The organism is Enterobacter cloacae complex sp. SHL022 (assembly GCF_049237785.1).
GTDB lineage: Bacteria > Pseudomonadota > Gammaproteobacteria > Enterobacterales > Enterobacteriaceae > Enterobacter > Enterobacter hormaechei_C.
In genome coordinates, this window is sequence record NZ_JBMKJH010000002.1 from 172,350 (window position 1) to 230,020 (window position 57,671).

The following is a 57,671-nucleotide window of genomic DNA, read 5'->3' on the forward strand; positions in this document are numbered from 1 at the left end:
GCAGCTTCATACCCCAGTAAACCGAAACGACGTGCCAGCACCTCACGCTGTTTGGCGTTCAGTTCGAACAGCCATTTGACGATGCTCTGTTTCATGTCATCGTCCTGCGTGGTGTCTTCCGGGCCGTTGTCTTTTTCATCGGCCAGGATGTCCAGCAGCGCTTTTTCGGAGTCGCCACCCAGCGGGGTGTCAACCGAGGTAATGCGCTCGTTGAGACGCAGCATACGGCTTACGTCATCAACCGGTTTGTCGAGTTGCTCTGCGATCTCTTCCGCACTTGGCTCGTGGTCCAGTTTATGGGACAACTCGCGCGCGGTACGCAGATAAACATTCAACTCTTTGACGATGTGGATCGGCAGTCGAATCGTACGGGTCTGGTTCATAATAGCCCGTTCGATGGTCTGACGAATCCACCAGGTCGCGTAGGTTGAGAAACGGAACCCGCGTTCCGGGTCAAACTTCTCAACTGCGCGGATGAGACCTAAGTTGCCCTCTTCAATCAGATCCAGCAGAGCCAGACCACGATTGCCGTAACGGCGGGCAATTTTCACGACCAGTCGCAGGTTACTTTCGATCATGCGACGACGCGAGGCAACATCACCACGCAAAGCACGACGTGCGAAATAGACTTCTTCTTCGGCCGTTAGCAGTGGGGAGTAACCAATCTCCCCAAGGTAAAGCTGAGTCGCGTCCAGCACACGCTGTGTGGCACCCTGCGATAACAGCTCTTCTTCAGCCAAATCGTTATCACTGGGTTCCTCTTCTACTAAGGCTTTTTCGTCAAAAGCCTCTGCTCCGTTCTCATCAAATTCCGCGTCTTCATTTAAATCATGAACTTTCAGCGTATTCTGACTCATAAGGTGGCTCCTACCCGTGATCCCTGGACGAGACACCCTGGCTGGCATGCCCCGTCAATTTATCGCTGCGGTAAATATTGCAGCGGGTTTACGGATTTCCCCTTGTAACGAATTTCAAAATGCAAGCGTGTAGAACTGGTTCCGGTGCTACCCATGGTAGCGATTTTTTGCCCCGCCTTAACTTCTTGTTGTTCCCGGACCAGCATTGTGTCGTTATGGGCGTAGGCACTCAGGTAATCATCATTATGTTTGATGATAATAAGATTACCGTAACCGCGCAGTGCGTTACCGGCATAGACAACGCGTCCGTCTGCGGTCGCGATGATTGCCTGTCCTTTACTGCCTGCGATATCGATCCCTTTGTTGCCCCCCTCAGAGGTAGCGAAGTTCTCGATGATCTTGCCGTCAGTTGGCCAACGCCAGGTGGTAATTGACGAGCTGGCATTCTGACTGCTTGCAGTCGGTACAGTAGAGCTAACCACAGGTGCCGTAGTCGGTGCTGTGACAACAGTCGCAGTACCTTTATTATTCGGCAACATTTTGTTAGCACTCTGATCACCTGAATCCTCAGAATACGTAATTACAGGTTGTGAAGCAACCACCGTGGTGGTTTTTTGTGCAGGGGTGACGCTGTTATTTTGCGCAGTTACGTCGGCTGCTGAAACGGTGTTGCCTGGCGTAAGCGGTGTCCCCGTCGCGTTGCCAACCTGAAGCGTTTGCCCGACTTCCAGAGCATACGGGGCCTGGACGTTGTTTCGCTGTGCCAGATCGCGGAAATCGTTCCCGGTGATCCAGGCAATATAGAACAGCGTATCGCCGCGCTTCACGGTATAGGTACTGCCGCCGGTATAGCTACCTTTCGGAATGTTCCCATACTTACGGTTATACACTATGCGGCCATTTTCAGTCTGAACAGGCTGTTCCACTGGCTGTATCTGCGTAGGCTGCGTAACTGGACGCTGAACCGGCTGGATCTGCGGCGTTTGCTGCGCCGTTGAGGTGCCCATTTTAGGCGGAGGGGTGATCAACATTCCGCTGGACGTGTTACCCGAGCCGCTGGTTCCATTAACGGAACTGACGGGCGCAGGCGCGTTATTTGAACTTGTACAGCCTGCCAGCCAGAGCGAAACCAGTGATAATGCCGCAACACGGCTGATGGTGAATTTTGGGCTTCCCGCGCTCATTTATCCCCCAGGAATGTGTTAACTACCAGTGACTTAAAAATAACCGTGATGGCACGAACCTATCGCGCCCCACCATACGCTGAATTTGCCTTAATAACCCTGGAAAAATCCGAGTCTCAGGCCAGCTCGCCCTTAACCAGGGGCACAAAGCGTACGGCTTCCACGGTATCGATAATAAACTCGCCGCCGCGTCGACGAACGCGCTTTAAAAGCTGCTGCTCATCGCCGACGGGCAAAACAAGAATGCCGCCCTCGTCCAGCTGCGAGAGAAGTGCAGCGGGGATTTCAGGTGGCGCTGCCGTGACAATGATGGCGTCAAACGGGGCGCGAGCCTGCCAACCCTGCCATCCATCGCCGTGGCGTGTCGATACATTATGTAAATCAAGCTGTTTCAGGCGACGGCGCGCCTGCCACTGCAACCCTTTAATCCGTTCCACGGAACAGACATGGTGCACAAGGTGGGCCAGGATCGCGGTCTGATACCCTGAACCGGTGCCAATTTCCAGCACCCGGGAGTCTGGCGTTAACTCCAGAAGCTCCGTCATACGCGCCACCATGTAGGGCTGCGAAATCGTCTGGCCTTGCCCGATGGGCAGCGCCACGTTTTCCCACGCTTTGTGTTCAAACGCCTCATCTACAAACTTCTCACGGGGAACCTGGGCAAGCGCATCCAGCACCTGCTCGTTGGCAATCCCCTGTGCGCGTAATTGTTCCAGAAGAGTTTGTACACGTTTACTTACCATTGCGCGTTCACTCCGACCCGATCTAACCAGTCCGACACCACATCATGCGCGCTATAAGCGGTTAAATCTACGTGCAACGGCGTAACGGAAACGTAACCCTCATCCACCGCAGCAAAGTCGGTGTCTGGCCCGGCATCGCATTTATCTCCCGGCGGGCCGATCCAGTACAGGGTATTGCCGCGGGGATCCTGCTGGGGAATAACCTGATCGGCCGGGTGGCGACTGCCGCAGCGCGTCACGCGGATCCCTTTAATCTCGTCCAGTGGGAGATCCGGCACGTTAATATTAAGGATACGTCCGGTACGCAGTGGCTCGCGGCCAAGCGCACGGAGAATGGAGCAGGTCACCGCGGCGGCAGTGTCATAGTGGGTGTGGCCGTTTAACGAGACCGCCAGCGCCGGGAAACCCAGGTGACGCCCTTCCATCGCCGCGGCCACGGTGCCGGAGTAAATCACATCATCGCCAAGATTTGGCCCGGCATTGATGCCGGAGACCACAACATCCGGCCGAGGGCGCATCAGCGCATTTACGCCCAAAAACACGCAGTCGGTCGGCGTCCCCATCTGGACGGCAATATCGCCATTCTCAAAGGTAAAGGTGCGAAGTGAAGACTCCAGCGTCAATGAGTTAGACGCGCCACTGCGGTTACGATCGGGAGCCACGACCTGCACATCCGCAAATTCGCGGAGGTGTTTCGCCAGCGTCTGAATACCTGGCGCATGGATCCCGTCATCGTTACTCAGCAATATTCGCATAATCACCCGACGTGTTGATAAGTTCCCTGACAACACTGGTGGCAAAGCTACCTGCCGGCAGCCAGAAGCGTAACTCGACGGTTACGTCATCCCACCAGTTCCAGCTCAGCTGTTGCGGGTAGAGGAGCATCGCACGGCGCGCCGCCTCGACCTTTTCCCGCACCAGCAACGATTGTAATTCTGGCGCATCCACCACCGCTGACTGCTCAGCGGCCAGCGCCTCACCCTGGGTTCCCCAGTCGCCTGAACCCGGCAAGGCGGCGGTAATCATCAGCGTTTTAGCGTCCACGCGCGACTGGACATCGGCCATCTCATCGGCCGTTGCCACAAACCAGCTTCCGCGTCCCGCTAATTGTAGCGCATCGCCGACAACAACTTGATTCGCGTCCGGTTTTTTCAGCCGTTCGCTCACAATCTGATTAAACAACGCACTGCGGGCCGCCGACAACCAAAAACTGCGTTTATTACGATCGCGCACCGGTGCACCGCTTTGCGCCCAGCGCAGCGCGCCCAGCAGGTTGCTGCCACCAATGCCAAAGCGCTGTGCGCCGAAATAGTTTGGCACGCCGCGTTCGTTAATGGCCTTCAGGCGTTTTTCAACGTCTTCGCGTTCGGTCACTTCGCGCAGCACCAGCGTAAACGCGTTGCCTTTTAACGCTCCCAGACGCAATTTGCGTTTATGGCGGGCGTATTCCAGTACCTTACAGCCCTCAAGCTCAAATTTGCTTAAATCGGGCATGGCATTGCCGGGCACGCGGGCGCAAAGCCACTGTTCGGTCACGGCATGTTTATCTTTTTGACCGGCAAAGCTCACTTCGCGGGCGTGAATATTGAGGAATTTTGCCAGCGCGTCCGCCACGAAGCGGGTGTTGCAGCCGTTTTTCAGAATGCGCACCAGGATGTGCTCGCCTTCGCCGTCCGGCTCAAAACCGAGATCTTCCACTACCACGAAATCTTCAGGGTTGGCTTTCAGCAGCCCCTTGCCCTGCGGTTCACCGTGCAGATACGTCAGGTTGTCGAAATCCGTCATTTGGCCGCCTTCACCAGCAGCGCCACGGCTTCACAGGCAATGCCTTCGCCACGACCGGTAAAGCCCAGCTTCTCCGTGGTGGTCGCTTTGACGTTGACGTCGTCCATATGGCAACCCAGATCTTCAGCGATAAACACGCGCATCTGAGGGATGTGCGGCAGCATCTTCGGTGCCTGAGCAATGATCGTCACATCAACGTTGCCAAGGGTGTAGCCTTTGGCCTGAATACGACGCCAGGCTTCGCGCAGCAGTTCGCGGCTGTCTGCGCCTTTAAAAGCAGGATCGGTGTCCGGGAACAGTTTGCCAATGTCGCCCAGCGCGGCGGCACCCAGCAGCGCGTCGGTCAGCGCATGCAGCGCCACGTCGCCATCAGAATGCGCCAGCAGACCTTTTTCGTAAGGAATGCGCACGCCGCCAATGATAATTGGGCCAACGCCGCCAAAGGCGTGTACATCAAAACCGTGTCCAATACGCATTATGCCTTCTCCTGAGGGGTCGTACGGGTAAGATAAAATTCCGCGAGCTGTAAGTCTTCCGGGCGCGTCACTTTTATATTATCAGCGCGCCCTTCAACAAGCGTGGGGTGGAAACCGCAATACTCCAGCGCCGAGGCTTCGTCCGTAATGGTCGCACCTTCTTTAAGCGCACGCGTTAAGCAGTCGTGGAGTAATTCGCGGGGAAAAAATTGTGGCGTCAGCGCGTGCCATAGATCGACGCGCTCGACGGTGTGGGCAATCGCCGGTTTACCCGGTTCGGCACGCTTCATGGTGTCACGCACCGGGGCGGCCAGAATGCCGCCCACGTTACTGGTTTCGCTCAGGGCCAGCAGACGTGACAGATCGTCGTGATGCAGACAGGGACGCGCGGCATCGTGCACCAGCACCCACTGCGCGTTCCCGGCAGCCTGAATGCCCGCCAGAACGGAGTCAGCCCGCTCTGCGCCGCCGTCAACGACGGTAATCTGAGGGTGATTCGCCAGCGGGAGCTGAGCAAAACGTGCATCGCCGGGGCTGATGGCAATAACAACGCGTTTCACCCGAGAATGCGCCAGCAGCGCCGCCACGGCGTGCTCGAGGATCGTTTTATCGCCAATTGAGAGGTACTGCTTAGGACATTCTGTCTGCATGCGCCGGCCAAAACCTGCGGCCGGCACCACGGCACAGACGTCCGAAAAAGTTGCTGCCATGTCGTAATCCTGGGCCTGATTATCGATTGTTTTGTGCGGAGCCCTGATTGCGTTTAGACGCATCCGGAACCAGGCGATAAAACGTTTCGCCCGGCTTAGTCATACTGAGTTCATTGCGTGCGCGCTCCTCAATCGCCTCCTGGCCGCCATTGAGGTCATCAATTTCAGCAAAAAGTTGATCGTTACGCGCTTTAAGTTTGGCGTTTGTCGCCTGCTGTGCCGCGACGTCATCGCTCACCCGGCTGTAGTCGTGCAGTCCGTTTTTGCCGAACCACAGCGAATATTGCAGCCAGACCAGCAAAGCCAGCAACAGCAGCGTTAGTTTACCCATCCTGCCCCCTGAAAAAACGGCATCATCATCCCATAACTTTCCGCTGGACTCTACTGCGGGGTTTTAATTATGCCGTAAGTTAGCCCATCAGCCATAAAAACAGCAGGCCAAAGATGACCACAACGGTGGCGATAGTGATGAGCGTACTATACAGGAGCTTGCCGTTGAAAAGGGAGTGCAGCGCCACGCCCACAACCACCGCAACGGGCATCAGCGCGAGGAAGAAAGGCCAGGTATAGAGGAAGAAAAAGAGGGTGTTACCACCGTAGATCAAAAACGGGATACCCAGCGCCAGTAGCCACGATACGAAGCCGACTATCGCCCCAGGGAAGGACCAGGTCGTCTCGTCGTCGGTCGTTAACGGTTCCGACCCGGTGGTAATCATGTAGTTTTCACTGTTGCGCATAGCTAATCCTGTGACCGTGACTCATCGCTCGGGAAGACAGCTCCCGAACGATACCGTCTCAGGATCTGATAATATCGTCCCGTCTGAGCAGGTCTAATAATTGGCTTACTAAATTTGTTACCAATTGTTGACCTTCCAGATGAATCTCAGGGGATTCAGGCGCTTCGTAAACGGAGTCAATGCCGGTGAAGTTTCGCAGCTCTCCCGCGCGGGCTTTTTTGTACAGCCCTTTAGGATCGCGCGCTTCGCAGATTGCCAGCGGGGTATCCACAAACACTTCAATAAAGCGATTCTGCCCCACGCGCTCACGCACCATCTGACGTTCGGCGCGGTGCGGTGAGATAAACGCCGTCAGCACCACCAGCCCGGCATCCGCCATCAGGCTGGCGACTTCCCCCACCCGACGAATGTTCTCTTTACGATCTTCATCGCTGAACCCTAAATCGCTGCACAGGCCGTGACGCACGTTGTCGCCGTCCAGCAGGTAGGTGCTCACCCCCTGCTGATGCAGCGCCTCTTCCAGTGCGCCTGCCACCGTGGATTTACCGGAGCCAGACAGCCCGGTAAACCACAGCACAACCCCACGGTGACCATGGAGCTGTTCGCGCTGGGCGACGGTGACCGGATGAGGATGCCAGACGACGTTCTCATCATGGGTGGCCATCACTTGCCTCCCAGCAGATCGCGTGCGCCCCAGTGCGGGAAGTGCTTACGCACCAGCGCGTTAAGCTCCAGCTCAAACGCGCTGAACTCAGAGGCCACGGCAGCCTGCGCGTTTGGCTCACGCACCATCCCGGCACCGACAGTGACGTTCGTCAGGCGGTCGATAAAGATCAGCCCGCCCGTCACCGGGTTCTGTTGATACGGATCCAGCACCAGCGGCTCGTCGAAGGTCAGGTCCACCAGACCGATGCCGTTCAGCGGCAGCTCGCTCACGTCACGGTGGGTCAGGTTGTTGATGTCCACCTGAAACTGAATGCCGTCCACGCGGGCGCGGGTTTTCTTGCCGGCGATTTTAATGTCATAGCTCTGGCCTGCGGTCAGCGGCTGTTCCGCCATCCACACCACGTCTACGGATGCGCCCTGCACCGCCGCCAGCGTTTCCTGCGCGTCGACCAGAAGGTCGCCGCGGCTGATATCAATTTCGTCTTTCAGTACCAGGGTTACCGCTTCACCTGCTCCGGCTTCCTCCAGATCGCCATCAAAGGTGACGATTCGGGCAATGGCCGATTCCACACCGGACGGCAGCACCTTCACGCGCTGGCCCACCTTCACCGCGCCGGACGCAATGGTGCCCGAGAAGCCGCGGAAATCGAGGTTCGGACGGTTCACGTACTGCACCGGGAAGCGCATCGGCTGGGTATCAACCACGCGCTGAATTTCAACGGTTTCCAGCACTTCCAGCAGCGTCGGGCCGCTGTACCACGGCATGTTCCCGCTCTGAGAGGCGACGTTATCCCCTTCCAGCGCCGACAGCGGCACAAAGCGAATATCGAGGTTGCCCGGCAGCTGTTCAGCAAAGGTCAGGTAGCTCTGACGGATCTCGTCGAATCGCGCTTCGCTGTAGTCCACCAGATCCATTTTGTTCACCGCCACCACCAGGTGTTTGATCCCCAGCAGCGTAGAGATAAAGCTGTGACGACGAGTCTGATCCAGCACACCTTTACGGGCGTCGATCAGCAGGATCGCTAGATCACAGGTGGACGCGCCGGTCGCCATGTTACGAGTGTACTGCTCGTGCCCCGGGGTGTCGGCGATAATAAATTTGCGCTTTTCGGTAGAGAAGTAGCGATAGGCGACATCAATGGTAATGCCCTGCTCGCGCTCCGCCTGCAAGCCGTCTACCAGCAGCGCCAGGTCGAGTTTTTCGCCCTGGGTGCCGTGGCGTTTACTGTCATTGTGCAGGGAAGAGAGCTGATCTTCGTAGATCTGGCGCGTGTCGTGCAGCAGACGTCCTATCAGGGTGCTTTTCCCGTCATCAACGCTGCCGCAGGTCAGGAAACGCAGCAGACTTTTGTACTGCTGGGCGTGCAGATAAGCTTCTACGCCGCCTTCATCGGCAATTTGTTGGGCAATAGTCGTATTCATGGCGGCTCCTTAGAAATAACCCTGACGTTTCTTCAGCTCCATGGAGCCTGCCTGGTCGCGGTCAATCACGCGGCCCTGTCGCTCACTGGTGGTCGATACCAGCATCTCCTCGATGATCTCCGGCAGCGTCTGCGCACTGGATTCCACCGCGCCGGTCAACGGCCAGCAGCCGAGAGTACGGAAACGGACCATCTGTTTTTTGATCACTTCGCCCGGCTGTAAATCAATGCGATCGTCGTCGATCATCATCAGCATGCCGTCGCGCTCCAGCACCGGGCGCTCGGCCGCCAGATACAGCGGAACGATCTCAATATTTTCCAGATAGATATACTGCCAGATATCCAGCTCGGTCCAGTTGGAGAGCGGGAAGACGCGAATGCTTTCGCCCTTGTTGATCTGGCCGTTGTAGTTGTGCCACAGCTCCGGACGCTGGTTTTTCGGGTCCCAGCGGTGGAAGCGGTCGCGGAAAGAGTAGATACGCTCTTTGGCGCGGGATTTCTCTTCGTCACGGCGCGCGCCGCCGAAGGCCGCATCAAAACCGTATTTATTCAGCGCCTGCTTCAGCCCTTCGGTTTTCATGATGTCGGTATGCTTGGCGCTGCCGTGCACGAACGGGTTGATACCCATCGCCACCCCTTCCGGGTTTTTGTGCACCAGCAGCTCGCAGCCGTAGGCTTTGGCGGTACGGTCACGAAACTCGTACATCTCGCGGAATTTCCAGCCGGTATCCACGTGCAACAGCGGGAACGGCAGCGTACCCGGATAAAACGCTTTACGCGCCAGGTGCAGCATGACGCTGGAATCTTTACCGATGGAGTACATCATCACCGGGTTAGAAAACTCGGCGGCCACTTCGCGGATAATGTGGATACTTTCCGCTTCGAGCTGCCGCAGGTGAGTAAGTCGTTTTTGGTCCATAACCGTTCCTTAAGCCAAATTTACAACAGAAGCGCCAAAGCCTTCTGTGTCGGTTGTGTGTTGGAACCAGGCGAGCGTGCTGTGCAGCTGCACCACTTCTCCCACCACAATCAGGGCGGGCATTGGGGCGTCTTTCGCCAGGGTTGCAAGGTCTTGTAAAGTGCCGATGGCGACATGCTGATCGACGCGTGTCCCGCGGGAGATCACCGCTACCGGCGTCGCCGCATCGCGACCGTGCTGAATAAGCTGTTCGCTGATGTCTGCCGCTTTCATCGTGCCCATATAAATCGCCAGCGTTTGCCGGCTCTGGGCGAGATGCGACCAGTCAAACGGCGTACTGTCGGCTTTATAGTGCCCGGTCACAAAGGTCACGCTCTGGGCGTAATCGCGATGGGTCAGCGGAATACCGGCGTAGGCCGTGACGGCAGACGCCGCCGTAATGCCGGGAACCACCTGGAACGGGACGCCCGCTTCGGCTGCCGCCTGCAACTCCTCGCCACCACGACCGAAGATAAACGGATCGCCCCCTTTCAGGCGCACCACGGTTTTGCCCGCTTTCGCAGCGGCAATCAGCATTTGATTGGTGTCGTGCTGCGGCACGGAGTGCTCGCCGGCACGTTTGCCGACGCAGATTTGCTCCGCGTCACGGCGGATCAGCTCGCGAATACCGTCGGTGACCAGGTGGTCGTAGAACACGACATCCGCATCCTGAAGAACCTGGAGGCCACGCAGCGTGAGCAGCCCGGCATCGCCCGGCCCGGCGCCCACCAGAATGATCTCCCCGCCCGTACTGCCGGGGTTATCCAGTTCGTCTTCGAGGATTTGTTGCGCCGCCGTCTCGTTACCGGCCTGCATCAGGCTGGCAAAGCGGCCGCGAAACACACGCTCCCAGAAGCGACGGCGTTCCGTCACGCTGGTCAGACGCGTTTTCAGATGGTTGCGCCAGTAGCTGGCCTTCTCCGCCATGCGTCCGAGGCTGGTCGGCAGCAGCGCTTCGATTTTTTCTCTCAGCACGCGCGCCAGCACCGGGGCGGTGCCGCCGGAGGAGATCGCCACCAGCAGCGGCGAGCGGTCGACAATCGACGGGAAGATAAATGAACATAACGGCTGGTCGTCTACCACGTTCACCAGGCGGTGACGGGCCTGGGCTGCGTCGGAGATTCGGCTGTTGAGCGCCCGATCTTCGGTTGCCGCAATCACCAGTACCACGCTGTCGATCTGAGACTCTGCAAAATCCGCCTCTGCAACGATCTGCACCTGCGCCCCGGCGCGTTGCAGGAAGGCGATTTTGCGATCGGCAATTTCACCCGTCCCGACAACCAATACCGGTCGGTCTTTTAAGGCAGCAAAAAGGGGGAGATAGTCCACAGGCAACAACTCACTAACAACCACGAATAAAGGGACTATAGGGGGCGGCTTAGATCGAATGAAATTACGAATTGGAATGAGTAGTTACTCAATGGAATAACGCCGTGGAAAAGCAAATATCAAAAAGTGCTTAACACACGAAATTTCGGGCATTTAAGAGCAATTCAAATTGTGTCTACCCGATCACAGTTTCATACTATGCGGGTTAAAATTTTGCTCTGTTTTTAAGGACTCACTATGTTTTCCGCAATGCGCCACCGATTCGTTGCCCTGGCGCTCGGCGTTTGCTTTATCCTTCCGGCTCAGGCAAAAAATCCATCTTACGGTGAAATAGCCAGTATGCAGGCGCGGCATATTGCGACGGTCTTTCCGGGCCGTATGACCGGAACCCCAGCCGAGATGCTCTCGGCAGACTATATTCGTCAGCAGTTTGCGGATATGGGCTATGAAAGCGACATTCGCGCTTTCCACAGCCGCTACATCTATACCACTCGCAATAAAACGCAAAACTGGCATAACGTAACTGGCAGCACGGTTATTGCGGCGCACGAAGGAAAGGCGGCTGAGCAGATTATTATTATGGCGCACCTTGATACCTACACGCCGTTGAGCGATGCCGATGTCGATAATAATCTCGGCGGGCTGACGCTTCAGGGACTGGATGATAATGCGGCGGGTCTGGGCGTGATGCTTGAGCTGGCCGAACGCCTGAAGAATATTCCGACGAAATACAGCATTCGCTTTGTTGCGACCAGCGGCGAAGAAGAAGGAAAACTCGGCGCTGAGAATCTCCTTAAGCGCATGAGCGCTGAGGAGAAGAAAAATACGTTGCTGGTGATTAACCTCGATAATCTGATCGTGGGGGATAAGCTCTATTTTAATAGCGGACAGAGCACGCCGAGCAGCGTACGTAAACTCACCCGCGACCGCGCGCTGGCGCTTGCCCGCACGCATGGCGTCTATGCCGCGACAAATCCGGGCGGTAACCCGGAGTATCCTAAAGGCACAGGCTGCTGTAATGACGGTGAAGTGTTTGATAAGGCGGGCATTCCGGTGCTGTACGTCGAGGCGACGAACTGGGCGCTGGGCAAAAAAGATGGCTATCAGCAGCGCAGCAAATCGAAAGCGTTCCCGGACGGGACCAGCTGGCATGATGTGCGGCTGGATAATCAGCAGCACATTGATAAAGCGCTGCCGCAGCGGATTGAGCACCGCAGCCGGGATGTCGTGAAAGTAATGCTGCCGCTGGTGAAGGAGCTGGCGAAAGCGGGGAAAGCCTGAGGCCGTTAAGCATAGTGCGGCCTTATGCCCTCACCCCAACCCTCTCCCACGGGGCTGAGGGTTCCCCACAAAATAATGCCTGCACAGACGGCCCCCTCTCCCTTGAGGGAGAGGGCTGGGGTGAGGGGGAACATACGGCTCTGGTGGTCATTCCGTTCACTTTATGTTCCTTGCTACTCTGTCACGACATGACCGGTGAACGTGCCAGGGTGGCTCAGTCGCCACCACCCTGGCGACCCGGGCTTCCGGCGGAAAATCGCCGCTTCGCGGTGCCTCCGGCTTTTTCCTTCCGGCTTATCGGGGACGGGCGGAGGTAACATCCCTGTAAAGCTCGCCCTCTCGGCGCATCCCTGCGCCTCGCCCCGGCCTACAGGAAACGCCTCAGCGATTTACAGCCGGACCGAGGCATCGCTGAAAGCCCTCAGTTATTCTGAGGCAACGTTATCGCTTTTGCTTTCAAATTACTGGGGAACCACCCACGGGGAGAGGGAGAATTAAGCCGTTGTAGGCCCGGTAAGCGCAGCGCCACCGGGCGAAAAAACATTACCCTTCGTGCAGCCCGCACTCGCGCTTCAGCCCGAAGAATCGCGTCTCTTCTTCCGCCATTCCCGGTTCCCATTTACGCGTGGTGTGGGTGTCGCCTACCGACAGGTAGCCTTGATCCCACAGCGGATGGTACTTCAGCCCGTGCTTTTGCAGATACTGATACACCGTGCGGTTATCCCAGTCGATGATCGGCAGCACTTTGAACACGCCGCGCTGCACCGCCAGCACCGGCAGCGTGGCCCGGCTCCCGGACTGCTCGCGGCGCAGGCCCGCAAACCAGGTCTGAGCGTTCAGTTCTTTTAGCGCCCGGTTCATCGGCTCGACCTTGTTGATCTCATTGTATTTCTCAATGCCCTCAACGCCCTGCTCCCACAGCTTGCCGTAACGCGCCTCCTGCCAGGCCGCGCTTTCCGTCGCACGGTAGACTTTCAGGTTCAGCCTGAGCTTATCCGTCAGCTCGTCGATAAACTGATAGGTCTCCGGGAACAGATAGCCGGTATCGGTGAGGATCACCGGAATGTCCGGACGGATCTGATTCACCAGATGCAGACTGACCGCCGCCTGAATGCCAAAGCTCGACGAAAGCACATAGTCTCCCGGCAGGTTTTCCAGCGCCCACGCCACACGCCCTTCGGCGTCCAGCTTTTCCAGTTGGGCGTTAGTTTCTGCGAGTGCCAGAATGCGTTCGACTTTTGGCAATGCGTTAAGCGCGTTTAGATCGAGTACGGACATAATTACCTCTCGTGGTTACTCCCAGAAATCCCTTGCGGGATCGAGCACCGGGCGAATGATGCCCGCACGTACCGTAAAGTCGCCGAAGCCTTCACCCGCTTCGCGCTCTTTCGCCCAGCGTCCGATAAGCACGTCGAGGGAATCGAGAATTTCCGGCTCGGTGATGTTCTCGCGGAACATACGCGGAATACGCGTCCCGATACGGTTACCGCCCAGGTGCAGGTTATAGCGACCCGGCGCTTTCCCTACCAGACCGAGTTCGGCCAGCATCGCGCGGCCGCAGCCGTTCGGGCAGCCCGTCACGCGCATAACAATATGCTCGTCCGGAATACCGTGTTTTTCCAGAATCGCTTCCACTTTATCAGTGAAGGACGGCAGGAAACGCTCGGCTTCGGCCATCGCCAGCGGACAGGTCGGGAACGACACGCAGGCCATCGAGTTTTCACGCTGCACGCTCACCGCATTCATCAACCCGTGCTCGCGGGCCAGCTCTTCAATTCTCGCCTTTTCGCTTTCCGGCACGCTGGCGACGATCAGGTTCTGGTTAGCGGTGATACGGAACTCGCCTTTGTGGATCTTCGCGATTTCCAGCAGGCCGGTTTTCAGCGGACGGCCCGGATAATCAAGAATACGGCCGTTTTCGATAAACAGCGTCAGGTGCCATTTATTATCGATACCTTTAACCCAGCCGATGCGATCGCCGCGACCGGTAAATTCGTAAGGGCGGATCGGCTCAAACTTGATGCCCGCGCGACGCTCCACTTCTTCTTTGAACGTCTCGACGCCTACGCGCTCCAGAGTGTATTTGGTTTTCGCGTTTTTACGATCGGTACGGTTACCCCAGTCGCGCTGGGTAGTAACCACCGCCTCAGCCACTGCCAGCGTGTGCTCCAGCGGCAGGAAGCCGAACTCGCTCGCGGTGCGGGCGTAGGTTTTCTTGTTCCCATGCTCAATGGACAAACCGCCGCCCACCAGCAGGTTAAAGCCGACCAGCTTGCCGTTTTCGGCAATCGCCACGAAGTTCATGTCGTTGGCGTGCAGGTCGATATCGTTCTGCGGCGGGATCACCACCGTGGTTTTGAACTTACGCGGCAGGTAGGTCTGACCGAGGATCGGCTCTTCATCGGTGGTGGCGACTTTCTCCTGATCGAGCCAGATCTCCGCATAGGCACGCGTGCGTGGCAGCAGATGTTCGGAGATTTTTTTCGCCCACTCGTACGCTTCGGCGTGCAGTTCGGACTCGTACGGATTCGAGGTGCAGAGCACGTTACGGTTCATGTCGTTGGCGGTCGCCAGCGCGTCCAGACCCACGGAGTGCAGCATCTGGTGAACCGGCTTGACGTTCTTCTTCAGAATGCCGTGGAACTGGAAGGTCTGACGGTTGGTCAGACGAATGCTGCCGTAAATCGTGTTGTCATGGGCAAACTTGTCGATCGCCTGCCACTGTTTAGTGGTGATGATGCCACCCGGCAGACGACAGCGCAGCAGCATCGCGTGACGCGGCTCCAGCTTCTGCTCGGCACGTTCGGCGCGGATATCGCGGTCGTCCTGCTGGTACATACCGTGGAAACGGATCAGCAGGAAGTTGTCGCCTTTGAAACCGCCGGTCAGGCCGTCATTTAAATCTTCGGCAATGGTACCGCGCAGGTAGTTGCTCTCTACCTTCATGCGCTCGGCATCAGACAGTTTGCCTTCGACCACCAGTGGGCCAGGATGTTTTTCGCTCATTAGTAGACATCTCGCTGATAACGGCGCTCTACGCGCAGCTCACTTAAAAATTCATCCGCCGTTTCGGCATCCATACCGCCGAATTCGGCAATCACTTCCAGCAGTGCCTGCTCAACGTCTTTCGCCATGCGATTGGCGTCGCCGCAGACATAAATGTGGGCACCGTCATTGATCCAGCGCCACAGCTCTGCGCCCTGTTCGCGCAGTTTGTCTTGTACGTATACTTTTTCTTTCTGGTCACGAGACCAGGCCAGATCGATGCGGGTCAGCACGCCCTCTTTGACGTAGCGCTGCCATTCAACCTGGTAGAGGAAATCTTCGGTAAAATGCGGGTTGCCGAAGAACAGCCAGTTTTTACCCGGTGCCTCGTCCGCTGCACGCTGCTGCATAAAGGCGCGGAACGGTGCGATGCCGGTGCCCGGGCCAATCATGATCACCGGCGTTTCCGGGTTCGCCGGCAGACGGAAGTTGTCGTTGTGCTCGATAAAGACGCGCACCTCGCCCTCTTCTTCCACGCGGTCGGCCAGGAAGCCCGAGGCCCCGCCCGCCCGCGCGCGGCCTTCGATGTCGTAACGCACCACGCCAACGGTGATGTGGACTTCGTTTTCCACTTCCGCCTGTGAGGAGGCGATGGAGTAAAGACGCGGCGTCAGTGGACGCAGCAGGCCGATCAGCGCGTCAGCATCCAGCTGTGTCGGTGAGAAACGCATCATATCGACAATCGGCGTTGTCGCCGCGTATTGCTGTAACTTCGCCTTATCCCCGACCAGCGGAAGGAGCGATTCGCTGCGGGTTAAGGTGGCGTAGTTTTCAACGATGTTGGCGGTGTTCACCGTCAGCTCGAAATGCCACTGAAGCGCCTCAGAGAGCGGTAAGGTTTTACCCTCCACCTGGACCGGCTCCGTGCCTTTCAGCCACAGCAGTTCGACCAGCTCTTTCACCAGCGCCGGATCGTTCTGATACCAGACGCCCAGCGCATCGCCAGGCTGATAACGCAGGCCGGAGTCACCGAGATCGATTTCGATATGGCGCACGTCTTTTTCCGAATCACGGCCCGTGATTTTCTGGTTTACCGACAGGGTCGCCGTCAGCGGCGCCTCTTTCGTGTAAGGGCTGGTGTGGATTTCGTTGACGGTGCCCGCTGCGGTAACGGCGGCCTGCGCTGGCGTCTCTTTCGGGACGCGGGCCTTCAGCACCTCAACGATGCGCGCCCGCCATTCGGCGGCGGCGGCCTGGTATTCGACATCAGCGTCTACGCGATCCAGCAGGCGCTCTGCACCCAGCTCCGCCAGCTTGCTGTCGAAATCTTTACCGGACTGGCAGAAAAATTCATAGGACGTGTCACCGAGGCCGAAGACGGCAAAGGCGGTGCCCTCGAGCTTTGGCGCTTTTTTCGAGAACAGGAACTTATGCAGCGCGACGGCTTCTTCCGCAGGCTCGCCTTCGCCCTGCGTTGACGCCACCACCACCAGCAGTTTTTCTGACGCGATCTGTTTGAATTTATAATCCCCGGCGTTGACCAGGTTAACGTTCAGCTTCGCGGCGAGCAGGTCATCACGCAGCGCTTCGGCCACACGACGGGCATTACCCGTTTGCGAAGCGGAGATAAGCGTGATGGCAGGAATTTCAACGGCCGTTGGCGGGACGCCAGCCACAGCACCCGGCTGCTGGTTCAGCATTCCCCAGAAATAGCCGGAGACCCAGGCGAGCTGGGTGGGTGAAAAATCGGAAGTCGCGGCCTGGAGGCGCGCCAGTTGCTCCGGGTTAAGGGGAAGCAAATTTGAAGGTGGGGCCTGTGTTGTCATGCGTCGTTATGTTCCAGTAGCAAAGCGGACTTTAAGCGAATAAATCCAAACTGAAGATAAGGTTAACGGCGGGGATAATAACAATTAAAGAAGGGATGGAAATAATAAATAACCAAATGGACTAACCTGTTTTAGTTATCGTTCTTAACGATAAAAGCGATTAAACAACTATCTGAAATAAAACAACAAAAGTCGATAAACACCATGAATACGAGGCGTTGACCGTTCAGAGCCGTTTTAGTTAATGATAAAAATTGTGCTTTCCGGTACTATGCGGCGGTTTTTTCCGCATTCCTGAGAGCTATGATGTCCACCACACTGTTTAAAGATTTCACCTTCGAAGCCGCACACCACCTTCCACACGTTCCTGCCGGGCACAAATGTGGCCGCCTGCATGGACACTCGTTTATGGTGCGTCTTGAAATCACCGGTGAAGTCGATCCCCATACGGGCTGGATCATGGACTTTGCCGAACTGAAGGCCGCGTTTAAGCCGACCTACGATCGTCTCGATCACTACTATCTGAATGATATTCCGGGCCTTGAAAACCCGACCAGCGAGGTGCTGGCGAAATGGATTTGGGATCAGATGAAACCGCTGGTGCCGCTGCTGAGTGCGGTGATGATCAAAGAGACCTGCACGGCAGGCTGCGTCTACCGCGGGGAGTGAATCTCCTCCGTTTCGGCCTCACGAGGCACGAGCGGCGTAAACTCGTAGAGCACCAGCGCATTACTCTCCAGTGATTCACTCAGTTGCCAGCCGTCATAAAGGCGTTCATCGCGTACGGAAAGCGTTGGACGCGCTTTATGCGCTATCCAGCGCCACATCTCTTCATCAGGGCCGCTTTCGCTGCCAACCCCTTCAAGCAACGGATAGAGCGCGCCGTTGTGCTGATCAAACAGATGGCATTTAATTCGCCATTTACCGCGCATTCCCTTCAGGTGTAAATGATACTGCTGGCGAAAACGCTGGATGAAGGCTTCTTCACTGGATAGGAGCGGATTAAAAACCACCACATTACGCAGCAACAGCTGATAACCATTGCGATGGCGCGTAAGCAGGACACGCTTATCATTGACCAGCACCTCGCCCCGCAGACGTTGCCAGAGCCAGAGTACCCAATAAACCGGACGCGGCAGACCATGGTTATACTGTAGCGCAAGGCTTGAGGTATCGATGGTGTTGTTCGCACGGGCTTCTCCCTGAAGGCCCGAATTGAGCCAGAATCCCGCCAGCCAGACCTGCTCCGAAAGCCCGAGCAGGTTCTGCATCAGCAGCGCCCCACGAAAAAACCAGCCGTTTGTCGCCCGCGTGTTGCCGGTGAGGGTATTCCAGGAGAGAAGCCAGACGGGAAGCGAACATTTTCGCAGGCGAAGGGCAGCGAGGATCTGGCGGACCTTCAGTATCGGATAATTTTCCGTTGAGGAGAGAGGGGTTACCTCCAGCTGCGCGGGATCGAGAAGTTCATTGGCATCGGCAGAACAGGCAAGAAAATCGGCCTGCATCAGGATGGCTGAACTGAACAGGGTATCGTCGCTTACGCCCGCGCTGACGGGGGCAAATCGGTGCCATAAACCAAACTTTGCCTGCGGAAGATAAGTTCGTATTGCCTTTTGCTGGGCCAGCCAGACCTGCTCCCGGGTCTCCTCACTCGCCTGTGTTGACCAGTGAATGACGAAGTGCCAGCCCGCGGTGATCTCTGGCGCAAAATGATTAACCGACTGTTGTAAAAAGCGGGTGAGAAGATCGCGACGGGTCGTTACGCCGGTGTGCAGTAGCACCGTCCACTGCTTTTTTGCCAGCCAGGTGAAGAGCTGATGCAGATTGTACCAGCAGGCGTAGCCTGCCATCTGGGGGTCATCCCACCCGGTAGCAAACAGACGACTGCTGAGAAAAGGTTCGGCGATATCAATTCCCTCAATGGGAATAGCCTCATTTATCGCCTCCAGATTTTGTCGAACGTCCTCACGGAGCAAATCGTCGAGCTCACGCAGGGTAATGACCACCCGCATACGGCGCAGCGAGGCAGAAAGAGGATTGAGCTGCTCAAGATCCAGTCTCTGCTCCTGCTGCGGGTGAACGACGAGCGGCGAGGCTCCCCAACCGCGCGCCACCGGTTCATTGAGCAGGCTAAACAGCTTGTCCACGGCGATCGGATAGCGCTGCTCACGCCTGTCCGTCCGAATACGTGCCGCCTCCGGGTGCTGGCGTCGGGCCTTACGAAACTCACCCGGAGACATATTGTGAACACGCCTGAACCGATCGCTCATCATGCGCGTGCTGGCGAAACCCTGCTCAAGCGCAATCTGGTGCAGCGGTCGGTTCGTCAGCCGGAGAGCGTTGGCCGCCTTTTCCAGCCGCAGGCGGGTGATGTACTGCATGAAACTGATCCCCACCTCCTTGCGAAAGAGACGAGAGAGCCAGGCTTCAGAAACATATTCACTCGCGGCGATTTCCGCAAGCGTAATACGGCGGGAATAACTGGCATTGATCCGCTCTATCACCCGAGCGATGCGTTTGCTGTGCGCTGAGGAAAGTTCCCGGGACAGCATACGGGCGGGCTGTTGAAAGCGGCTGGTCAGCAACAGCAAAATCTCGCTCAGCCAGCGGTACGCCTCCAGCCGGTAGCGGTGCGGGTCGTTGATGAGGGTGACCACAAGAAGCTGGCGCAGCAGATCGCGAAGCGCATCGCACTGGGGCCAGACGCCTCCGGCTTCTGCCGGTACAGCATAATCATGGGCAAAAAAATCATTGCAGAGCTGGACGACCCAGCGCCCGGAAAGGGTTACGCGCAGGGTGACATTTGCCGTTTCGCTCGTGAACTGCCAGCGCCGATGACGGTTTATGATGGCAAGGGTATTGGCCTCCAGGATGTCACGTCCCGCATCGGTGTTCAGCTCTGCCCGCCCTTCCAGCACCCAGAGCAACGTTAGCGTATCGCCTTCATCCTCCACGAAGTGGCGAATGTCCTGAATCTCTATCCAAAATTCATCTCCCCGTTGCGCCATCTTACCCCTCATCAAAGACAAATAATGACCTGCTCTTTTTTGTCATAACTGAATTGTATGAAAAACAATCAAAATAAAGCCGTCGCTTTACAACAAAAAAATGCATTTTCAGGCGGGACGATCGTCATAGACTCGAAATTATCATCGTTTGGCAGAAAAAGGATAACAAAAATGACACATCCAATTATCGAAGCTCTGCGTGGCAACGAAGCTCGGTTCACTGAATTACGGCGCTATTTTCATCAGCATCCTGAAATTGGTTTTGAGGAGCACAACACGAGCGATCGCGTTGCTGCGCTGCTTCAGGAATGGGGATATGAGGTTCATCGCGGGCTGGCGAAAACCGGCGTGGTCGGCACACTGAAGGTGGGTAACGGGCATAAACGCCTGGGCCTGCGCGCCGATATGGATGCGCTGCCAATGCAGGAAAACAACGGCAAGGCGTGGAGCAGTACCGTTGAGGGTAAATTCCACGGCTGCGGTCATGACGGCCACACCACAACGCTCCTGTATGCAGCGGAGTACCTGGCACGCACCCGTAATTTTAACGGCACGCTGCACCTTATTTTTCAGCCCGCGGAAGAACTTCTGTATGGCGGACGCGTTATGGTAGAGGACGGTTTGTTTGACCTGTTCCCCTGCGACCACATCTTTGGTCTGCACAATATGCCGTCACAGCCCCTCGGAAAAATTGGTCTGCGCGATGGCGCCATGATGGCCTCTTCCGACACCCTTCATATTGAGGTTAACGGCGTGGGGGGTCACGGTGCGGTGCCAGAACATACCGTTGACGCCACCCTGGTTGCCTGTCATATCACTATCGCGTTGCAGTCCATTGTTTCGCGCAACATTACCCCCTTCCAGCCAGCCGTCGTTACCGTAGGCAGCATTCAGGCCGGGCACGCCCCTAACATTATCAACGACAAAGTGTTGATGAAACTTACCGTGCGCACGCTGGATGAACGCGTGCGGCAAACCGTGCTACAGCGTATCCATGATATCGCCGTTGCACAGGCGGAAAGTTTCAATGCGACGGCCACCATTCGACACATTAACGGCAGCCCGGTACTGAAAAACAATCCGCAAGCCAACGAGATGGTGCGCAGCGTCGCCACCGATCTGTTCGGTCAGGATGCCGTCGCGGAGGTCAATGCGTTTATGGGCAGCGAGGACTTTGCTTTCATGCTCGAGAAAAATCCCAATGGATGCTATTTCACGCTTGGCGCCGGGGATGAGCCTGACCGCTGCATGGTACATAACCCGGGCTACGACTTTAACGACAACATTCTCCTCACCGGCGCGGCGCTGTGGGCCGCACTGACCGAACACTATCTGCGCTGATTCGCACCTTCCCGGGAGGGCTGCACTATGAGTACCGTTTCCCTGACAGGCGCATCCGCCTACGCCGGTAACGATCGGCTGCTGGCGGGTATCGTCATGAGCGTTCTGACATTCTGGCTGTTTGCCCAGTCGGTTATCAACGTGGTTCCGGCCATGCAGAATAGCCTCGATATTGCCCTCGAAACCCTTACGCTGGCCGTCAGCCTGAGCGCATTGTTCAGCGGCTGTTTTGTCGTCGCCTGCGGTGGGTTTGCCGATAAGTTTGGGCGCATGCGCCTGACCATGATTGGCCTGATCCTGAGCATGATCGGGAGTGGTCTGCTGTTCATTTCATGGGAGCCCGTCCTGTTTCTGTTGGGACGAGCGATACAGGGGCTATCAGCGGCCTGCATTATGCCCGCCACGCTGGCGCTGATTAAAACCTGGTATGAAGGTAAAGCACGCCAGCGCGCAATCAGTTTCTGGGTTATCGGTTCATGGGGCGGGAGTGGCCTGAGCTCGTTTGTGGGAGGCGCCATCGCCACCACGCTGGGCTGGCGCTGGATTTTTATTTTGTCGATGGTGGTGGCTCTGGTCGCGCTATTGCTTATCCGCGCCACGCCGGAAAGCCGCAGCCCTGATGCGTGTCGACACAAACTGGATATCAGCGGCCTGGTGAGTTTTGTCCTTATGCTGGTGCTGTTCAATCTGTTTATCAGCAAAGGACACAGCTGGGGCTGGAGCAGCAGTTTATCGCTTCTTGTACTGTGTGGAGCCGTGATTGCACTGATGTGTTTTGTCGTTACCGGGCGACGGAAAGGCGATGCGGCACTGATCGATTTCGCCCTGTTTAAAAACCGGGCCTATAGCGCCTCGGTATTCTCAAATTTCCTGCTCAACGGCTGCATTGGCACCATGATGATCGCCAGCATCTGGTTGCAGCAAGGCCATCATCTGTCACCGCTACAGACCGGCATGATGACGCTGGGGTATCTGATTACCGTACTGGCGATGATCCGGGTGGGTGAAAAACTGCTTCAGCGCTATGGCGCCAGGCTGCCGATGATGACCGGCCCGCTGCTGACCGCAACAGGTATTTCGCTGATTTCATGCACCTTCTTAAGCAAAGAGGTCTACATTGTCACCGTCTTTCTGAGCAATATTTTATTCGGGCTGGGGCTCGGATGTTACGCCACGCCCTCAACGGACACGGCGGTAATGAATGCCCCTGAAAACAAAGTGGGGGTGGCTTCAGGGATCTATAAGATGGGCAGTTCCCTGGGCGGCGCAATGGGGATCGCGGTCACCGCATCGCTGTACGCGCTATGGCTGCCGATGGGAACGGCCAGTGCCGCGCAGTATGCCTTGCTTTTCAACAGTGCGATTTGCCTTGGGTCAGCCGTAGTGACCTGGGCATTACTGCCAACAACAAAAGCCCCGCGTTAAGCGGGGCCACAAAAGTATCAGGCAATGTTCAGATATTTGTGCGTCTGCATCGACAGGCGCCAGTTGCGGGCGATACAGGTTTCAATGCACAGACGGGTCGCATCGTCTTTCTGGCTGATAGGCTGTAGCGCGATCACGCGCTGCTTTTCGTCCGTCAGCGTCGCCAGCAGTTCATCCAGCGCTTCGATGTCACGCACGCGCCCCACCGGATGTTTGATCTCATCAGCACGCTCAAGCGCCTGCGATAGTACGTCATACCCGCCGCGCATATTCACTTTCGGTGAAACCGTTACCCACGTTGAATGGGAGCAGCGCACTTCATGGGTACCGCTGGTTTCAATCTGACAGCTATAGCCGTTCTTCTCGAGCAGTTCGGTGAGCGGCATCAGATCGTGAATGCAGGGTTCCCCGCCGGTGATCACCACGTGCCGCGCCGTCCAGCCCTGACGACCAATAATGGCAAGCAGATCTTCCGCGCTGCCCGCGCCCCATTTATCGCTCTCTTTGGTTTTCGCCAGAATGCTGAACAGCGACACTTCCCGATCTGCGAGCTTATCCCACGTATGTTTGGTATCACACCAGGCGCAGCCAACCGGGCATCCCTGTAAACGAATAAAGATAGCGGGAACGCCGGTAAAGTAACCCTCGCCTTGAAGGGTCTGGAACATCTCGTTAATCGGGTACTGCATAGTCAACTCTGTTAAGGGGATAAACGATAAGTATCGCAGATCCCCGTCAGATGATCATGCTCCATCGGTGCTTTGCGCGCCAATTGCCGCCATAAACCGTTCCGTAATTTGCTGTGGTCGGGTGATCGCCCCGCCGACGACAACCGTGTGCGCCCCCAGCGCCAGACACCTGGCCGCGCGATCGGGGGTATCCACGTTACCTTCGGCTATCACGGGGATCGTGACGGCAGACAGCACCTCTTTCAAAAACGCGCAGTCATTTTCCGGTAGCGAATGGCCCGCGGTCTCCGCCGTATAACCGTAAAGGGTGGTTCCGACACAATCAAATCCCAGCGCCTGCGCGGTCACGGCCTCCTGCACGGTGGCAATATCCGCCATCAGCAGCAGCGACGGGTAACGGGTGCGGATCTGCGCGATCAGCATGTCCAGCGATACGCCACCGGGCCGTTTCCGGGCGGTCGCATCCAGCGCAACGATCTCCGGGGCGACCGCCATCAGCTCATCCACTTCTTTGAGCGTCGCGGTGATGAACACCTCGCTGTCCGGATAGTCTCGTTTGATGATGCCGATGACCGGCAGTGAGACCAGCCCTTTGATAGCCTCGATATCCACCACGCTATTGGCGCGGATCGCAGCGGCACCGCCCTGGGCCGCCGCCAGCGCCATTCGCGACATAATAAACGGGCTGTGCAGCGGTTCGTTTTCCAGCGCCTGGCAGGAGACGACCAGTTTTCCTTTCAGGTTATCCAGTACAGTTTTCATTACGATAAGATCTCTTCCACTTCGTTTTTGATAATGGTGACGTGCGGGCCATAGATGACCTGAACCCCGTTACCGCGCACGATGACGCCGCGCGCGCCGGTCGCTTTCAGTGCAGATTCATTGACTTTGCTACCGTCTTTCACCGTGACGCGAAGGCGCGTGGCGCAGCAGTCAACGTCATCCAGATTGTCTTTTCCTCCCAGCCCGGCGATCACCGCCGCGGCGCGCTCGCTTTTCGGCAGGGTAGCCTCGTCAGCCAACGCCTCCTTTTCACGGCCCGGCGTGGCAAAATCAAAACGTTTGATCAGATAGCGGAAGGTACAGTAGTAAAGGAAGAACCACGGTACGCCCACCAGCGGGACTAACATCCAGTTAGTTTTCGCTTCCCCCTGCAAAATGCCGAACAGCACGAAATCAATAAACCCGCCGGAGAAAGTTTGTCCGATGGTGATGTGCAGAATGTGCGCGAGCATGAACGCCAGCCCGTCAAACAGCGCATGAATGACGTACAGCACCGGGGCAATAAACAGGAATGAGAACTCGACAGGCTCAGTAATGCCGGTCAGGAAAGAAGTTAACGCCGCAGAGAGCAGCAGCCCGGCGACGCGCTTCTTATTCTCCGGCCTGGCCGTGTGGTACATCGCAAGGCAGGCGCCCAGCAGGCCAAACATCATGGTAATAAAGCGCCCGGACATGAAGCGCGACGTGCCCTCATAGAAATGCTGCGTGTTCGGGTCGGCGAGCTGGGCGAAGAAGATCCGCTGCGTGCCCTCAACCAGGTGACCGTTAACAATTTCACTGCCGCCAAGCGCGGTGGTCCAGAACGGAAGATAGAAGATGTGGTGCAAACCAAACGGGCCAAGCATGCGCAGGATGAAGCCATACAGCAAAGTCCCCAGATAGCCGGTGGCATCCACCAGCCCGCCGAGGCCAAAGATCAGCTTCTGAAAATGCGGCCAGACCACGGTCATCAGCGCGCCGACGAGTATCGCCGCCAGTGAGCTGATAATGGGAACGAAGCGTGAGCCGCCAAAAAAGCCCAGGAATTGCGGAAGCGCGATTTTATTAAATCGATGATGCAGTGCGCAGGTCACCAGCCCAATAACTACCCCACCAAACACGCCCGTTTCAAGCGTCTGAATACCCAGCGTCATGCCCTGCCCTGCGGCGCCCGGGTTCTCATGCGCCAGTTTTCCGGTCAGGATCAGCAGCGCATTGATAGTGGCATTCATCACCAGATAAGCGAGCAACGCCGCCAGCCCTGCCGTGCCTTTATCATTTTTCGCCAGCCCAACGGCGACCCCAACAGCAAACAGTACCGACAGGTTTGCAAACACAATCGAGCCTGCGCTGCTCATGATGGTAAAGATGGCCTGTAGCCAGCCAACGTCTAAAAATGGATACGCGGTAAGCGTATTCGGATTCGATAGCGCCCCGCCGATCCCCAGCAACAGACCTGCTGCGGGCAGTATGGCGATGGGTAACATAAAGGATTTGCCGAAGCGCTGCGCTTTTTCAAACCATCCGCCGGAAGACGCTCCGCTGAACATTTGCATCATTTTTTTATCCCCCTGGTTATTGATGAAAATTTTTATCACATATATTTTTAATTGTGAAAATTACCACCAAAAACCAGGACACCGATCATACTTTTTCGAAATGACTGGCATCTCTCCCCCGCTTTCCGCCACACTAGTTGGCAGAGAAACGCATTAAGGATCTAGCATGTCGGACCATGAAAACCTGCTGCTGAAGCTACGCCAGGAGGCTTCCGGGTACAGCCCAACGCAACAAAAACTGGGGGAGTTTGTCCTCAACGATCCTGCCAGGGTGCTCTACCTGACGATCACCGAGCTGGCGCGTGAAAGCGGCACCAGCGAGGCCAGCGTCACACGCCTTTGCCGCACGCTGGGCTGTAAGGGGTATAACGAATTTAAAATGGCGCTTGCGCTGGATATTCAGCAGGGTTTGCCTGAGCGTCAGGCAGGAGATGCAATAGATAACGTGGTGGATGAGTCTGTCCAGGCGCTGCAAGATACCGCAAAACTCCTCGACCGGGCCCAGCTTGAACAGGCGACACTGGCCCTGCATCAGGCGCAGTCAGTGCAAATTTACGGAGTGGCGGCCAGCGCGATTCTGGGGGAATATTTGCATTACAAGCTGCTGCGACTCGGCAAACCTGCACAGCTGTTTAGCGATATGCATCGCGCCGCCATGAATGCGACGACGCTCTCGAAAGAGACGCTGGTGGTGGCCATCTCAAGTTCCGGCTCTACACGGGATCTGCTTCACGTGGTGAAACTCGCCCGCAAGAGGGGCGTTAAGGTACTGGCGCTCAGCAATACGCCTCGCAGCCCGCTGGCCTCCCTGAGCGATTTACAGCTGGTTGCAGCCAAACCCGAGGGACCGCTGAGCGCGGGTGCGCTCAATGCCAAGGTTGGCGTGATGCTGCTGGTTGAACTGCTAACCACTTCCCTTATTGCAGTAGACAGCCATTACGGTGACGTTAGCCAGCAAACGGCAAGCGCCACGTTGCCGCTTCTGCTATAGAAAACAAAAAACCCGCCGAAGCGGGTTTTTTCATAAGAACGAAGGTTCAGGCTTATGCCTGGCCTTTGATCTCTTTACGACCGTTGTAAGGTGCTTTTTCGCCCAGCGCTTCTTCGATACGAATCAGCTGGTTGTATTTAGCAACACGGTCAGAACGGCTCATAGAACCGGTTTTGATCTGGCCAGCAGCGGTACCAACAGCCAGGTCAGCGATGGTAGCATCTTCAGTTTCGCCAGAACGGTGAGAGATAACCGCGGTGTAGCCAGCGTCTTTCGCCATTTTGATCGCAGCCAGCGTTTCGGTCAGAGAACCGATCTGGTTGAATTTGATCAGGATGGAGTTAACGATACCTTTCTCGATGCCTTCTTTCAGGATCTTGGTGTTGGTTACGAACAGATCGTCACCAACCAGCTGGATTTTGTCGCCCAGTACTTTGGTCTGGTATGCGAAACCATCCCAGTCAGACTCGTCCAGACCGTCTTCGATAGAAACGATTGGGTACTGTTTGGTCAGGTCTTCCAGGAAGTGGGTGAACTCTTCAGAGGTGAACGCTTTGTTGCCTTCGCCAGCCAGAACGTATTTACCGTCTTTGTAGAATTCAGATGCTGCGCAGTCCATCGCCAGGGTGATGTCTTTGCCCAGCTCGTAGCCTGCTGCTTTAACCGCTTCAGCGATAACAGCCAGTGCTTCTGCGTTAGAACCCAGGTTTGGCGCGTAGCCGCCTTCGTCACCAACAGCCGTGTTCATACCTTTAGCTTTCAGAACTTTAGCCAGGTTGTGGAACACTTCAGAACCCATACGTACCGCTTCTTTCAGGGTTTTCGCGCCAACTGGCTGAATCATGAATTCCTGAATATCAACGTTGTTGTCTGCGTGCTCACCACCGTTGATGATGTTCATCATTGGTACAGGCATAGAGTATTTGCCTGGGGTGCCGTTCAGTTCAGCGATGTGCTCGAACAGTGGCATGCCCTTAGCTGCTGCTGCCGCTTTGGCGTTCGCCAGGGAAACCGCCAGGATTGCGTTCGCACCGAAGTTAGATTTGTTTTCAGTACCGTCCAGATCGATCATGATCTTGTCGATGCCAGCCTGATCTTTAGCATCTTTGCCAACGATAGCCTGAGCAATAGGACCGTTAACAGCGCCAACCGCTTTCAGTACGCCTTTGCCCATGAAACGGGATTTGTCGCCATCACGCAGTTCCAGCGCTTCGCGGGAACCTGTAGAAGCACCTGATGGAGCCGCTGCCATACCGACGAAACCACCTTCCAGATGAACTTCAGCTTCAACGGTCGGGTTACCACGGGAGTCGATGATTTCACGACCGATGACTTTAACGATTTTGGACATTAGATTTTCCTCAGTACAAGTTAAACTAAAACTCCAGACAAACAACGCGTACCAAAGGTACGCGTTGCCGTTCTAACTTTTTTTACTTCGCCTGACGCTTCTGGTACTCGCTGGCGGCTTTCACGAAGCCTGCAAACAGCGGATGCCCGTCACGCGGCGTTGAAGTAAATTCCGGGTGGAATTGGCAGGCCACGAACCACGGATGGTTAGGCACTTCGATGATCTCGACTAACTGATCATCCCCGGAACGGCCCGCAACACGCAGACCCGCAGCTTCAATTTGTTTCAACAACATGTTGTTGACTTCATAGCGGTGACGATGGCGCTCGGTGATGACCGGCTCGCCGTACAGCTTGCGTACCACGCTATCGTCGGACAGCTGGCAGGCCTGTGCGCCAAGACGCATGGTGCCACCCAGATCGCTCTTCTCGGTACGGACTTCGACGTTACCGTCTTCGTCGCGCCATTCCGTAATCAGCGCCACAACAGGGTACTTACAGTCTGGCACAAATTCCGTAGAGTTCGCGTTTTCCATTCCCGCTACGTTGCGCGCAAATTCAATCAGCGCAACCTGCATACCCAGGCAGATACCGAGGTATGGAATATTGTTTTCACGCGCATAGCGTGCAGTGGCGATCTTGCCTTCAACACCACGGTAGCCGAAGCCGCCAGGGATGAGAATCGCATCCAGATCTTTGAGAATTTCGACGCCGCGCGTCTCCACATCCTGCGAATCAATCAGCTTGATGTTCACAGAGACGCGATTCTTCAGACCACCGTGTTTCAGCGCTTCGATAACTGACTTATAGGCATCTGGCAGTTCGATGTACTTGCCGACCATACCGATAGTCACTTCGCCGCCCGGATTGGCTTCTTCGTAAATCACCTGCTCCCATTCAGACAGGTTAGCTTCCGGACAGTTCAAGCTGAATCGTTTACAAATATAATCGTCCAGACCCTGTGATTTCAACAGGCCCGGAATTTTATAAATGGAATCGACATCTTTCATTGAAATAACGGCTTTTTCAGGCACGTTACAGAACAATGCAATTTTCGCACGTTCGTTCGCCGGAATCGCGCGATCGGAACGGCAAACCAGGATGTCAGGCTGAATACCGATGGAGAGCAGCTCTTTAACAGAGTGCTGAGTCGGTTTGGTTTTCACTTCACCTGCTGCCGCCATGTAAGGCACCAGCGTCAGGTGCATGAACAGGGCGTGCTCACGACCAATATCTACCGCCAGCTGACGAATCGCTTCGAGGAATGGCAGGGATTCGATATCCCCCACGGTACCGCCGATTTCAACCAGCACAACGTCATGCCCTTCGCCACCGGCAAGGACACGCTCTTTAATGGCGTTAGTGATGTGTGGGATGACCTGCACGGTCGCGCCCAGGTAGTCACCACGGCGCTCTTTACGCAGAACGTCAGAGTAGATACGGCCAGTCGTAAAGTTGTTACGACGGGTCATTTTGGTACGGATGAAACGCTCGTAGTGGCCAAGATCCAGATCGGTTTCAGCGCCGTCTTCAGTAACGAACACTTCCCCGTGTTGGGTTGGGCTCATGGTGCCAGGATCGACGTTGATGTACGGATCCAGTTTCATCATGGTCACATTGAGGCCACGGGCTTCAAGAATGGCTGCGAGGGAGGCTGCGGCAATGCCTTTACCCAGAGAGGATACGACCCCGCCGGTCACAAAAATATAGTTCGTTGTCATGCTGAACCTGAGAAGTTAGGGTGAAACGATGGAATAACCAGGACGGGAAAGTAGTATACCCGAACACGACGAGCGCCACAAACTTTCATTCTCCGTCTCCATTCCAGGCCATGACAAACATAAGGAGTGAGAAAATAGCCCCTTTTGGGTAAATGTTTTTGACGCAAATCAAGCGCTTGTCATTTAAAAAATCACACAAATTGCGCTTGATCGCAAAATCTCGTTAGAGATCATGTTCCTGGCGTTTTACTTCCTGCCAGACTTCTTCCATCGCGTCGAGGTCAATCCCGCTCATTTCCAGGCCGCGCGAGGCCACAATCCGCTCAACTTCGCGAAAGCGTCGTTCGAATTTAATGTTCGCTTTTTGCAGGGCGGTTTCCGCTTTTACACCGAGGTGGCGTGAAAGGTTGACGGTTGCAAACAGCAGATCGCCCATCTCCTCTTCCAGCTTTGCTTCATCCACAACGGCCTGCTGCGCTTCATGCATCACTTCGTCGATCTCTTCGTGTACTTTTTCCAGCACCGGGCCGAGAGAGGTCCAGTCAAACCCTACCGCCGAGCAGCGCTTTTGAATTTTGTGCGCGCGCATCAGCGCGGGAAGGTTCAGGGGAATGTCGTCCAGCGCCGAGTGCTGGGATTTTTCAGCGCGTTCAGCGCTTTTTATCTGCTCCCAGCGCGCCAGCACTTCCGCACTGTTGCCTGCGGAGGCATCACCAAAGATATGCGGATGACGACGCTCCAGCTTGTCGCTGATAGCGGCGCAGATATCGTCAAAGTTAAAGCGCCCCTCTTCCTGCGCCATCTGCGCGTAGAACACCACCTGGAACAGCAGGTCGCCCAGTTCACCGCGCAGATCGTCGAAATCCTCGCGTGAAATGGCGTCCAGCACTTCGTAGGTCTCTTCCAGCGTGTAAGGCGCAATGGTGGTGAAAGTCTGCTCTTTATCCCACGGGCAGCCGTTTTCCGGGTCGCGCAGGCGTTTCATGATGCCGAGCAGGCGGTCGATTTGAGTCATAACAGATTCCATTAAATGCCTGAGCCGGGTGGCGGCGTTGCCTTACCCGGCCTACAGAAGAGGATGTTTAGCCGCCGTGCAGACGACGCGCGTCAATCACATCCGGCACCTGGTTCAGTTTGCCGAGTACGCGGCCCAGCACCTGAAGGTTATAGATTTCGATGGTCATATCGATGGTGGCAAGCTGCTCGCGGGTATCGCTGCGGCTGGCAACGCCCAGCACGTTGACCTTCTCGTTGGCGAGAATGGTGGTGATGTCGCGCAGCAGGCCGCTGCGGTCGTTGGCAGTGACGCGCACCACCAGCGAGTAACCCGCCGAGTAGCTCTCCCCCCAGACGGCTTCCACGATACGTTCCGGCGCATGCGATTGCAGCTCTGCAAGCTGGTCGCAGTCGGAGCGGTGAATCGAGATCCCGCGCCCCTGGGTGATAAAGCCGACAATATCATCTCCCGGGATCGGCTGGCAGCAGCGGGCAATGTGGTGCATCAGGTTACCCACCCCTTCAACCACCACGCGGCCATTGTCCTTGCTGCGCTGCTGCGGAGCGTAGGTTTTCTGCTGGAGCTGTTTCAGCGCCGCCGCATCCTGCTCCGCTGCGCTTGGCTTGTTGAACTGCGCTTGCAGGAAGTTCACCATCTGGTTCAGGCGGATATCACCGCCGCCAATCGCCGCTAACAGTTCGTCGAGCTCGTTGAAGTTGTAGCGTGGCAGCAGGAACTTCTCCGCTTCTTTCAGGCTAATGCCAATATGTTCCAGCTCGTCGTCCAGGATCTGGCGACCGGCAAGGATGTTCTTGTCACGATCCTGCTTGCGGAACCAGGCGTGAATTTTTGAGCGCCCACGGCTGGTGGTAACGTAACCGAGGTTCGGATTCAGCCAGTCGCGGCTTGGGTTTGGCTGCTTCTGGGTGATGATTTCAATCTGATCGCCCATCTGGAGCTGGTAGGTAAACGGTACGATACGTCCGCCGATCTTCGCCCCGATGCAACGGTGCCCCACATCGCTGTGGATGTGGTAGGCGAAATCGAGCGGCGTGGAGCCTGCCGGCAAATCAACCACGTCCCCTTTCGGGGTAAAGACGTAGACGCGATCGTCGAAGACCTGACTGCGCACTTCGTCGAGCATTTCGCCGGAGTCGGCCATCTCTTCCTGCCACGCAATCAGCTTACGCAGCCAGGCGATACGGTCCTCGTGACCGGAGCGACCGCCGCCGGAGGTACCTTCTTTATATTTCCAGTGCGCCGCCACGCCCAGCTCGGCGTCTTCGTGCATCTGTTTGGTACGGATCTGAATTTCCACCGTTTTGCCGCCAGGGCCGAGCACCACGGTATGAATAGACTGATAGCCGTTTGGTTTCGGGTTCGCGACGTAGTCATCGAACTCATCCGGCAGATGGCGGAAGTGAGTATGCACTATCCCCAGCGCGGCATAGCAGTCCTGAAGACGCTCCGCCACGATACGCACCGCGCGCACGTCAAACAGCTCGTCAAAGGCGAGGTGTTTCTTCTGCATTTTGCGCCAGATGCTGTAGATGTGCTTTGGACGCCCGTAGACCTCGGCGCGCACATTCTCCTCTTTCATCGACTGGCGCAGCCCGCTGACAAATTCATCGATATAGTGCTCGCGGTCGATGCGGCGTTCGTGCAGCAGTTTTGCAATGCGTTTGTATTCCGCCGGATGCAGGTAGCGGAAGCAGTAATCTTCCAGCTCCCACTTCAGTTGCCCGATACCCAGACGGTTCGCCAGCGGCGCATAGATATTCGTACACTCTTTGGCGGCCAGGACGCGCTCGTCTTCCGGCGCATCCTTTACTTCACGCAGATGGGCAACCCGTTCGGCCAGCTTGATCACCACGCAGCGGAAATCATCTACCATCGCCAGCAGCATACGACGAACGTTATCCACCTGCTCGGAAGAGACAGAGTCAGTTTGCGCGGCTTTAAGCTGACGAATGGCTGCCATATCACGCACGCCGTGGATGAGCGCCACGACGGACTGGCCGACGCTTTCACGCAGGACGTCTTCCGTCACCACGTCGGCGTCCGCCAGGGGGAACAGCAGTGCGGCCTGTAGCGTTTCGATGTCCATGTTCAGCATGGAGAGAATTTCAACCATCTCCACGCCGCGCCACAACAGCAGTTCAGCGTCCGGATGCCCCTGCGTTGTGCGTAAACAATAGGCCCAGGTTTCGGTTAAGCGTTCACACGACTGCTGGCTGGAAATCCCCAGACTTGCGATCCATTTTTGAGGGTCAAACTCACCAGCTTTATTTAAATGTGCACTTCTTACCGCAACCATCGTCCTCTCCTTTAGGGACAAGGGCCTGTCGAAGTCGACAAGCCAAACTCATTAGATGTGCTCGAACAACACCATCGATTCCAGATGACCAGTGTGCGGGAACATGTCCAGCATTGCCAGACGCCGAATCTGGTAACCCCCGCTCAATAATGCTTCGCTGTCACGGGCAAGCGTCGCCGGGTTACAGGAAACATAGACCACGCGTTCAGGCGCGAGTTTAATTATATGCTGCATCACGCCCGGCGCACCTGCGCGCGCCGGATCGAGCAGGATCTTATCAAAGCCCTGCTTAGCCCACGGTTGCTGAGTGACATCATCCTCAAGATTTTGATGAAAGAATGTCACATTTTGCAAACCGTTCTGTTGGGCGTTCTCCTGGCCTTTCGCCACCAGCGCCTCAACGCCTTCCACTCCGACCACGCTTGCTGCTCTGCGGGCCAGCGGCAGGGTAAAGTTCCCCATGCCGCAGAACAGATCGAGCACCCGGTCAGTAGGCTGTACGTCGAGCCATTCCAACGCGTTCGCCACCATCTGTTGGTTCACGCCGTCGTTGACCTGGATAAAATCCCGCGGGCTGAACGTTAAGCGTAGCCCGTCTGACGCATACCAGGGCGCTTCTCCGCTGACCTGCTCAAGTATCTCGCTTTGCGGCGCGAGGAAAAGCGCAAGCTCATGAGAATGCGAAAAGCGTTCCAGTTTTTCGCGATCCGCCTTTGACAGCGGCGCGGTGTGGCGCAGCACCATCAGCGGGCCACTGTTGGCCAGCACCAGTTCGACATGGCCGAGCGAACGCACGCCATCCAGCGATGCAAGACAGTGGTGCACGTCCGGGAGCAACGCCTCAAGATGGGGCACCAAAACAGGGCACTGCGTGACAGAGACGATATCGCTGGAGCCGGCTTTGCGAAACCCCATCTCCAGCCGCTCGGTTTTGGGCTGGTAGCTGAGGCTCAGGCGAGCGCGGCGACGGTAGCCCCAGGGCCGATCGGCAATGATGTCATTCACGTCGTGCCCGACCAGGCGGGCCAGCGCGCTGCTTTTACTTTTTTGCTGTAATTCCGTGCTGGCATGCTGTTGCTGGCAGCCACCGCAGACGCCAAAATGGGGGCAGCGAGGCGTCACGCGCTCCGGGCTATCATTAAGACGGCGCTTGACCTGACCGCGCGCATACTGGCGTTTGTCTTCCGTCAGCGTAATATCTGCACGTTCTCCTGGCAGCAAACCTGTGATAAACAGTGTTTTACCCTTGTGACGCGCCACCCCCTGTCCAAAAGGATCGAGGTCAGAGGCTTCAACAGTTATGATCTGACGCGTCGTCACGCGTCGTTTTGCAGAGTAGAATTGCGCCATCGCCGAGATTGTTCTCAAATAAACATAATTAGCCTGATTGTCCCATAACGGAACTCCATGACCAACTACAGCCTGCGCGCGCGCATGATGATTTTGATCCTCGCTCCTACCGTTCTCATCGGTTTGCTGCTGAGCATTTTCTTTGTGGTGCATCGCTATAACGATTTGCAGAGACAGCTTGAAGATGCCGGGGCCAGCATTATCGAACCGCTGGCCGTCTCCAGCGAGTACGGTATGAACCTGCAAAACCGTGAATCCATTGGTCAGTTAATCAGCGTGCTGCACCGCCGTCATTCAGAGATTGTGCGCGCCATTTCCGTTTACGATGAGCATAACCGTCTGTTCGTCACCTCGAATTTCCATCTGGATCCCACGTCGCTGAAAATCCCGGATGGTACCCCCTTCCCGCGTCATCTTACGGTGTTGCGGCGAGGCGATATCATGATCCTGCGCACGCCGATTATCTCCGAAAGCTATTCACCCGATGAATCCGCCCAGTCCGATGCGAAGTCCAGCAATAATATGCTGGGATATGTGGCGCTGGAGCTGGATCTTAAGTCGGTACGGCTCCAGCAGTACAAAGAAATATTCATCTCCGGCGTGATGATGCTGTTCTGCATCGGCATAGCGCTGATCTTCGGCTGGCGACTGATGCGCGACGTCACGGGGCCTATCCGCAACATGGTGAATACCGTTGACCGGATCCGCCGGGGTCAGCTCGACAGCCGCGTGGAAGGCTTTATGCTCGGCGAGCTGGATATGCTGAAAAACGGCATCAACTCAATGGCGATGTCGCTGGCGGCTTATCACGAAGAGATGCAGCACAACGTTGACCAGGCCACCTCTGACCTGCGCGAAACGCTGGAGCAGATGGAGATCCAGAACGTGGAGCTGGATCTGGCGAAAAAACGTGCTCAGGAGGCGGCGCGTATTAAGTCTGAATTCCTGGCGAACATGTCGCACGAGCTGCGCACGCCGCTGAACGGGGTGATTGGCTTTACCCGTCTGACGCTCAAAAGCGAGCTTAACCCAACCCAGCGTGACCATCTGCATACCATTGAACGCTCAGCCAATAACCTGCTGACCATTATTAACGACGTACTGGACTTCTCGAAGCTGGAAGCGGGCAAGCTGATTCTGGAGAGTATTCCCTTCCCGCTGCGCAGCACGCTGGATGACGTGGTCACGCTTCTTGCCCACTCATCGCATGATAAGGGTCTGGAACTGACGCTCAATATTAAAAATGATGTGCCGGATAACGTCATTGGCGACCCGCTGCGCCTGCAACAGGTCATTACCAATCTGGTGGGCAACGCGATTAAGTTCACCGAGAGCGGCAACATCGACATTCTGGTCGAAAAAAGGGCGCTCAGTAATAACAAAGTCCAGATTGAAGTGCAGATCCGGGATACCGGCATCGGTATTCCGGAGCGCGATCAGACGCGTCTGTTCCAGGCTTTCCGCCAGGCCGATGCGAGCATTTCCCGTCGTCACGGCGGAACGGGCCTGGGGCTGGTGATCACCCAAAAGCTGGTGAAAGAGATGGGAGGCGATATCTCCTTCCACAGCCAGCCTAACCGGGGCTCAACCTTCTGGTTCCATATCAACCTTGATCTTAACCCGAACGTGCAGACCGACGGCCCGGTCACCGGGTGCCTGAAGGGGATGCGTCTGGCCTATGTGGAACCGAACGCCGCGGCAGCGCAGTGTACGCTTGATGTATTAAGCAGCACGCCGCTGGAGGTCATCTACAGCCCGACCTTCTCCGCGCTGGCGAACGATCATTACGATATCCTGTTGTTGGGGATTCCGGTGACGTTTACCGGAGAACTGACCATGCAGCAGGAACGCCTGGCGAAGGCGGCCTCAATGACGGACTACCTGCTGCTGGCGCTGCCGTGCCACGCCCAAATCAACGCCGAAGAGCTGAAAAACGACGGAGCGGCGGCGTGTCTGCTGAAACCCCTCACCGCCACACGGCTGTTACCTGCGTTGACCGAATATTGCCGTCTGACGCATCAGTCCCTGCCGCTGGAAAACGACGAACATAAGCTGCCGATGACGGTGATGGCCGTGGACGATAACCCGGCGAACCTGAAGCTGATTGGCGTGCTGCTTGAGGATCAGGTTCAGCATGTTGAGCTGTGTACCAGCGGCGCCGAAGCCGTGGAACAAGCCAAACAGATGCAGTTCGACCTGATCCTGATGGATATTCAGATGCCGGGCATGGATGGCATCCGCGCCTGCGAGTTGATTCGCCAGCTTCCGCACCAGCAGCAGACGCCGGTGATTGCCGTGACGGCGCACGCGATGGCGGGGCAAAAGGAGAAACTGCTGGGTGCGGGCATGAACGATTATCTGGCGAAACCGATCGACGAAGAGAAGCTGCACAGCCTGCTGCTGCGCTACAAGCCGGGGCACATTGGCGGGACATACACCATTACAGCTGAATCGCCGGAGATCAGCGTTAACCAGAATGCCACGTTTGACTGGCAACTGGCGCTGCGCCAGGCGGCAGGCAAACCCGATCTGGCCCGCGATATGCTGCAAATGCTGGTGGACTTCCTGCCTGAGATCCGTAACAAGGTTGAAGAACAGCTGGTGGGTGAAAACCCTGAAGGGCTGCTGGAGGCTATCCATAAACTGCACGGCAGCTGCGGCTACAGCGGCGTACCGCGGTTGAAAAATCTCTGCCAGCTGCTTGAACAGCAGCTTCGCGCGGGTACGCCAGAATCCGATCTCGAACCGGAGTTCCTGGAGCTGCTGGACGAGATGGACAACGTGACGCGGGAAGCAATGAAGGTGTTGGGGAGCTAAGACCAAAGCCCGGTGGCGCTTCGCTTACCGGGCCTACAGGAGCACGAACGTTAACGCGACATCCCCTGCCCCATCTTTATCACCGCCGCAATATTCCTTGCGGCCATCTGTACATTCTGTTGCGCATTTTCCAGCGCATCCTCCAGCGAGCAGATGGTGTAAATCACGCTGAATACGGCATCCAGTCCGTGCTCATGCACCACGCCAACATCCGCCGTCAGGCTGCCGGCAATGCCAATAACCGGCTTGTTATAGCGTTTCGCGACTCTCGCCACGCCAACGGGCACTTTTCCGTGGATCGTCTGGCTGTCGATACGCCCTTCGCCCGTGATCACCAGATCGGCGTCCGCGACCTGTTCATCGAGATGCAGGGCATCGGTGACAATCTCAATCCCCTGACGGAGCTGTGCGCTGCAAAATGCATACAGCGCCGCCCCCATTCCGCCGGCCGCACCGCCGCCCGCCAGGTTTAAGACGTCAATATCCATATCCCGGGCGATAATTTTTGCGTAATGCGCAAGCGCGTTGTCCAGCGTCCTGACCATCTCCGGCGTCGCCCCTTTCTGCGGACCAAATACCGCAGAAGCACCTGTCTCGCCGATCAGGGGGTTGGTCACATCGCAGGCCACTTCAATTCGACAGGCTGCCAGCCGCTTGTCCAGCCCGCTAAGATCGATATGCGCAAGGCTTGCCAGTTCGCCGCCGCCCGGCCCAACGGGCTGCGCTTTCGCATCCAGCAGTTTTACGCCCAGCGCCTGCACCATGCCTGCGCCACCGTCATTGGTCGCGCTGCCTCCAATGCCAATAATGATATGCTTAACGCCCGCATCCAGCGCATGACGGATCAGTTCCCCGGTTCCCCAGGAGGTGGTGATTAACGGGTTACGCTTTGCAGGAGCAACAAGCTCCAGACCGCTCGCTGCCGCCATCTCGATAAAGGCGCTTTTCCCGTCTCCGGATAACCCGAAAAACCCTTCCACGCGTTCACCCAAAGGCCCGGTAACAGGAACATGGACAAGACGCCCATGCGTGGCTGCCACCATCGCTTCCACCGTCCCTTCACCACCATCGGCAACCGGTAATTTGACATAGTCCGCTGACGGGAAAATTTCGCGAAAACCGACCTCTATCGCTGTCGCCACCTCCAGCGCGCTCAAGCTTTCCTTATACGAGTCCGGAGCGATAACAATTTTCATAAGCCATCCTTACGCATGTTAGTTACGTTAAGCATACACCACGTAAGGGACCACTCATGGGAGCGGTCCCAATGAGCTTATCGTACCATGCACGGACGTTTATTGTCGAATCTCCACTCTGGGATCAGGTATTGCATCGCCAGCGCGTCATCACGCGCGCCCAGGCCGTGTTTCTGGTAAAGCTCATGCGCTTTCATGACCTGGTCCATATCCAGCTCAACGCCCAGCCCCGGTGTAGCAGGAACTTGCACCATGCCGCCTTTGATTTCAAACGGCTGTTTGGTCAGGCGCTGGTTGCCCTCCTGCCAGATCCAGTGGGTGTCGATGGCGGTAATGTTGCCCGGCGCAGCGGCCGCCACGTGGGTGAACATCGCCAGCGAGATGTCGAAGTGGTTGTTGGAGTGGGAGCCCCAGGTCAGGCCGAACTCATGGCACATCTGCGCCACGCGAACCGAGCCCTGCATCGTCCAGAAGTGCGGGTCTGCCAGCGGAATGTCCACCGATTGCAGCGAGAGCGTGTGCCCCATCTGACGCCAGTCGGTCGCGATCATGTTGGTGGCGGTTGGCAGCCCGGTGGCGCGACGGAACTCCGCCATCACTTCACGTCCGGAGAACCCCTGCTCTGCACCGCACGGATCTTCCGCATAGGCCAGCACGCCTTTAAGCTGCTTACCGATTTTTATCGCCTCATCAAGCGACCAGGCACCGTTCGGATCCAGCGTGACGCGCGCCTGCGGGAAGCGCTTCGCCAGCGCGGCGATCGCCTCTGCTTCTTCTTCACCCGCCAGTACGCCGCCTTTCAGCTTGAAGTCATTAAAGCCATATTTTTCATACGCGGCTTCCGCCAGGCGCACCACCGCGTCCGGGGTCATCGCTTCATCGTGACGCACACGATACCAGTCGCATTTTTCGTCCGGCTGGCTCTGGTACGGCAGCGGGGTGAGTTTGCGGTTGCCGATAAAGAACAGGTAGCCGAGCATTTCCACTTCGCTGCGCTGTTGGCCGTCGCCCAGCAGGGAGGCGACATTGACGCCCAGATGCTGGCCCAGCAGATCCAGCATCGCGGCTTCAATGCCCGTGACCACATGGATAGTGGTGCGCAGATCAAACGTTTGCAGACCACGGCCACCCGCATCACGATCGGCAAAGGTCGTGCGCACGCGAGTCAGCACATTTTTGTACTCGCCCAGCGTTTTACCCACCACCAGCGGAATGGCGTCCTCCAGCGTTTTACGGATCTTCTCCCCGCCCGGGATTTCACCGACACCGGTATGCCCTGAGTTGTCCTTGATCACCACAATATTACGGGTGAAGAACGGCGCATGGGCGCCGCTCAGGTTCATCAGCATGCTGTCATGTCCCGCGACAGGAATGATCTGCATGGAGGTAACTACAGGGGTAGAAAATGTGCTCATCGTTCGATCCTTTTATCAGTGACGTCCAAATACAGGGCGCTTACGGTCAAATGTCCAGCCGGGGATAAGGTACTGCATCGGGCCTGCGTCGTTGCGCGCGCCGCCCGGCAGTTTTTTATACGCTTCATGCGCCTTGTGGATCTGATCCCAGTCAAGCTCCACGCCCAGCCCCGGCGCATCCGGTACGGCAATTGTGCCGTTTTTGATTTCAAGTGGATTTTTGGTCAGGCGCGCTTCGCCTTCCTGCCAGATCCAGTGCGTATCGATGGCGGTCGGGTTGCCCGGCGCCGCCGCGCCAACGTGGGTAAACATCGCCAGCGAAATGTCGAAATGATTATTGGAGTGGCAGCCCCAGGTGAGGCCCCAGTCATCGCACAGCTGCGCCACGCGCACCGCGCCGGAAAGGGTCCAGAAGTGCGGGTCCGCAAGCGGTATGTCCACCGCATTCAGCATCACCGCATGGCCCATTTCGCGCCAGTTTGTGGCGATCATGTTGGTCGCAACCGGCAGCCCGGTAGCGCGGCGGAATTCGGCCATCACCTCGCGGCCAGAAAAGCCCTGCTCGGCACCGCACGGATCTTCCGCGTAGGTCAGCACGTCGCCCAGCCCTTTGCACAGCGCGATAGCTTCATCCAGCAGCCAGGCGCCGTTCGGATCGACGGTGATGCGTGCCTCCGGGAAGCGTTTTTTCAACGCGCGCACGCTGTCAATCTCCTGCTCGCCCGGCAGAACGCCGCCTTTCAGCTTGAAGTCTTTAAAGCCGTAGCGATCCTGCGCCGCCTCTGCCAGGCGTACCACCGCCTCGCCAGAGAGCGCCTCCTGATGACGCAGGTGATACCACTCGTGGCTACCCGGCGAGCGTTCCAGATACGGCAGATCGGTTTTAGTCCGGTCGCCAACGTAGAACAGATAGCCCAGCACCGTTACCGCATCACGCTGTTTGCCTGGCCCCAGCAGTTCGCAGACCGGCACGTTCAGCGCCTTTCCCAGTAAATCGAGGAGAGCCGCCTCCAGCGCCGCCACCGCGTTAACGCGCAGTTCAAACGTCCAGGCACCTTTGCCGAAGGTATCAAAATCCGCCGACTGGTTGCCCTTATGCACCCGCTGAACCACCTTGTTGAGACGGGCGACCTCCTGCCCAACCACCTGCGGGATGGCGTCGACCAGCGTCTGGTAAATCACCTCTCCGCCAGGCGCTTCCCCGACGCCGGTGTTCCCTGCGCTGTCGGTCAGCACCACAATGTTGCGGGTGAACCAGGCGTTATGCGCGCCACCAATGTTGAGCAGCATGCTGTCCTGCCCCGCCACCGGGATGACCTTCATCTCCGTCACGATCGGGCTTGATTGCGTTGTCATCATCCGCGCTCCCCAACAGGTTTCAGTTCGATTCGTTTGATGTCACCCACCAGCACCAGGTAACTGAGTACCGCCACCAGCGCATGGACGCCTACATAAATCAGCGCACCATTGAAGGAGCCGGTGGTGCCGACGATGTAACCGATAGCGATTGGGGTGACAATGCCGGAAATGTTGCCAAACATGTTGAACAGACCGCCGCTCAGGCCGCTGATCTCTTTCGGCGCGGTATCTGCCATCACCGCCCAGCCCAGTGCGCCAATGCCTTTACCGAAGAAGGCCATCGCCATAAAGCCGATAATCATCCACTCCGCGCTGACGTAGTTACAGAACACCATGGTCATGGAGAGCAGCATGCCGAGCACGATTGGCGTTTTACGCGCAATATTCAGCGAACCGGTACGACGCATCAACCAGTCGGAGATGACCCCGCCAAGCACCCCACCCACGAAGCCGCAGATGGCCGGCACGGAGGCGACAAACCCCGCCTTCAGAATCGACATGCCGCGCGCCTGCACCAGGTAAACCGGGAACCAGGTGATGAAGAAATAGGTTAAGGCGTTAATGCAATACTGGCCGAGATAGATACCGATCATCATTCGTGAGCCGACGAGTTGTTTGATCTGCCCCCATTTCTGGCTGAACGGGATCTTAGCTTTCTGGGTTTTCTGATCCATGTTGATCAGCGCCCCGCCTTCAGCAATGTAGTCCAGCTCTTTCTTGTTCACGCCCGGATGCTGGTTTGGTTCGTGGATCACTTTCAGCCAGATGAAGCTGATGACGATCCCCAGCCCGCCCATGAAGAAGAAGACGTGTGACCAGCCCACCTCATGCGTCAGCCAGCCCATGATTGGCGCGAAAATAACCGTCGCAAAGTATTGCGCCGAGTTAAAGATCGCTACCGCCGTTCCCCTCTCCTGCGCCGGGAACCAGGCGGCCACAATACGGCTGTTGCCAGGGAACGATGGCGCTTCCGCTAAGCCCACCAGGAAGCGGAGGGTAAAGAGCGCAATGATAATGCCGAAGCCGCTAAAGATATCCACGAAGCCCTGTAACAGGGTAAACATTGACCAGATGAAAATGGACCAGAAATAGACCCGTTTTGAGCCAAAGCGGTCCAGCAGCCAGCCGCCAGGGATTTGGCCGATTACGTAGGCCCATGAAAATGCGGAGAAAACATAACCCATACCCACCGGATCAAGTCCGATGTCCTTTGCCATCTCAGAGCCGGCAATGGATAACGTGGCACGGTCGCCGTAGTTGAAAGAGGTGACGATAAACAGCATCACCACTATCCAGTAGCGGGCGTTGGTGCGCTTCTCAGCGCTGCTCGCCGCGTGGCTTAATGTACTCATTGTTGCACTCCTGAAACATAGCTTTCGCCTGGTTCATTCTGTACAGCACCTGTAGGGTAATCAGAATGAGAGATTTGTGTTTGGTTTTGGTACGGCCAGAAGCCGTTTTATAGTGACGGGAAAAGTATATGAAGGAGTGACCGGTTCTCTCACCGTGCAGGAACACAACATTGACGGGCGTGGGGAACGTGGTTTGGGGCATAAGCCCAAAGTGGTGGAAGATACTTCACGGAATTGAGGATAGGGTGCGGCTTCGTTGCCGGGTGGCGGCTTCGCCTTACCCGGCCTGGCGTTCGTTTAGTACAGGGTTAGTTCAGGAGCGTGGCCCAGTGTTCAACCCAGGGATTTGACTCGCTTTCTGGCTCAGGGTGTTCACCCGCATCAATCAGCAACATCTCTCCGACGCGCTGAGCGCTCTGTTCCTGCAACAGCGCGTCGAACTGTTTACCGCCGCCGCAGAAATTGGCGTAAGAGCTATCGCCGAGGGCAATGATGCCATAGTGAACATCTGGCTGATAGCCAAGCTGGTCTTTAATGCCCTGGAAAAGCGGGACGATGCCGTCCGGTAGATCGCCCTGCCCGGTGGTGGAGGTCACCACCAGGATGTATTTATTTTTATACTTTTCCCAGTCCGCCAGCTCCGGATCTTCATAGACCGTTGCTTTATGGCCCTGGTTTACGAGGATTGCTTCCGCTTCCTCCGCCACCAGCAGCGAGTTGCCGTACATTGTCCCGACAAAAATGCCTACTTCAGCCATGCTTTGCTCCCGTAATTATTGCGCTTGCTGTTCATCCTGAACGTTGCCTGCGGCAAACTCAACCCTTTCATTTTCGGGGAGTTGTCCCAGCCAGCCAAACTGTGACAGCGCCTGCATCCAGACCTCGTCCAGCCCCGCGCGAATAGTCAGCGGTTCGCCGGTAAACGGGTGCGTCAGGCGTAGCTCGCTGGCGTGCAGCATCAGCCGGTTACAGCCAAAGTGCTCGGCCGCGCTGCGGTTCTGGCGCAGATCGCCGTGCTTGCTGTCGCCAATAATGGGGTGGCGCAGATGTGCAAGGTGACGGCGAAGCTGGTGCTTGCGCCCGGTTTTGGGCAAAAGCTCCACCAGACTATATCGCGTGGTCGGAAATTTGCTGGTCGCCACCGGCAGTTCTGTGGTCGCCATACCACGATAGTCGGTCACCGCTGGCTGCGGGCCTTTATCTTCGCGGGCAAATTTATCGGCGATTTTATCCAGTTCCTCCACCAGGGGATAATCAAGCGTGGCGGAATCCATCAGCCAGCCACGCACGATGGCGTGGTAGCGTTTCTGGATCTGGTGCCGTTCAAACTGCTGCGCCAGCAGGCGCCCGGCCTCACTGGAAAGCCCCATCAGCAGAACACCAGAGGTTGGCCGATCGAGACGATGGGCAGTAAAAACGTGCTGACCGATTTGATCGCGCACGGTTTGCATGACCACCACTTTCTCATCGCGATCGAGCCAGCTACGGTGCACCAGCCAGCCGGACGGTTTATTCACCGCCACTAACCACTCATCCTGATAAAGGATCTCAAGCGTCATGCATCGTCACCGGCGAAAAGCGCATCCAGCTTCTCCAGCTCCACCAGCATCATAGTACGCGCCGGGTGGGTCGCTTCCAGCGCCATTTCGTAATAGGGAGAGACGGCAAAAGACGCGGGCAACGCGTGGCCACCTTCCAGCAGCGCATGCATACGCGGAATTAAGACCCACTGGAGCCACTCGAACGGGTCCAGCGTATCCAGACAAAACGGTTGGGTGCTGACGAACGCGTCTGGCTGCGGCGCGTTATCCTGCCACAGCTGATGCTGGCGCATAAGGGCTTCGATGGCGTGCAACTGCGCACGAACGCTGTCATGATGCGACATATATACCTCAACTGAAAAACGGAATGGCGCGAAGCATAGCATTGCGGAAGACAGAAATAAAAAAGGGAGCACTGTAAAAACAGTGCTCCCGGTTCGTTTCGCAGCATTCCAGCTACAATACGTGCTCCCTGCTCATCCGTGACAACTTTTCCTGATGCCCGAAGGCCTGGTCATCCCTTTACCTTTTGCTTCCTGCTCACATCGTCCTGATGTGTAGGTTTCATCCTGAAACGTCCTGGCCATCCTGACCCACCGACCATCCTGACCGGCTCTCGTTCTCCTTCCTGGAGGTGTCCCTTACGCATCCTGCGTGATCCACTTTGCTTCATCCTGAAGCCTTCCTGCGGCGTCATCCTGACGTGTCCCTGGTAAGAAACGCCATCATCCTGATGTTCGTTTCTCGTGTCGGCATCCTGTCGACACAGATAGAATCCGCTATTCTGCTTCGTCTTACAACCCACCTTGTGAGCAATGTAAGCCAGGCGAAACGGGGGATTTCCTTTCAGAAAACCACTAACTTATTGAAAGAGAAGTTAATATTAATCTGAAATTCCTAAGACAATGCTAATTGTTTCGGCGATGTCTCACAGCGCGTGTAAGAGATCTCTCACACGCCCACTAGCATCATGGATTACAGAAGCGGCTCAATTCGGGTAAGGAAATCCGCAAGTGAAGGCGCGAGAACGTCGCGATTGCGGGTGCCGAGCGTCTCTTTAATGACCTCGCCAGACAGGTTGCAGACAGAAATGACGTCCAGTTCACTGTCGAGCGTCGCAATAAAGAGAGTCGGAGAGAGCTTAAGCCGTTTTTGCGTGACCAGGTGACCAATGAGGTTTTCCTGAACGCGTTGCAGATCGTCTTCGCTCCAGGTTTGCAGCAGCGTCAGCGGCTGTCCTGCAAAACATGCAGTCATATCCCCGGCAAACTGCGTGGTATAAAATGCATGAAGCGCAGGTTGTATCACAAGGTCCATCGCGCGTTCAACAGCATTTACATTCTGCTCGCCCATGAACGGTTTCGGTTGCCAGATAACGTAATCATCCTGCGAAGCGATAATGCACGGTGACGGCACGCCATATAAGTCAGTACTTTGCGGCCACGTCCCCCGCTTTTCATGCCAGGCATCGCAATAGCGGGTCGTGAAGGACGTCAGGGCATTTGCAGTTTCGATATCCACCGATTTCTCTCTTCTTGTAAGACAGGATAAACTCAGCCCATAAGTGTACCTGTAAAGTGGCTATGAAACATGTCTTACGAAAATCATCAGGCGTTAACGGGCTTAACGCTGGGAAAATCGACCGATTACCGCGACACCTACGATGCAAGCCTGTTGCAGGGCGTGCCGCGTAGTCTGAACCGCGATCCGCTCGGGCTGCACGCTGACGCGCTGCCGTTTGTCGGCGGCGACATCTGGACGCTGTACGAACTCTCCTGGCTGAATGCGCGCGGTCTGCCGCAGGTGGCCGTGGGCCACGTCGAGCTGGATTACGCCAGCGTAAACCTGGTCGAATCCAAGAGCTTTAAGCTCTATCTCAACAGCTTTAACCAGACCAAATTTAACAGCTGGGACGAGGTGCAACAGACGCTTGAACGTGATTTAAGCGCGTGCGCGCAGGGGAACGTAACCGTCTCGTTATACCGTCTGCATGAGCTGGAAGGTCAGCCCATCGCCCATTTCCACGGCACCTGCATCGACGATCAGGACATTGAGGTGGAAAGCTATGAATTTAGCAGCGACTACCTGGAAAACGCGGCGGGCGGAAAAGTGGTCAACGAGACGCTGGTCAGCCATCTGCTGAAATCCAACTGCCTTATCACCCATCAGCCGGACTGGGGCTCGGTACAGATCCAGTACCGCGGCCCGCAGATTGACCGTGAAAAGCTGCTGCGTTACCTGGTGTCATTCCGTCATCACAACGAATTCCACGAGCAGTGCGTGGAGCGCATCTTCAACGACATCCAGCGTTTCTGCCAGCCCGAAAAGTTGAGCGTTTACGCCCGCTACACCCGTCGCGGCGGCCTGGATATCAACCCGTGGCGCACCAATAGCGATTTTGTGCCTGCCACCGGACGACTTGTGCGCCAGTAAGATAAATATTTTCACAATATGCGGGCGGTATTCCGCCCGAAGTGTTGTGAAACGTCATAAGCCAGGGCTATTGTAATCAACAGGGAAAGACGATAATCGTCCCATAAGGAGCTCACTTGATTACACATATTAGCCCGCTTGGCTCTATGGATATGTTGTCGCAACTGGAAGTGGACATGCTTAAACGCACCGCCAGTAGCGACCTTTATCAACTGTTTCGTAACTGTTCACTTGCCGTACTGAACTCCGGAAGCCTGACCGACAACAGTAAAGAGCTGTTGTCCCGCTTCGAAAGTTTTGATATCAACGTGCTGCGCCGCGAGCGCGGGGTGAAGCTCGAAGTGATCAACCCGCCGGAAGACGCTTTTGTCGACGGGCGTATTATTCGCTCACTTCAGGCAAACCTGTTTGCCGTGCTGCGCGACATTCTGTTTGTTAACGGACAGATCAGCAATGCCGGACGTTTCCAGCATCTTGACCTGGAAAGTTCCGTTCATATCACCAACCTGGTCTTCTCCATTCTGCGTAACGCCCGTGCCCTGCACGTGGGCGAAGCGCCGAACATGGTCGTCTGCTGGGGCGGTCACTCCATTAACGAAACCGAATACCTGTATGCCCGCCGCGTAGGGACGCAGCTCGGCCTGCGCGAACTGAATATCTGTACCGGTTGCGGTCCTGGCGCGATGGAAGCGCCGATGAAAGGCGCGGCAGTAGGACACGCACAGCAACGCTATAAAGAAGGCCGTTTTATCGGCATGACCGAGCCATCGATCATCGCCGCTGAGCCGCCTAACCCGCTGGTTAACGAACTGATTATTATGCCGGATATCGAAAAACGTCTTGAGGCGTTTGTCCGTATCGCGCACGGCATCATCATCTTCCCGGGCGGCGTAGGCACGGCGGAAGAGCTGCTTTATCTGCTGGGGATCCTGATGAACCCGGCCAACAAAGATCAGGTTCTGCCGCTGATCCTGACCGGCCCGAAAGAGAGCGCCGACTACTTCCGCGTGCTGGACGAGTTTATCGTGCATACGCTGGGCGAAGATGCGCGCCGTCACTACCGCATTATTATTGACGATGCCGCAGAAGTGGCCCGTCAGATGAAAAAAGCGATGCCGCTGGTGAAAGAGAATCGTCGTGATACCGGGGATGCCTACAGTTTTAACTGGTCCATCCGTATCGCACCGGATCTTCAGATACCCTTCGAGCCGTCGCATGAGAACATGGCGAACCTCAAACTCTATCCGGATCAGCCGGTGGAAGTGCTGGCTGCCGACCTGCGTCGCGCCTTCTCTGGCATCGTGGCGGGGAACGTGAAAGAGGTAGGGATCCGCGCAATTGAAGAGTTCGGGCCGTATAAGATCCACGGTGACCCGGAGATGATGCGCCGCATGGATGACATGTTGCAGGGCTTTGTCGCTCAGCACCGCATGAAGCTTCCAGGCTCTGCCTATATTCCGTGTTACGAAATCATCAAGTAAAGCGACATTTCTTTCCTCTCAAGCCGGATCGTCATCCGGCTTTTTTATTAGTGATGCAATTCATAGCGATCTTCAATGTTATTAACAAATCTGACGCCTGCGCAAACGATTACCTCGATTTTGAAACCGTAAATAATCAGCCTTAATCGAAATTACCCGCCAGAAAATCCTAAAATCCCATTTCTTTACAGCGAAAGACACCTATCTCGCGGGTCGACCTTTTCGAAAACATGTCGTTAATGGTAGCCTTCGCGCCCGTAAATTCTCTTTGATGTTTTTTTAACAGATAAATGGTCTAAAGATACCCACATCACAAGTGGATTATTGCATTTGGGATCGCGATCACTGATAGATTCATAACTAGAATGTATCTTTCCGCCCGCCAATAGTTACGGGCAAAAATTATTAAAAAACCGTCACTGAACGAATTTCATATTACCGTCAGGCACTTTTTCATCGGATTTGACTAAAAACCTGACAATTTGCTTCCTCCAGGAGATACAGATGGAAACCACTCAAACCAGCACCGTTGCTTCGATTGAATCCCGAAGCGGTTGGCGCAAAACGGATACCATGTGGATGCTTGGCCTGTACGGCACAGCAATCGGCGCTGGTGTACTGTTCCTTCCTATCAACGCAGGTGTCGGCGGTATGATCCCGCTGATCATCATGGCCCTCATCGCTTTCCCGATGACCTTCTTTGCACACCGCGGCCTGACCCGCTTCGTGCTGTCCGGTAAAAATCCGGGCGAAGACATCACTGAAGTCGTTGAAGAACACTTCGGCGTCGGCGCAGGTAAGCTGATTACCCTGCTCTACTTCTTCGCGATTTACCCGATTCTGCTGGTGTACAGCGTTGCTATTACCAACACCGTTGAAAGCTTTATGATGCACCAGCTTCAGATGACCCCGCCGCCGCGTGCGATTCTGTCCCTGATCCTGATCGTCGGTATGATGACCATCGTGCGCTTCGGCGAGCAGATGATTGTGAAAGCGATGAGCGTGCTGGTGTTCCCGTTTGTTGCGGCTCTGATGGTGCTGGCTCTGTACCTGATCCCACAGTGGAACGGCGCTGCGCTGGAAACCCTGTCTCTGAGCAGCGCATCCACGACCGGCAACGGTCTGCTGCTGACCCTGTGGCTGGCGATCCCGGTGATGGTATTCTCCTTCAACCACTCGCCAATCATCTCTTCCTTCGCAGTAGCGAAGCGTGAAGAGTACGGCAATGGCGCAGAGAAGAAGTGCTCCAGCATCCTGGCTCGCGCGCACATCATGATGGTACTGACCGTAATGTTCTTCGTGTTCAGCTGCGTGCTGAGCCTCTCCCCGGCGGATCTGGCGGCGGCGAAAGAGCAGAACATCTCTATTCTGTCTTACCTGGCAAACCACTTTAACGCACCGCTGATTGCGTGGATGGCGCCGATCATCGCGATTATCGCCATCACCAAATCCTTCCTGGGCCACTACCTGGGCGCACGTGAAGGCTTCAACGGCATGGTGATTAAATCTCTGCGTGGTAAAGGCAAGACCATTGAAATCAACCGTCTGAACAAAATCACTGCACTGTTCATGCTGGTGACCACCTGGGCGGTAGCCACCCTGAACCCAAGCATTCTGGGCATGATTGAAACCCTGGGCGGCCCGATTATCGCGATGATCCTGTTCCTGATGCCGATGTACGCGATTCAGAAAGTGCCTGCGATGCGCAAATACAGCGGCCATATCAGCAACGTGTTCGTTGTTGTGATGGGCCTGATTGCCATCTCCGCTATTTTCTACTCGCTGTTCAGCTAATACCTCCTGCGCCGTCTGCGGACGGCGCACTTCTCCCCTCTGACTGAAGCAATGGACGCATCATGATTAGCGTATTCGATATCTTCAAAATCGGTATTGGTCCTTCCAGCTCTCACACCGTCGGACCAATGAAAGCCGGTAAACAATTCACGGATGACTTGATTGCACGCGGCATTTTGCACGACATCACCCGCGTGGTTGTCGATGTATATGGTTCCCTTTCCCTGACCGGTAAAGGCCACCATACCGATATTGCCATTATCATGGGGCTGGCGGGTAATCTGCCGGATACCGTTGATATTGATGCAATACCTGGCTTTATCCAGGACGTGAACACCCACGGTCGTTTGCTGCTGGCGAACGGCGAGCATGAGGTTGAATTCCCGGTTGATCACTGCATGAATTTCCATGCGGATAACCTGTCGTTGCACGAGAATGGCATGCGCATTACCGCGCTGGCCGGCGACAAAGCGGTTTACAGCCAGACGTATTACTCCATCGGCGGCGGGTTTATCGTCGACGAGGACCATTTTGGTCAAAGCACCAATTCTGCTGTTGATGTGCCGTACCCTTACAAAAACGCGGCCGACTTACAGCGTCACTGCCAGGAGACAGGGCTTTCTCTCTCCGGCCTGATGATGAAAAACGAGCTGGCCCTGCACAGCAAAGAGGAACTGGAACAGCACTTCGCTAACGTCTGGGAAGTGATGCGCAGCGGCATTGAGCGCGGGATCACCACCGAAGGCGTGCTGCCGGGTAAACTGCGTGTTCCGCGTCGTGCGGCTGCGCTGCGCCGCATGCTGGTCAGCGCCGACAAAACCACCACCGATCCGATGGCCGTCGTCGACTGGATCAACATGTTCGCGCTGGCGGTGAACGAAGAGAACGCCGCGGGCGGCCGCGTCGTCACCGCACCAACCAACGGGGCGTGCGGCATTGTTCCGGCGGTCCTGGCGTATTACGACAAGTTTATCCGCGAAGTGAACGCAAACTCACTTGCACGCTACCTGCTGGTCGCCAGTGCGATTGGCTCACTGTACAAGATGAACGCCTCAATTTCTGGCGCGGAAGTAGGCTGTCAGGGTGAAGTGGGCGTAGCCTGCTCTATGGCGGCGGCGGGTCTGGCCGAATTGCTGGGCGCAAGCCCTGCGCAGGTTTGTATCGCGGCGGAAATCGGCATGGAACATAACCTGGGGCTGACCTGCGATCCGGTCGGCGGACAGGTCCAGGTGCCATGCATCGAACGTAACGCCATCGCCTCGGTGAAAGCAGTGAACGCGGCCCGTATGGCGCTGCGTCGTACCAGCGAACCGCGCGTCTGCCTCGACAAGGTTATCGAAACCATGTACGAAACCGGCAAAGATATGAACGCCAAATACCGCGAAACCTCCCGCGGTGGCCTGGCGATGAAGATCGTCACCTGCAATTAAGCCTCTCAGGAAGCCTCGTTTTGCGAGGCTTCTTCCTGTTTTCCCCACCATTCATAGTTTCATGCTGCGCTCAGTGTTACCCTTCACCCATTAGACAGAAGGGAGATTATCTGTGGCCGTTCATTTGCTTATCGTCGATGCTCTTAACCTGATTCGCCGTATTCATGCGGTACAGGGCACACCCTGCAAGGACACCTGTTTACACGCGCTGGAGCAGCTTATCCGCCACAGTGAACCCACCCATGCGGTCGCGGTTTTTGATGACGAAGCCCGCAACACGGGCTGGCGGCACCAGCGCCTGCCGGACTACAAAGCCGGGCGTGCGCCGATGCCGGACGATCTGCACGCAGAAATGCCCGCTATCCGCGCGGCCTTTGAGCAGCGCGGCGTTCCGTGCTGGGGCGCCCACGGTAATGAGGCTGACGATTTAGCCGCAACGCTGGCGGTTAAAGTCGCGAGCGCCGGACATCAGGCGACTATCGTTTCAACCGACAAAGGCTACTGCCAGCTGCTCTCCCCCACTATCCGTATTCGCGACTATTTTCAAAAACGCTGGCTGGACGCGCCGTTCATTGCCAGCGAGTTTGGCGTATCGCCTGAGCAACTGCCGGATTACTGGGGGCTGGCGGGGATCAGCTGCTCTAAAGTGCCGGGTGTCGCCGGTATTGGACCCAAAAGCGCCGCACAGCTGCTGACGGAGTTTCAGAGTCTGGAAGGGATGTACGCCCGGCTGAACGAGGTGCCGGATAAATGGCGCAAAAAGCTGGAGGCGCATAAAGAAATGGCGTTTATCTGCCGGGAGGTGGCGACGCTACAGACGGATTTACAACTGGACGGGAATTTACAGCAGTTAAGGTTAGAGCGTTAAAACAACTACACGATTTTGTAGGCCCGGTAAGCGCAGCGCCACCGGGCGTTACAAACGTTATCGCTCGTCGCGACGCCCCCCCACGGCCGCCCACCAGCGACGGATATGCACCGTCACTTCTTCGCGGTCGTGATAAAGCTGACGCGCCTGGATTTCCGCGTTAATCCCGTGTTCATCCAGCTGCTGCTGAATATAAGCCAGGTTCTGCGACACCTCTTCGTAGCGCTTTTTCATCGGCAGCTTGAGGTTGAAAATCGTCTCACGACACCAGCCGTTCACCAGCCAGGAGGCCATCAGCGCGGCCACTTTCGCCGGTTTTTCTACCATGTCGCACACCATCCAGGAGATGTTGTTGCGGTTCGGGCGATAGCGGAAGCCGTCCTCACGCAGCCAGGTGACCTGCCCGGTATCCATCAGGCTTTGCGCCATCGGGCCGTTATCCACAGACGAAACCCACATGTTGCGTTTCACCAGCTGATAGGTCCAGCCGCCCGGGCACGCGCCAAGGTCGACGGCATACATGCCGTTTGCCAGCCGTTCGTCCCACTCGTCCGCCGGGATAAAGACGTGAAACGCCTCTTCCAGCTTGAGGGTTGAACGGCTCGGCGCATCTGCCGGGAAGCGCAGACGCGGGATCCCCATAAAGAACGGCGAGTTATTGGTGGTATACGAGTAGCCTGCGTAACAACATCCTGGCGCAATAAAGAAGATATGCACGACTGGGCGCTTTGGCGTTTCGTAGTTTGTCAGCACACCCGCATCACGCAGCGCCGCGCGCAGCGGCACGGTGAACTTACGGCAGAACTTCATCAGCTCTTTGCTTTCGTTGGTGTCGGCCACTTCCACGCGCAAATCGCCGCCCTTCTCCACCACGCCCTGCAACAGGCCAACAATCGGCGTGATGCGATCTTCCGGCGGAAGATCTTTCAGCAGTTCACCCGCGACAAACATCTGACGGGCGAAAATCAATGAGCTGAACGGCAGTTCGCGCGCCAGCTTGTCGGCATCATCAGGCTGATAGCATTCAAATACCACATAGCCCGCGTTCTCTTTGACGCGAGCGAATCCAAAGACTTCACGCTTCGCCGCTTTATCGGTGATTTCCGCGGCGCACTCTTTCTCAAACCCCGGGCGACAATATAAAACAACCTTATTCATGAACAACGCCCTTGCGTTTCAGACGGATAGCTCCGATAAACATTAACACCCAACCCGCCAGGAAGCTGACGCCGCCGACAGGTGTAACAAACGCCCACAGGCGTAAATGCGACAGCGCCAGACAGTAAAGACTGCCGCTGAACAGTACGGTACCCAGCGCCAGAAAGACGCTGCTCCAGTAAAACCAGATGCTGATGCGGCGCTGCATCGCCACCGCCAGCCCAAAAATTGCCAGCGTGTGGAACGCCTGATATTCAAGGCCGGTCTGGATCCACCCCATCTCCACAACGCCCAGAGATTTGCTTAAGACATGCGCGCCAAACGCGCCCAGAGCTACAAAAATAAAGCCACTCACCGCGGCGAAAATCAGCATGAATCGGCTGGTCATGTTTAAGTCCTGAATTGATGCGTGCCCGGCACACAAACGTTATTGTTCATACCTGAAGCGGAATTTTTCTTGCTCGCTTGCCGCTTTCGCCAGTATCCACTGCCGGAAAGCGGCTATTTTACCCAGTTCTGCCTGACTGTCATGACAAACCAGATAAAATGCATTCTTGCTGACCAGTACATCGTTAAATGGGCAAACCAGACGGCCTGCCTCAATTTCGGACTGCGCCATAACGTTGTTTGCCAACGCCACGCCCTGCCCGTGAATGGCAGCCTGTAGCACCATCGCGCTGTGGCTAAAAATGGGCCCCTGCTGCACGTTTATATGATTAAGACCTAACTGGCGGGTATAAGTTTGCCAGTCGCGACGCGACGCATCGTGCAAAAGCGTATGTTGCGCCAGATCGGCGGGCGTTTTGAGCGCTTTATCCCCCGTCAGCAGCAGCGGTGAACAGACCGGCAACAGATATTCAGCGTATAATTTTTCCACACGCAAGCCCGGCCAGTTACCGCGACCGTAAAAAATCGCCACGTCCACATCATCTGCAAGCTTGTCTTCCTGACGGTCCACTGCCTGGATTCGGACATCGATTCCCGGATAAGTTGAGTTAAAGCTTGAGAGTCGCGGCACCAGCCACTGAATGGCAAAACTGGGCAATAAACTCACAGTCAGGGCACCTTTTGCGCTCCGGGCCTGAAGCTTGCGAGTAGCTTCCGTCAGCTGGGAAAAAATCTCTTTAATATCCTGAAAATAGCTCTGCCCCTCTTCGGTCAACAGCAACGAACGGTTGCGTCGACGGAACAGCTTAAGCCCCAGAAAATCCTCCAGAGACTTGATTTGATGACTTACTGCGGCCTGTGTCACAAAAAGCTCATCGGCTGCGCGGGTGAAGCTGAGGTGGCGTGCTGCTGCATCAAAAACACGTAATGCATTAAGGGGTGGCAATCGCTTGGACATGGTTATCTGGCTTAGATGTTAACGAGATTTAACATATAGGAAACAACGCTTAACCTATTAGTTTTTTTTATCTGAGCCATTATAATTTGTCCGTTGAGGAACTACCAGCAAATACCTATAGTGGCGGCACTTCCTGAGCCGGAACGAAAAGCTTTTTTGGAATGCGTGTTCTGAAGGGCTTTTGGCTTACGGTTGTGATGTTGTGTTGTTGTGTTTGCAATTGGTCTGCGATTCAGACCACGGTAGCAACGCTACCAATTTTTCACTTCCTGTACATTTACCCTGTCTGTCCATAGTGATTAATGTAGCACCGCCAACTTGCGGTGCTTTTTTTTTCGCTTATCTAACTGTTAATGCTCGATTTCCTTCATCTCTTTCACGTCAGTGCGATTGATCTGCTGTTTGTTCCCGTTAGCATCTTTGTATGAAATCATCCCGGTATCATTATCGGTTGTCGGTTTCCCTTCAGAGACGATAGATCGACCATCGTTGGTATGCATTACGTAGTTATTTCCAGAACAGGCGCTCAGGGCAAAGGTCAACGCACAGGCAGAAATGATTGCAGCTGTCTTTTTCATGATTATCTCCTTTAGCAATTAATGCTATTCAAACCTCGATTTATAACAGGCTAAAACATCCGCCTAACACTATTTAGCATAACCTGCTTTTTCAGACTCGCCAGGATAAGCAGACAAATCTGATAGATATCAACTTCCTTGCCCTGCCGATGAATTTGCGCGACGATCGTAGAATCGATATGAGGAATTCCATGAACGCTTTCAGTCCTGCGCAGTTTCGCGCACAGTTTCCCGCGCTGGCCGATGCCGGCATTTATCTTGATAGCGCTGCCACGGCCCTTAAACCGCAGGCGGTGATTGAGGCAACCCGCCAGTTTTACAGCCTGAGCGCCGGGAACGTGCACCGCAGCCAGTATGCCGACGCGCAGCGCTTAACGGCGCAATACGAAGCCGCACGGGATCAGGTCGCGCGCCTGATCAATGCTGACAGCGGTAAGAACATCGTCTGGACGCGGGGCACCACCGAGGCCATTAACATGGTGGCGCAATGTTACGCGCGTCCGCTGTTGCAGCCCGGGGATGAGATTATCGTCAGCGAGGCGGAACACCACGCCAACCTGGTGCCCTGGCTAATGGTGGCCGAACAAACCGGGGCACAGGTTGTAAAGCTCCCGTTGGGTGCGGACTTCCTGCCTGACGTGGCGCGTCTGCCTGAGCTGATTACGCCGCGCAGCCGTATTCTGGCGCTGGGGCAGATGTCCAACGTCACCGGCGGCTGTCCGGATCTGGCGCGTGCCATTGAGATTGCCCATGCCAGCGGCGTGGTGGTGATGGTCGACGGTGCGCAGGGTGTGGTGCATTTTCCGGCTGATGTGCAGGCGCTGGATATCGACTTCTATGCCTTCTCAGGGCACAAATTGTACGGGCCAACCGGTATCGGCGCGCTGTACGGCAAACCTGAACTGCTGGCCCGGATGACGCCGTGGCTCGGCGGCGGCAAGATGATTACCGAAGTCACCTTCGACGGTTTTAAAACGCAGGATGTGCCCTACCGCCTGGAAGCCGGTACACCGAACGTGGCCGGGGTTATTGGCCTGAGCGCGGCGCTCGAATGGCTGGCAGAAACGGACGTGGTTCAGGCTGAAAGCTGGAGCCGGGGTCTGGCGACGCTGGCGGAAGAAGAACTGAAAAAACGTCCGGGTTTTCGCTCGTTCCGCGTGCAGGACTCCAGCCTGCTCGCCTTTGATTTCGCGGGCGTGCACCATAGCGACATGGTAACGCTACTTGCCGGATACGGCATTGCCCTGCGTGCCGGACAGCACTGCGCCCAGCCGCTGCTGGCGGCTATTGGCGTGAGCGGTACCCTGCGCGCCTCGTTTGCACCGTACAATACAAAAAGTGACGTCGATGCGCTGGTTTCCGCCGTCGACCGCGCCCTGGAATTACTGGTGGATTAATGACAAGTTCAGCTTTAGCCGGACACCCGTTCGGCACCGTTATTACTGAAGAGACGTTAAAACAGACCTTTGTCCCGCTCACGCAGTGGGAAGATAAATATCGTCAGCTGATCCTGCTGGGCAAACAGTTGCCTGCACTGTCAGACGAGCTGAAATTACAGGCGAAGGAGATCGCAGGCTGCGAGAACCGCGTCTGGCTTGGGTTTAGCGTATCCGGTGAGAAACTGCATTTCTTCGGCGACAGCGAGGGACGCATTGTTCGCGGTCTGCTGGCGGTGCTGTTGACCGCAATCGAAGGGAAAAGCGCCGCAGAGCTGCTGGCGCATTCTCCGCTGGCGCTGTTTGATGAGCTGGGACTTCGCGCGCAGCTTAGCGCCTCGCGCGGTCAGGGACTGATTGCGCTAAACGACGCGGTGCTGGATGCCGCCCGTCAGGCTCAGGCCTGACGTTCCGCCTTCGCCATCATCTTCTTCAGGGCGTGAGAGACCGCCACAAAGCCGAAGGAGGCGGTCACCATGGTGGCCGCTCCAAACCCAGAGGCACAATCCATCCGCTTTGGCCCTTCCGCCGTGCTTTTCATCGCACAAACTGAACCATCCGCCTGCGGGTAGACCAGCGCTTCGGTGGAGAACACGCAGTCGACGCCCAGCTTGCCCTTGCTGTTCTTCACCACATTGAAGTCGCTCTTCAGGCGTTCACGCAGCTTGGCAGCCAGCGGATCCTGAATGGTTTTCGCCAGATCCGCCACCTGGATCTGCGTCGGATCGATTTGCCCGCCCGCGCCGCCGGTCGTGACCAGCGGCACCTTGTAACGACGACAGTAAGCGATCAGCGCCGCTTTTGGCCGCACGCTGTCGATGGCGTCAATCACATAGCTGTAGCCTTTGCTCATGTACTCCGCGACGTTATCTGCCGTCACAAAGTCGTCGATCACCGTCACCCGGCACTCCGGGTTGATGAGACGAATACGCTCCGCCATCACCTCGGACTTCGCCAGACCGACGTTATCACGCAGGGCGTGGATCTGACGGTTAGTGTT

General features: G+C 56.2%; 52 protein-coding genes (2 of these 52 cut by a window edge). 14 read left to right on the plus strand and 38 right to left on the minus strand.

Annotated features, from left to right (window positions below; all coding sequences use genetic code 11):
* Positions 1-857, minus strand: partial view of an RNA polymerase sigma factor RpoS gene (rpoS, locus tag ACOTZD_RS05035; RefSeq protein WP_013098493.1) — the 5' portion only. The gene continues 136 nt to the left of window position 1, outside the view; the window shows 857 of its 993 coding nt (coding positions 1-857); it begins with the start codon at positions 855-857; its stop codon lies off the left edge, out of view.
* 59 nt (positions 858-916) lie between these two features.
* Positions 917-1,990: a murein hydrolase activator NlpD gene (nlpD, locus tag ACOTZD_RS05040; RefSeq protein WP_306173475.1), complete on the minus strand. Its 1,074-nt coding sequence runs from the start codon at positions 1,988-1,990 to the stop codon at positions 917-919.
* Here nlpD and ACOTZD_RS05045 point away from each other — a divergent pair.
* Complete coding sequence (locus tag ACOTZD_RS05045) at positions 1,932-2,063, plus strand: peptidase (RefSeq protein ID WP_306173474.1); 132 nt, start codon at positions 1,932-1,934, stop codon at positions 2,061-2,063. The two genes, nlpD and ACOTZD_RS05045, sit on opposite strands and share 59 nt — an antisense overlap.
* A gap of 94 nt (positions 2,064-2,157) precedes the next feature.
* Here the strand turns inward: ACOTZD_RS05045 and ACOTZD_RS05050 are convergent, their stop codons facing one another.
* The 11 genes from ACOTZD_RS05050 to cysG all read right to left on the minus strand — a co-directional run bounded on the left by ACOTZD_RS05050 (position 2,158) and on the right by cysG (position 10,866).
* Entirely contained in the window at positions 2,158-2,784 is a 627-nt protein-coding gene (locus ACOTZD_RS05050) for a protein-L-isoaspartate(D-aspartate) O-methyltransferase (protein WP_015571709.1), read from the minus strand.
* Positions 2,778-3,539 carry a 5'/3'-nucleotidase SurE gene (gene surE, locus ACOTZD_RS05055; RefSeq protein ID WP_017382816.1) on the minus strand — a complete coding sequence of 254 codons (762 nt, stop codon included), beginning with the start codon at positions 3,537-3,539 and terminating at the stop codon, positions 2,778-2,780. Before surE ends, ACOTZD_RS05050 begins: the two co-directional genes overlap by 7 nt.
* Positions 3,520-4,569, minus strand: coding sequence for a tRNA pseudouridine(13) synthase TruD (truD, locus tag ACOTZD_RS05060; RefSeq protein WP_421636255.1), 1,050 nt, complete (start codon positions 4,567-4,569; stop codon positions 3,520-3,522). The genes surE and truD overlap by 20 nt, the downstream gene beginning before the upstream one ends.
* Positions 4,566-5,045, minus strand: coding sequence for a 2-C-methyl-D-erythritol 2,4-cyclodiphosphate synthase (gene ispF / locus ACOTZD_RS05065; RefSeq protein ID WP_003862097.1), 480 nt, complete (start codon positions 5,043-5,045; stop codon positions 4,566-4,568). Before ispF ends, truD begins: the two co-directional genes overlap by 4 nt.
* Complete coding sequence (gene ispD / locus ACOTZD_RS05070) at positions 5,045-5,755, minus strand: 2-C-methyl-D-erythritol 4-phosphate cytidylyltransferase (RefSeq protein ID WP_022651774.1); 711 nt, start codon at positions 5,753-5,755, stop codon at positions 5,045-5,047. The genes ispF and ispD overlap by 1 nt, the downstream gene beginning before the upstream one ends.
* A gap of 19 nt (positions 5,756-5,774) precedes the next feature.
* Complete coding sequence (ftsB, locus tag ACOTZD_RS05075; protein ID WP_003862095.1) at positions 5,775-6,086, minus strand: cell division protein FtsB; 312 nt, start codon at positions 6,084-6,086, stop codon at positions 5,775-5,777.
* Positions 6,087-6,165: 79 nt separating this feature from the next.
* Positions 6,166-6,492, minus strand: a complete 327-nt coding sequence (locus ACOTZD_RS05080; RefSeq protein WP_006811767.1) for a DUF3561 family protein — start codon at positions 6,490-6,492, stop codon at positions 6,166-6,168.
* A gap of 58 nt (positions 6,493-6,550) precedes the next feature.
* Positions 6,551-7,156 carry an adenylyl-sulfate kinase gene (cysC, locus tag ACOTZD_RS05085; RefSeq protein ID WP_023314740.1) on the minus strand — a complete coding sequence of 202 codons (606 nt, stop codon included), beginning with the start codon at positions 7,154-7,156 and terminating at the stop codon, positions 6,551-6,553.
* Positions 7,156-8,580, minus strand: a complete 1,425-nt coding sequence (cysN, locus tag ACOTZD_RS05090; protein WP_063855254.1) for a sulfate adenylyltransferase subunit CysN — start codon at positions 8,578-8,580, stop codon at positions 7,156-7,158. The genes cysC and cysN overlap by 1 nt, the downstream gene beginning before the upstream one ends.
* 9 nt (positions 8,581-8,589) lie before the next feature.
* Complete coding sequence (gene cysD, locus ACOTZD_RS05095; RefSeq protein WP_006811770.1) at positions 8,590-9,498, minus strand: sulfate adenylyltransferase subunit CysD; 909 nt, start codon at positions 9,496-9,498, stop codon at positions 8,590-8,592.
* A gap of 9 nt (positions 9,499-9,507) precedes the next feature.
* Positions 9,508-10,866 (minus strand): siroheme synthase CysG, encoded by a 1,359-nt coding sequence (gene cysG, locus ACOTZD_RS05100; protein WP_174401918.1) that lies wholly within the window; start codon positions 10,864-10,866, stop codon positions 9,508-9,510.
* Positions 10,867-11,103: 237 nt separating this feature from the next.
* Here cysG and ACOTZD_RS05105 point away from each other — a divergent pair, with 237 nt between their 5' ends.
* Positions 11,104-12,147 (plus strand): aminopeptidase, encoded by a 1,044-nt coding sequence (locus ACOTZD_RS05105; protein ID WP_023314743.1) that lies wholly within the window; start codon positions 11,104-11,106, stop codon positions 12,145-12,147.
* A 543-nt stretch (positions 12,148-12,690) separates the two neighbouring features.
* Here the strand turns inward: ACOTZD_RS05105 and cysH are convergent.
* Genes cysH through cysJ form a run of 3 tightly spaced genes read right to left on the minus strand, consistent with a single transcriptional unit; the run spans position 12,691 to position 16,958 of the window.
* On the minus strand, positions 12,691-13,425 hold the full coding sequence (gene cysH, locus ACOTZD_RS05110) for a phosphoadenosine phosphosulfate reductase (RefSeq protein WP_003862694.1): 735 nt from the start codon (positions 13,423-13,425) through the stop codon (positions 12,691-12,693).
* Between the two features lie 15 nt (positions 13,426-13,440).
* On the minus strand, positions 13,441-15,153 hold the full coding sequence (gene cysI, locus ACOTZD_RS05115) for an assimilatory sulfite reductase (NADPH) hemoprotein subunit (protein ID WP_045337392.1): 1,713 nt from the start codon (positions 15,151-15,153) through the stop codon (positions 13,441-13,443).
* The gene (gene cysJ, locus ACOTZD_RS05120) at positions 15,153-16,958 is read right to left on the minus strand and encodes an NADPH-dependent assimilatory sulfite reductase flavoprotein subunit (RefSeq protein ID WP_058647832.1); all 1,806 of its coding nucleotides are present in this window, start codon (positions 16,956-16,958) and stop codon (positions 15,153-15,155) included. Before cysJ ends, cysI begins: the two co-directional genes overlap by 1 nt.
* Before the next feature lie 303 nt (positions 16,959-17,261).
* On the opposite strand from cysJ, the gene queD reads away from it, so the two are divergent.
* Positions 17,262-17,627 (plus strand): 6-carboxytetrahydropterin synthase QueD, encoded by a 366-nt coding sequence (gene queD / locus ACOTZD_RS05125; RefSeq protein WP_006811776.1) that lies wholly within the window; start codon positions 17,262-17,264, stop codon positions 17,625-17,627.
* Here queD and ACOTZD_RS05130 read toward each other — a convergent pair.
* Complete coding sequence (locus ACOTZD_RS05130; RefSeq protein WP_174401919.1) at positions 17,612-19,966, minus strand: helix-turn-helix domain-containing protein; 2,355 nt, start codon at positions 19,964-19,966, stop codon at positions 17,612-17,614. The genes queD and ACOTZD_RS05130 overlap by 16 nt on opposite strands.
* 171 nt (positions 19,967-20,137) lie before the next feature.
* On the opposite strand from ACOTZD_RS05130, the gene ACOTZD_RS05135 reads away from it, so the two are divergent.
* Both ACOTZD_RS05135 and ACOTZD_RS05140 read left to right on the plus strand, forming a co-directional pair.
* A complete protein-coding gene (locus ACOTZD_RS05135; protein WP_017692754.1) occupies positions 20,138-21,307 on the plus strand; it encodes a M20 aminoacylase family protein in 1,170 nt (389 codons plus the stop codon).
* A 27-nt stretch (positions 21,308-21,334) separates the two neighbouring features.
* A complete protein-coding gene (locus tag ACOTZD_RS05140; RefSeq protein WP_174401920.1) occupies positions 21,335-22,732 on the plus strand; it encodes an MFS transporter in 1,398 nt (465 codons plus the stop codon).
* 17 nt (positions 22,733-22,749) lie between these two features.
* Here the strand turns inward: ACOTZD_RS05140 and queE are convergent, their stop codons facing one another.
* From queE to ACOTZD_RS05155, 3 genes are read right to left on the minus strand one after another with little or no spacing between them, the layout of a single operon-like run.
* Positions 22,750-23,421 (minus strand): 7-carboxy-7-deazaguanine synthase QueE, encoded by a 672-nt coding sequence (gene queE / locus ACOTZD_RS05145; protein WP_006811780.1) that lies wholly within the window; start codon positions 23,419-23,421, stop codon positions 22,750-22,752.
* Positions 23,422-23,475: 54 nt separating this feature from the next.
* On the minus strand, positions 23,476-24,183 hold the full coding sequence (locus ACOTZD_RS05150) for an N-acetylmannosamine-6-phosphate 2-epimerase (RefSeq protein WP_045337387.1): 708 nt from the start codon (positions 24,181-24,183) through the stop codon (positions 23,476-23,478).
* A complete protein-coding gene (locus ACOTZD_RS05155; protein WP_174401921.1) occupies positions 24,183-25,742 on the minus strand; it encodes a PTS transporter subunit EIIC in 1,560 nt (519 codons plus the stop codon). The genes ACOTZD_RS05150 and ACOTZD_RS05155 overlap by 1 nt, the downstream gene beginning before the upstream one ends.
* A 166-nt stretch (positions 25,743-25,908) precedes the next feature.
* Between ACOTZD_RS05155 and ACOTZD_RS05160 the strand changes: the two genes are divergently transcribed.
* Positions 25,909-26,733 (plus strand): MurR/RpiR family transcriptional regulator, encoded by an 825-nt coding sequence (locus ACOTZD_RS05160; RefSeq protein WP_015571725.1) that lies wholly within the window; start codon positions 25,909-25,911, stop codon positions 26,731-26,733.
* Positions 26,734-26,785: 52 nt separating this feature from the next.
* On the opposite strand, the gene eno is transcribed toward ACOTZD_RS05160, so the two are convergent.
* From eno to rlmD, 5 genes are all read right to left on the minus strand, one after another.
* Positions 26,786-28,084 (minus strand): phosphopyruvate hydratase, encoded by a 1,299-nt coding sequence (gene eno / locus ACOTZD_RS05165; RefSeq protein ID WP_006811784.1) that lies wholly within the window; start codon positions 28,082-28,084, stop codon positions 26,786-26,788.
* Between the two features lie 82 nt (positions 28,085-28,166).
* Positions 28,167-29,804 carry a glutamine hydrolyzing CTP synthase gene (pyrG, locus tag ACOTZD_RS05170; RefSeq protein WP_003862718.1) on the minus strand — a complete coding sequence of 546 codons (1,638 nt, stop codon included), beginning with the start codon at positions 29,802-29,804 and terminating at the stop codon, positions 28,167-28,169.
* A 223-nt stretch (positions 29,805-30,027) separates the two neighbouring features.
* Positions 30,028-30,819: a nucleoside triphosphate pyrophosphohydrolase gene (mazG, locus tag ACOTZD_RS05175; RefSeq protein WP_032660172.1), complete on the minus strand. Its 792-nt coding sequence runs from the start codon at positions 30,817-30,819 to the stop codon at positions 30,028-30,030.
* A gap of 67 nt (positions 30,820-30,886) precedes the next feature.
* Positions 30,887-33,118, minus strand: coding sequence for a GTP diphosphokinase (gene relA, locus ACOTZD_RS05180; RefSeq protein WP_058674934.1), 2,232 nt, complete (start codon positions 33,116-33,118; stop codon positions 30,887-30,889).
* A gap of 51 nt (positions 33,119-33,169) precedes the next feature.
* Positions 33,170-34,468, minus strand: a complete 1,299-nt coding sequence (gene rlmD, locus ACOTZD_RS05185; RefSeq protein WP_045343904.1) for a 23S rRNA (uracil(1939)-C(5))-methyltransferase RlmD — start codon at positions 34,466-34,468, stop codon at positions 33,170-33,172.
* 57 nt (positions 34,469-34,525) lie between these two features.
* Here rlmD and barA point away from each other — a divergent pair, with 57 nt between their 5' ends.
* The gene (gene barA, locus ACOTZD_RS05190; protein WP_003862726.1) at positions 34,526-37,285 is read left to right on the plus strand and encodes a two-component sensor histidine kinase BarA; all 2,760 of its coding nucleotides are present in this window, start codon (positions 34,526-34,528) and stop codon (positions 37,283-37,285) included.
* 50 nt (positions 37,286-37,335) lie between these two features.
* On the opposite strand, the gene ACOTZD_RS05195 is transcribed toward barA, so the two are convergent.
* From ACOTZD_RS05195 to syd, 8 genes are all read right to left on the minus strand, one after another.
* The gene (locus tag ACOTZD_RS05195) at positions 37,336-38,481 is read right to left on the minus strand and encodes a glycerate kinase (RefSeq protein ID WP_050871387.1); all 1,146 of its coding nucleotides are present in this window, start codon (positions 38,479-38,481) and stop codon (positions 37,336-37,338) included.
* A 77-nt stretch (positions 38,482-38,558) separates the two neighbouring features.
* Complete coding sequence (gudD, locus tag ACOTZD_RS05200; RefSeq protein ID WP_003862731.1) at positions 38,559-39,896, minus strand: glucarate dehydratase; 1,338 nt, start codon at positions 39,894-39,896, stop codon at positions 38,559-38,561.
* Positions 39,897-39,911: 15 nt separating this feature from the next.
* Complete coding sequence (locus tag ACOTZD_RS05205; protein ID WP_003862733.1) at positions 39,912-41,252, minus strand: enolase C-terminal domain-like protein; 1,341 nt, start codon at positions 41,250-41,252, stop codon at positions 39,912-39,914.
* Positions 41,252-42,607, minus strand: coding sequence for a galactarate/glucarate/glycerate transporter GudP (gene gudP, locus ACOTZD_RS05210; RefSeq protein ID WP_045897945.1), 1,356 nt, complete (start codon positions 42,605-42,607; stop codon positions 41,252-41,254). Before gudP ends, ACOTZD_RS05205 begins: the two co-directional genes overlap by 1 nt.
* A gap of 308 nt (positions 42,608-42,915) precedes the next feature.
* Complete coding sequence (locus tag ACOTZD_RS05215; RefSeq protein ID WP_421636256.1) at positions 42,916-43,365, minus strand: flavodoxin; 450 nt, start codon at positions 43,363-43,365, stop codon at positions 42,916-42,918.
* A gap of 15 nt (positions 43,366-43,380) precedes the next feature.
* Positions 43,381-44,166, minus strand: coding sequence for a tRNA pseudouridine(65) synthase TruC (gene truC / locus ACOTZD_RS05220; protein ID WP_045897942.1), 786 nt, complete (start codon positions 44,164-44,166; stop codon positions 43,381-43,383).
* Positions 44,163-44,492, minus strand: a complete 330-nt coding sequence (locus tag ACOTZD_RS05225) for a YqcC family protein (protein ID WP_045897941.1) — start codon at positions 44,490-44,492, stop codon at positions 44,163-44,165. Before ACOTZD_RS05225 ends, truC begins: the two co-directional genes overlap by 4 nt.
* 631 nt (positions 44,493-45,123) lie before the next feature.
* A complete protein-coding gene (gene syd / locus ACOTZD_RS05230) occupies positions 45,124-45,669 on the minus strand; it encodes a SecY-interacting protein (RefSeq protein ID WP_003862744.1) in 546 nt (181 codons plus the stop codon).
* Between the two features lie 69 nt (positions 45,670-45,738).
* Here syd and queF point away from each other — a divergent pair, with 69 nt between their 5' ends.
* From queF to xni, 5 genes are all read left to right on the plus strand, one after another.
* Positions 45,739-46,581 carry an NADPH-dependent 7-cyano-7-deazaguanine reductase QueF gene (gene queF / locus ACOTZD_RS05235; protein WP_023314759.1) on the plus strand — a complete coding sequence of 281 codons (843 nt, stop codon included), beginning with the start codon at positions 45,739-45,741 and terminating at the stop codon, positions 46,579-46,581.
* A gap of 116 nt (positions 46,582-46,697) precedes the next feature.
* Positions 46,698-48,062, plus strand: a complete 1,365-nt coding sequence (ppnN, locus tag ACOTZD_RS05240) for a nucleotide 5'-monophosphate nucleosidase PpnN (protein WP_003862748.1) — start codon at positions 46,698-46,700, stop codon at positions 48,060-48,062.
* Between the two features lie 504 nt (positions 48,063-48,566).
* Entirely contained in the window at positions 48,567-49,856 is a 1,290-nt protein-coding gene (locus ACOTZD_RS05245) for an HAAAP family serine/threonine permease (protein WP_003862749.1), read from the plus strand.
* A gap of 62 nt (positions 49,857-49,918) precedes the next feature.
* Positions 49,919-51,286 carry an L-serine ammonia-lyase gene (locus tag ACOTZD_RS05250; RefSeq protein WP_174401923.1) on the plus strand — a complete coding sequence of 456 codons (1,368 nt, stop codon included), beginning with the start codon at positions 49,919-49,921 and terminating at the stop codon, positions 51,284-51,286.
* 112 nt (positions 51,287-51,398) lie between these two features.
* Complete coding sequence (gene xni, locus ACOTZD_RS05255; protein WP_174401924.1) at positions 51,399-52,154, plus strand: flap endonuclease Xni; 756 nt, start codon at positions 51,399-51,401, stop codon at positions 52,152-52,154.
* 57 nt (positions 52,155-52,211) lie between these two features.
* Here xni and rlmM read toward each other — a convergent pair whose 3' ends face one another.
* The 4 genes from rlmM to ACOTZD_RS05275 all read right to left on the minus strand — a co-directional run bounded on the left by rlmM (position 52,212) and on the right by ACOTZD_RS05275 (position 55,235).
* Positions 52,212-53,312 (minus strand): 23S rRNA (cytidine(2498)-2'-O)-methyltransferase RlmM, encoded by a 1,101-nt coding sequence (gene rlmM / locus ACOTZD_RS05260; protein WP_003862754.1) that lies wholly within the window; start codon positions 53,310-53,312, stop codon positions 52,212-52,214.
* Positions 53,305-53,700 (minus strand): DUF423 domain-containing protein, encoded by a 396-nt coding sequence (locus ACOTZD_RS05265; protein ID WP_003862756.1) that lies wholly within the window; start codon positions 53,698-53,700, stop codon positions 53,305-53,307. The genes rlmM and ACOTZD_RS05265 overlap by 8 nt, the downstream gene beginning before the upstream one ends.
* A 39-nt stretch (positions 53,701-53,739) precedes the next feature.
* A complete protein-coding gene (gcvA, locus tag ACOTZD_RS05270) occupies positions 53,740-54,657 on the minus strand; it encodes a glycine cleavage system transcriptional regulator GcvA (protein WP_003862758.1) in 918 nt (305 codons plus the stop codon).
* Between the two features lie 350 nt (positions 54,658-55,007).
* Positions 55,008-55,235 carry a YgdI/YgdR family lipoprotein gene (locus ACOTZD_RS05275; RefSeq protein ID WP_003862759.1) on the minus strand — a complete coding sequence of 76 codons (228 nt, stop codon included), beginning with the start codon at positions 55,233-55,235 and terminating at the stop codon, positions 55,008-55,010.
* Positions 55,236-55,426: 191 nt separating this feature from the next.
* Here ACOTZD_RS05275 and csdA point away from each other — a divergent pair, with 191 nt between their 5' ends.
* Positions 55,427-56,632, plus strand: coding sequence for a cysteine desulfurase CsdA (csdA, locus tag ACOTZD_RS05280; protein ID WP_022651789.1), 1,206 nt, complete (start codon positions 55,427-55,429; stop codon positions 56,630-56,632).
* Positions 56,632-57,078 carry a cysteine desulfurase sulfur acceptor subunit CsdE gene (gene csdE, locus ACOTZD_RS05285; protein WP_003862762.1) on the plus strand — a complete coding sequence of 149 codons (447 nt, stop codon included), beginning with the start codon at positions 56,632-56,634 and terminating at the stop codon, positions 57,076-57,078. The genes csdA and csdE overlap by 1 nt, the downstream gene beginning before the upstream one ends.
* Here the strand turns inward: csdE and tcdA are convergent.
* Positions 57,069-57,671 carry the 3' portion of a tRNA cyclic N6-threonylcarbamoyladenosine(37) synthase TcdA gene (tcdA, locus tag ACOTZD_RS05290; RefSeq protein WP_006811804.1) on the minus strand. The gene runs 204 nt beyond the window's last position, so the window shows 603 of its 807 coding nt (coding positions 205-807); the start codon falls outside the window, past its right edge; its stop codon occupies positions 57,069-57,071. The genes csdE and tcdA overlap by 10 nt on opposite strands.

What these genes read in the sequence shown, in the direction of transcription:
- ACOTZD_RS05050 (WP_015571709.1), bottom strand. Translation starts at nt 2,784, where the DNA reads ATGGTAAGTAAACGTGTACAAACTCTTCTGGAACAATTACGCGCACAG.
- surE (WP_017382816.1), bottom strand. Translation starts at nt 3,539, where the DNA reads ATGCGAATATTGCTGAGTAACGATGACGGGATCCATGCGCCAGGTATT.
- truD (WP_421636255.1), bottom strand. Translation starts at nt 4,569, where the DNA reads ATGACGGATTTCGACAACCTGACGTATCTGCACGGTGAACCGCAGGGC.
- ispF (WP_003862097.1), bottom strand. Translation starts at nt 5,045, where the DNA reads ATGCGTATTGGACACGGTTTTGATGTACACGCCTTTGGCGGCGTTGGC.
- ispD (WP_022651774.1), bottom strand. Translation starts at nt 5,755, where the DNA reads ATGGCAGCAACTTTTTCGGACGTCTGTGCCGTGGTGCCGGCCGCAGGT.
- ftsB (WP_003862095.1), bottom strand. Translation starts at nt 6,086, where the DNA reads ATGGGTAAACTAACGCTGCTGTTGCTGGCTTTGCTGGTCTGGCTGCAA.
- ACOTZD_RS05080 (WP_006811767.1), bottom strand. Translation starts at nt 6,492, where the DNA reads ATGCGCAACAGTGAAAACTACATGATTACCACCGGGTCGGAACCGTTA.
- cysC (WP_023314740.1), bottom strand. Translation starts at nt 7,156, where the DNA reads ATGGCCACCCATGATGAGAACGTCGTCTGGCATCCTCATCCGGTCACC.
- cysN (WP_063855254.1), bottom strand. Translation starts at nt 8,580, where the DNA reads ATGAATACGACTATTGCCCAACAAATTGCCGATGAAGGCGGCGTAGAA.
- cysD (WP_006811770.1), bottom strand. Translation starts at nt 9,498, where the DNA reads ATGGACCAAAAACGACTTACTCACCTGCGGCAGCTCGAAGCGGAAAGT.
- ACOTZD_RS05105 (WP_023314743.1), top strand. Translation starts at nt 11,104, where the DNA reads ATGTTTTCCGCAATGCGCCACCGATTCGTTGCCCTGGCGCTCGGCGTT.
- cysH (WP_003862694.1), bottom strand. Translation starts at nt 13,425, where the DNA reads ATGTCCGTACTCGATCTAAACGCGCTTAACGCATTGCCAAAAGTCGAA.
- cysI (WP_045337392.1), bottom strand. Translation starts at nt 15,153, where the DNA reads ATGAGCGAAAAACATCCTGGCCCACTGGTGGTCGAAGGCAAACTGTCT.
- cysJ (WP_058647832.1), bottom strand. Translation starts at nt 16,958, where the DNA reads ATGACAACACAGGCCCCACCTTCAAATTTGCTTCCCCTTAACCCGGAG.
- queD (WP_006811776.1), top strand. Translation starts at nt 17,262, where the DNA reads ATGATGTCCACCACACTGTTTAAAGATTTCACCTTCGAAGCCGCACAC.
- ACOTZD_RS05130 (WP_174401919.1), bottom strand. Translation starts at nt 19,966, where the DNA reads ATGGCGCAACGGGGAGATGAATTTTGGATAGAGATTCAGGACATTCGC.
- ACOTZD_RS05135 (WP_017692754.1), top strand. Translation starts at nt 20,138, where the DNA reads ATGACACATCCAATTATCGAAGCTCTGCGTGGCAACGAAGCTCGGTTC.
- ACOTZD_RS05140 (WP_174401920.1), top strand. Translation starts at nt 21,335, where the DNA reads ATGAGTACCGTTTCCCTGACAGGCGCATCCGCCTACGCCGGTAACGAT.
- queE (WP_006811780.1), bottom strand. Translation starts at nt 23,421, where the DNA reads ATGCAGTACCCGATTAACGAGATGTTCCAGACCCTTCAAGGCGAGGGT.
- ACOTZD_RS05150 (WP_045337387.1), bottom strand. Translation starts at nt 24,183, where the DNA reads ATGAAAACTGTACTGGATAACCTGAAAGGAAAACTGGTCGTCTCCTGC.
- ACOTZD_RS05155 (WP_174401921.1), bottom strand. Translation starts at nt 25,742, where the DNA reads ATGATGCAAATGTTCAGCGGAGCGTCTTCCGGCGGATGGTTTGAAAAA.
- ACOTZD_RS05160 (WP_015571725.1), top strand. Translation starts at nt 25,909, where the DNA reads ATGTCGGACCATGAAAACCTGCTGCTGAAGCTACGCCAGGAGGCTTCC.
- eno (WP_006811784.1), bottom strand. Translation starts at nt 28,084, where the DNA reads ATGTCCAAAATCGTTAAAGTCATCGGTCGTGAAATCATCGACTCCCGT.
- pyrG (WP_003862718.1), bottom strand. Translation starts at nt 29,804, where the DNA reads ATGACAACGAACTATATTTTTGTGACCGGCGGGGTCGTATCCTCTCTG.
- mazG (WP_032660172.1), bottom strand. Translation starts at nt 30,819, where the DNA reads ATGACTCAAATCGACCGCCTGCTCGGCATCATGAAACGCCTGCGCGAC.
- relA (WP_058674934.1), bottom strand. Translation starts at nt 33,118, where the DNA reads ATGGTTGCGGTAAGAAGTGCACATTTAAATAAAGCTGGTGAGTTTGAC.
- rlmD (WP_045343904.1), bottom strand. Translation starts at nt 34,468, where the DNA reads ATGGCGCAATTCTACTCTGCAAAACGACGCGTGACGACGCGTCAGATC.
- barA (WP_003862726.1), top strand. Translation starts at nt 34,526, where the DNA reads ATGACCAACTACAGCCTGCGCGCGCGCATGATGATTTTGATCCTCGCT.
- ACOTZD_RS05195 (WP_050871387.1), bottom strand. Translation starts at nt 38,481, where the DNA reads ATGAAAATTGTTATCGCTCCGGACTCGTATAAGGAAAGCTTGAGCGCG.
- gudD (WP_003862731.1), bottom strand. Translation starts at nt 39,896, where the DNA reads ATGAGCACATTTTCTACCCCTGTAGTTACCTCCATGCAGATCATTCCT.
- ACOTZD_RS05205 (WP_003862733.1), bottom strand. Translation starts at nt 41,252, where the DNA reads ATGACAACGCAATCAAGCCCGATCGTGACGGAGATGAAGGTCATCCCG.
- gudP (WP_045897945.1), bottom strand. Translation starts at nt 42,607, where the DNA reads ATGAGTACATTAAGCCACGCGGCGAGCAGCGCTGAGAAGCGCACCAAC.
- ACOTZD_RS05215 (WP_421636256.1), bottom strand. Translation starts at nt 43,365, where the DNA reads ATGGCTGAAGTAGGCATTTTTGTCGGGACAATGTACGGCAACTCGCTG.
- truC (WP_045897942.1), bottom strand. Translation starts at nt 44,166, where the DNA reads ATGACGCTTGAGATCCTTTATCAGGATGAGTGGTTAGTGGCGGTGAAT.
- ACOTZD_RS05225 (WP_045897941.1), bottom strand. Translation starts at nt 44,492, where the DNA reads ATGTCGCATCATGACAGCGTTCGTGCGCAGTTGCACGCCATCGAAGCC.
- queF (WP_023314759.1), top strand. Translation starts at nt 45,739, where the DNA reads ATGTCTTACGAAAATCATCAGGCGTTAACGGGCTTAACGCTGGGAAAA.
- ACOTZD_RS05245 (WP_003862749.1), top strand. Translation starts at nt 48,567, where the DNA reads ATGGAAACCACTCAAACCAGCACCGTTGCTTCGATTGAATCCCGAAGC.
- ACOTZD_RS05250 (WP_174401923.1), top strand. Translation starts at nt 49,919, where the DNA reads ATGATTAGCGTATTCGATATCTTCAAAATCGGTATTGGTCCTTCCAGC.
- rlmM (WP_003862754.1), bottom strand. Translation starts at nt 53,312, where the DNA reads ATGAATAAGGTTGTTTTATATTGTCGCCCGGGGTTTGAGAAAGAGTGC.
- ACOTZD_RS05265 (WP_003862756.1), bottom strand. Translation starts at nt 53,700, where the DNA reads ATGACCAGCCGATTCATGCTGATTTTCGCCGCGGTGAGTGGCTTTATT.
- gcvA (WP_003862758.1), bottom strand. Translation starts at nt 54,657, where the DNA reads ATGTCCAAGCGATTGCCACCCCTTAATGCATTACGTGTTTTTGATGCA.
- ACOTZD_RS05275 (WP_003862759.1), bottom strand. Translation starts at nt 55,235, where the DNA reads ATGAAAAAGACAGCTGCAATCATTTCTGCCTGTGCGTTGACCTTTGCC.
- csdA (WP_022651789.1), top strand. Translation starts at nt 55,427, where the DNA reads ATGAACGCTTTCAGTCCTGCGCAGTTTCGCGCACAGTTTCCCGCGCTG.
- csdE (WP_003862762.1), top strand. Translation starts at nt 56,632, where the DNA reads ATGACAAGTTCAGCTTTAGCCGGACACCCGTTCGGCACCGTTATTACT.